Origin of the sequence: Pseudomonas parafulva, from assembly GCF_000800255.1 — a bacterium.
In the GTDB taxonomy this organism is placed as follows: Bacteria; Pseudomonadota; Gammaproteobacteria; order Pseudomonadales; family Pseudomonadaceae; genus Aquipseudomonas; species Aquipseudomonas boreofloridensis.
Genome location: NZ_CP009747.1, coordinates 2,110,215 through 2,167,885 on the forward strand (window position 1 = coordinate 2,110,215; position 57,671 = coordinate 2,167,885).

At 66.4% G+C, this 57,671-nt stretch carries 28 protein-coding genes and 1 riboswitch (2 of these 29 cut by a window edge); of the genes, 10 read left to right on the forward strand and 18 right to left on the reverse strand.

The annotated features are described in order from the left end of the window. The 5 genes from NJ69_RS09005 to NJ69_RS09025 all read right to left on the reverse strand — a co-directional run. On the reverse strand, window positions 1-4,934 hold the 5' portion of the coding sequence (locus NJ69_RS09005) for an amino acid adenylation domain-containing protein (protein ID WP_039578245.1). The gene continues 3,715 nt to the left of window position 1, outside the view; only the first 4,934 of its 8,649 coding nucleotides appear in the window; the start codon lies at window positions 4,932-4,934; its stop codon lies off the left edge, out of view. Between the two features lies 1 nt (window position 4,935). Next, window positions 4,936-14,646: a non-ribosomal peptide synthetase gene (locus NJ69_RS09010; RefSeq protein ID WP_052192075.1), complete on the reverse strand. Its 9,711-nt coding sequence runs from the start codon at window positions 14,644-14,646 to the stop codon at window positions 4,936-4,938. Between the two features lie 15 nt (window positions 14,647-14,661). Continuing rightward, the gene (locus NJ69_RS09015; protein ID WP_052192078.1) at window positions 14,662-25,644 is read right to left on the reverse strand and encodes a non-ribosomal peptide synthetase; all 10,983 of its coding nucleotides are present in this window, start codon (window positions 25,642-25,644) and stop codon (window positions 14,662-14,664) included. Then, window positions 25,641-29,051 carry a non-ribosomal peptide synthetase gene (locus tag NJ69_RS09020; protein ID WP_039578248.1) on the reverse strand — a complete coding sequence of 1,137 codons (3,411 nt, stop codon included), beginning with the start codon at window positions 29,049-29,051 and terminating at the stop codon, window positions 25,641-25,643. Before NJ69_RS09020 ends, NJ69_RS09015 begins: the two co-directional genes overlap by 4 nt. Before the next feature lie 176 nt (window positions 29,052-29,227). Next, a complete protein-coding gene (locus tag NJ69_RS09025; protein WP_039578249.1) occupies window positions 29,228-30,211 on the reverse strand; it encodes a TauD/TfdA family dioxygenase in 984 nt (327 codons plus the stop codon). Window positions 30,212-30,398: 187 nt separating this feature from the next. Between NJ69_RS09025 and NJ69_RS09030 the strand changes: the two genes are divergently transcribed. Genes NJ69_RS09030 through NJ69_RS09040 form a run of 3 tightly spaced genes read left to right on the forward strand, consistent with a single transcriptional unit; the run spans window position 30,399 to window position 32,413 of the window. Beyond that, the gene (locus tag NJ69_RS09030) at window positions 30,399-31,133 is read left to right on the forward strand and encodes a carbon-nitrogen hydrolase family protein (RefSeq protein WP_039578251.1); all 735 of its coding nucleotides are present in this window, start codon (window positions 30,399-30,401) and stop codon (window positions 31,131-31,133) included. Then, window positions 31,130-31,996: an AraC family transcriptional regulator gene (locus tag NJ69_RS09035; RefSeq protein WP_039578254.1), complete on the forward strand. Its 867-nt coding sequence runs from the start codon at window positions 31,130-31,132 to the stop codon at window positions 31,994-31,996. The genes NJ69_RS09030 and NJ69_RS09035 overlap by 4 nt, the downstream gene beginning before the upstream one ends. Window positions 31,997-32,026: 30 nt before the next feature. Beyond that, a complete protein-coding gene (locus NJ69_RS09040; protein WP_039578255.1) occupies window positions 32,027-32,413 on the forward strand; it encodes a cupin domain-containing protein in 387 nt (128 codons plus the stop codon). A gap of 469 nt (window positions 32,414-32,882) precedes the next feature. Here the strand turns inward: NJ69_RS09040 and NJ69_RS09050 are convergent, their stop codons facing one another. After that, entirely contained in the window at window positions 32,883-33,329 is a 447-nt protein-coding gene (locus NJ69_RS09050; RefSeq protein WP_039578259.1) for a GNAT family N-acetyltransferase, read from the reverse strand. Between the two features lie 196 nt (window positions 33,330-33,525). Between NJ69_RS09050 and NJ69_RS09055 the strand changes: the two genes are divergently transcribed. Beyond that, window positions 33,526-35,730: an LTA synthase family protein gene (locus NJ69_RS09055; RefSeq protein WP_039578262.1), complete on the forward strand. Its 2,205-nt coding sequence runs from the start codon at window positions 33,526-33,528 to the stop codon at window positions 35,728-35,730. A 26-nt stretch (window positions 35,731-35,756) separates the two neighbouring features. Here the strand turns inward: NJ69_RS09055 and NJ69_RS09060 are convergent, their stop codons facing one another. After that, a complete protein-coding gene (locus NJ69_RS09060; RefSeq protein WP_039578264.1) occupies window positions 35,757-37,082 on the reverse strand; it encodes a sigma-54 dependent transcriptional regulator in 1,326 nt (441 codons plus the stop codon). 334 nt (window positions 37,083-37,416) lie between these two features. Here NJ69_RS09060 and NJ69_RS09065 point away from each other — a divergent pair, with 334 nt between their 5' ends. Further along, window positions 37,417-37,683, forward strand: a complete 267-nt coding sequence (locus NJ69_RS09065; RefSeq protein WP_029613301.1) for a hypothetical protein — start codon at window positions 37,417-37,419, stop codon at window positions 37,681-37,683. Window positions 37,684-37,791: 108 nt separating this feature from the next. On the opposite strand, the gene NJ69_RS09070 is transcribed toward NJ69_RS09065, so the two are convergent. The 5 genes from NJ69_RS09070 to NJ69_RS09090 form a co-directional block, all read right to left on the reverse strand. After that, window positions 37,792-38,355 carry a vWA domain-containing protein gene (locus NJ69_RS09070; RefSeq protein WP_039578267.1) on the reverse strand — a complete coding sequence of 188 codons (564 nt, stop codon included), beginning with the start codon at window positions 38,353-38,355 and terminating at the stop codon, window positions 37,792-37,794. 101 nt (window positions 38,356-38,456) lie between these two features. Continuing rightward, window positions 38,457-39,455 (reverse strand): ATP-binding protein, encoded by a 999-nt coding sequence (locus tag NJ69_RS09075; RefSeq protein ID WP_039578270.1) that lies wholly within the window; start codon window positions 39,453-39,455, stop codon window positions 38,457-38,459. A 1-nt stretch (window position 39,456) separates the two neighbouring features. Beyond that, window positions 39,457-43,206: a cobaltochelatase subunit CobN gene (gene cobN, locus NJ69_RS09080; protein WP_039578272.1), complete on the reverse strand. Its 3,750-nt coding sequence runs from the start codon at window positions 43,204-43,206 to the stop codon at window positions 39,457-39,459. Window positions 43,207-43,209: 3 nt separating this feature from the next. Further along, window positions 43,210-44,274, reverse strand: coding sequence for a cobalamin biosynthesis protein CobW (cobW, locus tag NJ69_RS09085; protein ID WP_039578273.1), 1,065 nt, complete (start codon window positions 44,272-44,274; stop codon window positions 43,210-43,212). A gap of 99 nt (window positions 44,275-44,373) precedes the next feature. Further along, a riboswitch (cobalamin riboswitch) is annotated at window positions 44,374-44,576 on the reverse strand. A 179-nt stretch (window positions 44,577-44,755) separates the two neighbouring features. Beyond that, window positions 44,756-45,637 (reverse strand): LysR substrate-binding domain-containing protein, encoded by an 882-nt coding sequence (locus NJ69_RS09090; RefSeq protein ID WP_039578274.1) that lies wholly within the window; start codon window positions 45,635-45,637, stop codon window positions 44,756-44,758. A 165-nt stretch (window positions 45,638-45,802) separates the two neighbouring features. Between NJ69_RS09090 and NJ69_RS09095 the strand changes: the two genes are divergently transcribed. Beyond that, window positions 45,803-46,453 (forward strand): ankyrin repeat domain-containing protein, encoded by a 651-nt coding sequence (locus NJ69_RS09095; RefSeq protein ID WP_039578276.1) that lies wholly within the window; start codon window positions 45,803-45,805, stop codon window positions 46,451-46,453. Between the two features lie 11 nt (window positions 46,454-46,464). Here NJ69_RS09095 and pobA read toward each other — a convergent pair whose 3' ends face one another. After that, the gene (gene pobA / locus NJ69_RS09100; RefSeq protein ID WP_039578278.1) at window positions 46,465-47,649 is read right to left on the reverse strand and encodes a 4-hydroxybenzoate 3-monooxygenase; all 1,185 of its coding nucleotides are present in this window, start codon (window positions 47,647-47,649) and stop codon (window positions 46,465-46,467) included. Between the two features lie 163 nt (window positions 47,650-47,812). On the opposite strand from pobA, the gene NJ69_RS09105 reads away from it, so the two are divergent. Further along, window positions 47,813-48,697 carry a helix-turn-helix domain-containing protein gene (locus NJ69_RS09105; protein ID WP_039578280.1) on the forward strand — a complete coding sequence of 295 codons (885 nt, stop codon included), beginning with the start codon at window positions 47,813-47,815 and terminating at the stop codon, window positions 48,695-48,697. Window positions 48,698-48,779: 82 nt separating this feature from the next. Next, the gene (locus NJ69_RS09110) at window positions 48,780-49,679 is read left to right on the forward strand and encodes a hydroxymethylglutaryl-CoA lyase (protein WP_039578282.1); all 900 of its coding nucleotides are present in this window, start codon (window positions 48,780-48,782) and stop codon (window positions 49,677-49,679) included. Window positions 49,680-49,710: 31 nt separating this feature from the next. Here the strand turns inward: NJ69_RS09110 and NJ69_RS09115 are convergent, their stop codons facing one another. From NJ69_RS09115 to NJ69_RS09135, 5 genes are all read right to left on the reverse strand, one after another. Continuing rightward, entirely contained in the window at window positions 49,711-50,109 is a 399-nt protein-coding gene (locus NJ69_RS09115; protein WP_029613311.1) for an NUDIX domain-containing protein, read from the reverse strand. A gap of 155 nt (window positions 50,110-50,264) precedes the next feature. Then, window positions 50,265-52,448: an OsmC domain/YcaO domain-containing protein gene (locus tag NJ69_RS09120; RefSeq protein ID WP_039578285.1), complete on the reverse strand. Its 2,184-nt coding sequence runs from the start codon at window positions 52,446-52,448 to the stop codon at window positions 50,265-50,267. 95 nt (window positions 52,449-52,543) lie between these two features. Next, the gene (locus NJ69_RS09125) at window positions 52,544-53,359 is read right to left on the reverse strand and encodes a substrate-binding periplasmic protein (RefSeq protein ID WP_039578287.1); all 816 of its coding nucleotides are present in this window, start codon (window positions 53,357-53,359) and stop codon (window positions 52,544-52,546) included. 224 nt (window positions 53,360-53,583) lie between these two features. Then, entirely contained in the window at window positions 53,584-54,060 is a 477-nt protein-coding gene (locus NJ69_RS09130) for an isochorismatase family protein (RefSeq protein WP_039578289.1), read from the reverse strand. Window positions 54,061-54,110: 50 nt separating this feature from the next. Further along, window positions 54,111-54,614: a GNAT family N-acetyltransferase gene (locus NJ69_RS09135; protein ID WP_039578293.1), complete on the reverse strand. Its 504-nt coding sequence runs from the start codon at window positions 54,612-54,614 to the stop codon at window positions 54,111-54,113. 169 nt (window positions 54,615-54,783) lie between these two features. Here NJ69_RS09135 and NJ69_RS09140 point away from each other — a divergent pair, with 169 nt between their 5' ends. Continuing rightward, the gene (locus tag NJ69_RS09140) at window positions 54,784-57,429 is read left to right on the forward strand and encodes an excinuclease ABC subunit UvrA (protein ID WP_039578296.1); all 2,646 of its coding nucleotides are present in this window, start codon (window positions 54,784-54,786) and stop codon (window positions 57,427-57,429) included. Continuing rightward, window positions 57,426-57,671 carry the beginning of a LysR substrate-binding domain-containing protein gene (locus tag NJ69_RS09145; RefSeq protein ID WP_039578299.1) on the forward strand. It continues 639 nt past the right edge of the window, so the window shows 246 of its 885 coding nt (coding positions 1-246); it begins with the start codon at window positions 57,426-57,428; its stop codon lies off the right edge, out of view. Before NJ69_RS09140 ends, NJ69_RS09145 begins: the two co-directional genes overlap by 4 nt.

The following is a 57,671-nucleotide window of genomic DNA, read 5'->3' on the forward strand; positions in this document are numbered from 1 at the left end:
TCACGCCAATCCAACTGGATCACCGGCAGCGCCAGGTCACGTTGCACCACTTGCACGGCACGGTCGAACTGGCTGATGAAGCTGCTGCGCAGGATCGGATGCTGGTCGATCGTCGCTTGCCAGGCGCCGATGAAGCGCGGCACGTCCAACCCCTGCACGCTCAGGCGCAATTGGTTGACGTACTGACTCGCCGCCTCGCCGGCCAGGCTATGGAACAGCATGCCCTGCTGCATGGGCGACAGCGGGTAGATGTCCTCGATCGACTGCGCCGGCATCGGCAAGGCCGTCAGTTGCGCCTGGGTCAGGTGTGCCAGGGGGAAGTCCGAAGGTGTCACGCCCGCCACCTCGGGACGCACGCAATGGGCGATCAGCTCGCGCAGCACCTGGCCGAATTCGTCGGCCAGCGCCTGCATGCGCGCCGGCTCGAAGCGCTGGCGGCTGAAACTCCAGTCCAAGGTCAGGCGCCCGGCATACACCTGGCCGTCGATACTGATGGCGCTGCCCAGCGGCGCCTCGTCGCTCTGCCCTTGCCCGGCGCCCTCGGCGGCGAGTGCGAACAGGCTGGTCTGGCTGTCGAAACTGCCGTCGAACTGGCCCAGGTAGTTGAACACGATATTGCCCTGGGGCAAGGCGCTCAGGCGCTCGCGCGCAGACGCCTCGCCCAGGTAGCGCAGCAGGCCGTAGCCGATGCCTTTGTTCGGCACTGCCCGCAGTTGCTCCTTGACCGTCATGATCGCCGCGCCCAGGTCCTCGACCGGGGTCAGTTTCAGCGGGTACAGGCTGCTGAACCAGCCGACCGTGCGGGTGATGTCCAGGTCGTCGAACAGGTCTTCACGGCCATGCCCTTCCAAGCGGATCAGCGCATGGTCTTCGCCCGTCCAGCGGCAGATGACCCGCGCCAGGGCAGTCAGCAACAGGTCGTTGACCTGCGTGCGGTAGGCCGCCGGTGCGTCCTGCAGCAATTGCCGGGTCAGCTCGGCGCTCAGCTCGGTGCGCACCGACACCTCGTGACGGCGCTGCTGACCCCCTTGGGCATCATCCCAGGGCAAATCGTCGGACAGACCACCCAACTGCGCCTGCCAATACGCCAGCTCGGCCTGCAACGCCGGACTGCGGGCATAGGTCTGCAGGTGCTCGGACCAGGCCTTGAGCGAACTGCCGCTGGCCGGTAGCGATAGCGTCCGCCCCGCTGCTGCAGCCAGACACGCCGTTTGCAGGTCTTCGAGCAGTACCCGCCAGGACACCCCGTCCACCACTAGGTGATGGATCACCAGCAGCAGACGCTGCTGCTCATGCGGCAGATCGATCAGCACCGCCCGCAGCAGCGGGCCGTGCTTGAGGTCCAGGCTGCGCTGGGCCTCGTCGGCCAGTTCGGCGATGCATGCCGGATCGTCCAGGCGGTGGTGCCACAGCACCTGCGACAGGTCGAGGCTGGCGTACTCGCCGTGCCAACGCCCTTGGTCCTGCACAAAGCGCAGGCGCAAGGCCGCATGCTGCTCGACCACGGCAGCCAGCGCCGTGTGCACCTGGGCCACGCTCAGCGGCTGACGCGGGGTCAACAGCACCGCCTGGTTCCAGTGCTGGCGCTGGGGAATCTCGGTGTCGAAGAAACGCGCTTGAATGGGCAGCAACGGCACCCGACCGTCCAGCGCCTCACGCGCCACCGGCGCCGGCTTGGCCTCGATGCGCTTGGCCACGGCCGCCAGTTGACCGATGGTCTGCTGCTCGAACAGTTGCTTGGGGCTGAGCTTGAGACCCTGGCGCTTGGCCCGGGCGATGATCTGCAAGCTCAGGATCGAGTCGCCGCCCAGCTCGAAGAAGTTGTCGGTGCTGCCGATCGGCTCGCGCTTGAGCACCTCGCTCCAGATCGCGGCCAGGGTCTGTTCGATGTCGCCCACCGGCGCTGTGTAGCGCTGCTGAACCGCATCGGGCCTGGGCAGCGCACGCTTGTCCAGCTTGCCGTTGGCGGTCAGCGGCAAGCGCTCGAGCAGCAGGATCTGCGCCGGCACCATGTAATCCGGCAAGCGCGCCTGCAAGGCCCCGCGCAGCGCCTCGGCCTGCAGTTCGACGCCGGATGCCGGTACTGCCCAGGCCAGCAGTTGCAGGCGCTCGGCATCGCTTTCCAAGGGCACGGCCAGCACCACGGCGTCCTGCACCCCTGGTTGAGTGCGCAACAGTTGGCCGATCTCGCCTGGCTCGACCCGGTAACCGCGGATCTTCACTTGGTCGTCACCGCGCCCCAGGTACTCCAGCACACCCGCCTGCACCCGGGCGCGGTCACCGGCACGGTACAGACGCTCACCGTGGCGCGCCTGCGGATCAGGCACGAAGCGTTCGGCGGTCAGCCCTGGCTGGCCGATATAGCCCTGGGCCAAGCCCTCGCCGCCCAGGTACAACTCGCCAGCCACTCGCTCGGGCAAGGGGTTCAGGTACGCGTCCAGCACCCGCGCCTGGCCGTTGTCCAGGGCTTGCCCCACGGGCACGCTGCGCCAAGCGTCGGCCGAGCCGCCCACTTCGTGGGTGAGGATGCCGACGGTGGTTTCGGTCGGCCCGTAGTGGTTGACGATGCGGCAGCCCGGCCGCAGCCGCTGCACCTGCTCGACCAGCGCCCAACTGCTGGCCTCGCCGCCCAGGATCAGCACCTGACGCGGCAGCACCCGCGCCGGGTCGGTGGCCTGCAGCAGGCCTTGCAGGTGGCTCGGCACGATCTTCAGGACATCGACCTGATGTTGGTCCATGTAGCGCGCGAAGGCGTCCGGATCGAAGCCTTGGTCGTGATCCATGAGGTGCAGCAAACGGCCGCTCGCCAGCGCCCCGAACAGCACCGTGTGCCCCAGGTCGGCGGCCACGGTGGAGACCATCGCCAGGCTGGCGTCGGTCGGCAGGTCCAGGCGTTGCAGCACGCCTTGCAGGTAGTTGGCCAGGGCACCGTGGCTGACCACCACGCCCTTGGGCTGCCCGGTGGAACCGGAGGTGTAGATGATGTAGGCGGCCTGGCCGGGCAGAATCGACACGGCGGGCGGTCGCTCGCTGCCGCCTTCATGGCGCGAGGCGTCAAACGCCAGCGCCGGACACACGCCCAAGGTGGCTGCCTGGGCATCGCCCGGTGCATGAACCAGCAGACGCGCCGCACTGGTGCGCAGCAGGTGCTGCAAGCGCTCGGGCGGCTGGCGGCCGTCCAGCGGCAGGTAGGCGGCGCCCAGCTTGAGCACGGCCAGCAGGCTGGTCACCCAATCGATCGTCCGTTCCTGGCACAGCGCCACGGTCATGCCGGCGGCGATGCCCTGCTCGCTCAGGTGATGGGCGAAGCGGTTGGCCCTTCGCTCCAGCTCGCCATAGCTGATCTGCACCTCGCCTTCGCGCAGCGCCGGACGCTCGTCACCGGCCGCCAGGGCCTGGCGCCACAGGGCCAGGAAGTCGGCGCAGGGCCAGGTTCGAGGCGTGGCGGGGAGCTGTACCGCCTGGTGATCGGGATGCGCGAGCAACGCGTCGTGGGGGTGATCGGCCAGGGTTTGCAGCACGCGCTGCAGCGAGGCGGCCAGGCGTTCGATGGTCGCGACCTCGAACAGATCGGTGCTGTAGTTGAAATAGCCGAGCAGCCCGTCAGGCGTCTCGCTGAAGTCGTAGGCCAGGTCGAAGCGGGCATCGCGGCCCTCCAGCGGATAACCGCTGACGGTCAACTCGCCGAGGGTCTGACGCGATTGCGCGGCGTCCTCGCCGTCGCTCAGGTTCTGATTGAGCTTGACCTGGAACAACGGGTTGTGGCCCAGGTTGCGCTCCGGCGCCAGGGCATCGACCAGATGCTCGAACGGCAATTCCTGGTGCGACTGCGCACCACTGACCACCTGGCGCACCTGCTCCAGCAAGGCCGCACCGCTCTGGCGCTCGTCCACCTGTATGCGCAGCACTTGGGTATTGATGAAGAAGCCGATCAGGCCCTCGACTTCCTTGCGGTTGCGCCCGGCATTGGGCGCCCCGATGCGGATATCGGCCTGACCGCTGTAGCGCGACAGCACCACCGCCAGCGCCGCCAGGGTCAGCATGAACAGGGTGTGGCCGTTGCCGCGCGCCTGGGCCTTGAGCCGCTCGGTCAACTCGGCGGGCACGTCGCAGCGCAGCGTCGCGCCCCGGTAGCTGGGCTGCGCCGGACGCTCGTGGTCCAGCGGCAGCGCCAGCAACGGGTGCTCATCGCCCAGTTGCTCGCGCCAGTACTGCAACTGACGCTCGCCCTCCCCGGCCTCCAGCCAGGCGCGCTGCCAGATCGCGTAGTCGGCGTATTGCACCGTCAGCGCCGGCAGTTGCGGGTCACGTCCTTCGGACAAGGCTTCGTAGAGCTGCACGAACTCCTGCACCATCAGCTCGCCGGACCAGCCGTCGGAGACAATGTGGTGCAGGCACACGGCCAGCACGTGCTGGTCAGCGGCCACGCGCAGCAGGCGCACCCGCAGCAGCGGCCCTTCGAGCAGATCGAACGGTGCCTCCAGCGCCTGACGCACATGCTGGGCCAGGCACTGCTCGGGATCCTCACCCGCCACCGGCTGCAGTTCGATCACCTGCAGGTCCAGCGGTGCGTCATCCAGCACCTGCTGGTGGAACTCGCCGTCCTCGCTGACGAAGCGCGTGCGCAGGATTTCGTGGCGCTGCACCAGCGCCTCCAGGGCGCGGGTCAGCGCCGCCAGGTTCAGCGGCCCGTCCAGGCGTACCGCCGTGGGCACGTTGTAGAAACTGCTGTGCGGCTCCAACTGCCAGAGGAACAGCATGCGCTGCTGGGCGTACGACAGTGGGATGCGCGGGCTGTCGTGACGGGTCACGGCGATCGGCAGCAGGCGGAAGCTCTGCCCAGTCTCGTGCATCTTGTCGAGGATCTGCCGGCGCTGCTCCAGCGCCAGGCCGACGAAGCGTTTGGCGATACGTTCTGCTGTGCTCTTGTCCATCTCAGACACCCGCCATTTCGTTCATCATGCGTTCGATATCGGACAGACCATCCTCGCTCAGCGACAGGCCAGTGGCGGCACAGGCCGCAGCAAACTCGTTCAATTGCGGTTTCTCGAAAAGCAGGCGCAGGGCAACGTCGATGCCCAGGCCCGTGTTGATCTTGGAAATCAGCTGTGCCGCCAGCAACGAGTGCCCGCCCAGCTCGAAGAAGTCATGATTCAGGCCCACCCGCTCGACCTTCAGCACCTCGGCCCACAACGCCGCCAATTGCTGCTCCAGCTCGCTGACCGGGGCCACGTAGGCCGTCTGCGCCTGCTCGGTGTCCGGGAGCGGCAAGGCCGAGCGGTCCAGCTTGCCGTTGGGCAGTTGCGGCATGCGCTCGAGCACCAGCAGGTGCTGCGGCACCATGTAGTCCGGCAGGCTGGCGGCCAGGTGCGTGCGCAACTCGCTGCGCAGTGCCTCGTCGCCGTTTTGCCAGGCCTCGGCGACCAGGTAGGCGGCGAGCTGCCGGCCGGTCGCTGCGGGAATGTCCAGCACCAGCACGTCACGTACTGCCGGGTGTTCGCGCAGCCGCGCCTCGATTTCGCCCAGCTCGATGCGGAAGCCGCGGATCTTCACCTGATGGTCGATGCGCCCGGCGTACTCCAGTACACCCTGCTCGCCGCGATAGCGGGCCAGATCGCCGGTGCGGTACAGCCGTGCGCCTGGGGTGGTCGAGAACGGGTCGGGAATGAAGCGCTCGGCAGTCTGCCCAGGGCGGCCATGGTAGCCACGGGCGAGCAGTTCGCCGCCCACCAGCAGCTCGCCCAATGCGTCGGGCAAGGCCAGGTCCAGCCCGCCATCCACCAGATGAATGGCGCGCCCGGCCAGCGGTGTGCCGATCGGGATCTGCCCCGGCAGCGATTGCTGGCCGCTGACGTAGGCGCTGCAATCGTGGCTCGTGACGCTGACCGTGGCCTCGGTCGGACCATAGGTGTTGACCAGGCGCACGTGCGCGAGCCCGGCCTGCTGCCAGGCCAGCACACCCTCGGCGGCCATCGCCTCGCCGCCCATGTGAATCCGCCGCAGTGCGCCGTAGTCACGCGGACCGCGCGCGGCGAAGTCCTTGGCCAGCAGGTACCAGTAGGCCGTCGGCAGGTCGGCGAAGGTCACGCCCTCGGCCAGTACCTGGCGATAGAAGGTTTCGCTGTCCCAGAGGTCGGGGCCACGCAGCAGCACGCGGGCGCCACGGATCAGCGCGGGGTACAGCTGCTCGACGAAGGCATCGAAGTTGAAGGTGGAGAACTGCAGCACGCAGTCGCTCGCTTGCAGCTCGCAGAAGTCGCGGGCCACCTGGGCATGCAGGCTCAAGGCCGAGGCGCTGATGGCCACCCCCTTGGGCCGGCCAGTGGAGCCGGAGGTGTACATGATGTAGGCCAGGTTGTCCGGGCCACCGAGCGGCGTCGGCGCGTGCTCGGGCAGCGGCTGCAACGACTCGCGGTCCAGGCACAGGCTCTGCACCTGGGCCGGCAACTGCTGCAGTTGCAGCGCGTCGGCGTGGCACAGCAGCAGAACGATGCCGCTGTCTTCGATCATGTGCGCCAGCCGCGCCTGCGGGTAGTCCGGGTCCAACGGCACGTAGGCGCCGCCTGCCTTCAACACCGCCAACAGGCCGACCACCATGTCCAGGCTGCGGGGCAAGGCGATGCCCACCCGCACTTCGGGACCAACGCCTAGCGCGCGCAGGCGATGGGCCAGTTGGTTGGCTCGCACGTCCAGGGCTCGATAGCTCAGATGCGCACCTTCGCAGCTCAGCGCGATGGCCTCGGGGGTGCGTCGGGCCTGGTCCTCGATCAGGTACTGCACCGGGCGCGGGTCGGCGCCCTGCAGTGCGTGCTGACTCCACTGTTCGAGGATCTGCCGACGCTGCGGCGTCTCCAGCAGCGGCAGCTCGAGAATGCGCTGGGACGGTTGTATGCACACCGCATTCAGCAGGCTCAGCCAGTGGCCCGCCAGACGCTCGACCGTCGCGGTCTCGAACAGGTCACTGGCATAGGTCAGGGTGGCACCGAGACCGTCCTCGCTATCGAAGGTGTCCAGCGACAGATCGACATGGGCGGTGACCTCGTCCCAGGCCAGGCCTTCGATCACCAGGCCCGGCACCTGACGCACCGGCGCTGCCGCGTGGGTCTGATGGTTGAACATCACCTGGAACAGCGGGTTGTGGCTCAGGCTGCGCTCAGGCTGCAAGGCTTCGACCAGGTGCTCGAACGGCAAGTCCTGGTGCGCCTGGGCCTGAACGGCGGTTTCGCGCACCTGCTGCAGCAGCGCGCTGAAGGTGGTGTGCGGGGTGAACTGCGCCTTGAGCACCTGGGTGTTGACGAAGAAGCCGATCAGGCCTTCGGTTTCGGCGCGGGTGCGGTTGGCCACCGGCACGCCGACCCGGATGTCGTCCTGACCGGAGACGCGGTGCAGCAGGCTCTGGAACGAGGCCAGCAGCAGCATGAACAGGGTCACGCCCTGTTCGCGGGCCTGGGCCTTGAGGGCACTGGCCAGGGCAGGCGGCACGCTGACCGCCAGGCTGCGCCCGGCATGGCTTTGAACGCTGGGCCGCGAGCGGTCGGTGGGCAGGTGCAGCACGTAGTGTTCCTGGCCCAGGTGCGCCAGCCAGTACTGCAACTGACGCGCCTGTTCGCCAGCCTGCATCCACTGACGCTGCCAGGCGGCGTAGTCGGCGTATTGCACTGGCAAGACCGGTAATTCGGTCGGTTGACCTTGGCCGAGCGCCAGGTAGCGACCGACCACTTCGTCCACCAGGATCGGCATCGACCAGCCGTCGGCGACGATATGGTGCAGGGTCAGCACCAGCACGTGCTCGTCCTCGGCCAGGCGCAGCAGGCGCACGCGCAGCAGCGGACCGCGCGCCAGGTCGAATGGCCGGCGCACCTCACGGGCTACCTGCTCGCGCACGGCGTGCAGCGAGGTGTCTTCCAGGGTTTCCATGACCAGCGTGAAGGTCGCAGGGCAATGGATGCGCTGCAGCGTCTGCTCGCCTTCGGCATGGAACGTGGTGCGCAGGGTCTCATGCCGGGCGATTAGCGCCTCGAAGGCCTGGCGCAACCATTCGGCGTTCAGCCGACCGCGCAGGTGCAGCGCAGCCGGGATGTGATAGGCCGCGCTGTCGGGCTCCAGTTGCCAGAGGAACCACTGGCGTTGCTGTGCGTAGGACAGCACCAGGGGCTGACTGCGATCTACCGGGATCAGTGCTGGTGCCTGACTGGCGCTGCCCTCGGCGGCGGCCTGGGCGAAGGTCGCCAGATCCGCAGATTCGAACAAGGCCCGCAGCGGTACTTCCAGGTTCAGGCGCTGGCGGATGCGTGAGGTCACTTGCGTGGCCAACAGCGAATGACCGCCCAATTCGAAGAAGTTGTCGTGCAGACCCACTTGCTCGACGTTGAGCACTTCGCTCCAGATCGCGGCCAGTTGCTGTTCCAGCGGCGTGAGCGGGGCGACGTAGCCTTTTTGCAATTGGCTGGCGTCTGGCTTGGGCAGGGCCTTGCGGTCCAGTTTGCCGTTGGCGGTGAGCGGCCAGGCGTTCAGCACCAGGAAATGGGTCGGGACCATGTAGTCAGGCAGTTGCGATTTGAGGTGTTGCTTGAGCGCGTCACGCAGTTGGCCGTGATCGACCTGCGCCTCCTGCGGGATCAGATAGGCCGCGAGCTGCTTGCCCCCGGCCCCGTCGATGTCCAGCACCAGCACTTCGCGCACCGCCTCGTGGGCATGCAGGCGGGCTTCGATTTCACCCAGCTCGATGCGGAAACCGCGAATCTTCACTTGGTGGTCGATGCGGCCGACGTATTCGATCACTGCCTGGCTGCGGTAACGGGCCAGGTCGCCGGTGCGGTACAGACGACCGCCCTCGTTTGAGAACGGATCCGGTACGAAGCGTTCGGCGGTGAGCGAAGGACGATTGTGGTAACCGCGCGCCAAGCCCGCGTGACCCACATGCAACTCGCCGCTGCAACCTGGGGCCACGGGGTTGAAATCGGCGTCCAGCACGTACATCGACAAGTCAGGAATCGCAGCGCCGATGGGGCTGCTGCTCTGTTGCGTGTCCTCGAAACGAATCGGGCGATAAGTCACGTGCACCGTGGTTTCGGTGATGCCGTACATATTGACCAGGTTGTCGCAGTCTTCGCCGAAACGCTCGAACCAAGGTTGCAAAGCAGGCACGTCCAAAGCTTCGCCACCGAAGATGACGGAACGCAGGACCAGGTCGGAAGCACTTTCACACGCGACACGCATCAGCGGCTTGAATGCCGACGGCGTCTGGTTCAGCACCGTGACGCCCTGCTCGACCAGTAACTGGTGGAAGTCTTCAGGAGAGCGCGTCACCTCACGCGGCACGATCACCAGACGCCCACCGTGCAGCAGCGCACCGAAAATTTCCCAGACCGAGAAATCGAAGGCGTACGAGTGGAACAGGGTCCAGACATCATTCTGGTCAAAGGAGAACCAGTTCTCGGTCGCCTTGAACAAGCGCAATACGTTGTGATGCGGGAGCAAGGTGCCCTTTGGTTTGCCAGTCGAACCGGAGGTATAGATCACATACGCCAGGTTATCCGGCTGAGTCAGGTGCTCAGGATTTTCATCGCTGTAGCCATCAAGATCGGCTTCAAGCACAAGGCTACGCACCGAAGCCGGCGCGGGCAGATCGGTCAGCAGGTGCTGTTGAGTCACCAGTAGCGCAATACCGCTGTCTTCAATCATGTAGCTCAAGCGATCCTGCGGGTATTCCGGGTCCAATGGCACATACGCCCCGCCCGCCTTGAGGATCGCCAGCAACCCGACGATCATCTCGATCCCGCGCTCCACCGCCAGGCCCACCAGCACATCCGGCCCCACGCCCTGCTCGCGCAGCTTGTGCGCCAAGCGGTTCGCACGGCGGTTCAAGCCGTCGTAGCTCAGCGACTGCTCGGCAAACGTCAGCGCAATGGCCTGCGGTGCCCGCGCCACCTGCGCTTCGATCAGCGCGGGCAGGCACGACTCACGCGGATACTGCGCGCTAGCGCCACACTCAGCGAGCAGCTGTACGCGCTCGGCGTCGTCAAGCAGCGGCAACTGCGCCACGCGCTGCGCCGCATCGTCGCAGAGGGCCTGCAGCAGGTTGCGCCACTGCCGGGCCAGGCGCTCGACGCTGCTACGGTCGAACAGCGCCGTGGCATACGTCAGCGTAGCGTCGAGGCCTTGGGCGTGCTCGACGGTATCCAGCGTCAAGTCGAACTGGCTGGTCTGGCTGCCCCACTCCAGCGCCTCGACACTCAGGCCCGCCACCTCGCGAATCAGGTCGTCGCCGTAGCTCTGGTGGTTGAACAGCACCTGGAACAGCGGGTTATGGCTCAGGCTGCGCTCCGGCTGCAACGCCTCGACCAACTGCTCGAACGGCAGGTCCTGATGGGCCTGGGCCTGCAAGGCCGTGTGCCGGACCTGCTGCAGCAGATCGGCGACGGTCAACTGGGGCGAGAATTCGGCCTTGAGCACCTGGGTGTTGACGAAGAAGCCGATCAGGCCCTCGGTTTCGGCACGCGTACGGTTGGCGATCGGCACCCCGACACGAATATCGCGCTGCCCGGACACCCGGTGCAACAGGGTCTGGAACGAGGCCAACAACACCATGAACAGGGTCACGCCATGCTGGCGCGCCGTGGCTTTCAAGGCCTGCGCCAACGCCGGCGGGAGGTTGACGTTCAGGCGCGCGCCGGCCGGGTCCTGCACCTGGCCGCGCGGGCGGTCCAGCGGCAGCTCCAGCAGCGGTTGCTCCTCGCCCAGTTGCTGGCGCCAGTAGGCCAACTGCCGGACCTGCTCGCCGCCTTCCATCCAGTTGCGCTGCCACGCCGCGTAGTCGGCGTACTGGAACGCCAAGGGCGGCAATACGCACGCCTGCCCCTGGCAGAAGCCGGCGTACAGGCGCACCACCTCATCGACCATGATCGGCATCGACCAACCGTCGGCCACGCTGTGGTGCAGGGTCAGCACCAACACATGCGCGTCTTCCTCCAGGCGCAGCAGACGCGCCCGCAGCAGCGGCCCTTGCTCCAGGTCGAAGGGCTGCGCGACCTCCTCCGCCACCCGTGCCAGCACGGCGGCTTCAGTGACGGCCTCGACCGGCAGGTCGAATTCACTCGGCGCATGAATACGCTGCCAGGTTTGATCGGCGTGCTCGTGGAAGGTGGTGCGCAGGGTCTCGTGGCGGGCGATCAGCGCGCTGAAGCTGCGGCGCAGCGCCTGCATGTCCAGCGCGCCATTGAGCCGCAAGGCCGATGGGATGTTGTAAGCCGCGCTGTCCGGCTGCAATTGCCAGAGGAACCATTGGCGCTGCTGGGCATAGGACAGCGCCAGCGGCTGGCTGCGGTCGACGTGAGTGAATGCCGGCGCCTGCAGGCCCGTGCCCTGCTCGGCGCGCTCGGCGAAGGCCTGCAGGTCGGCAGCCTCGAACAGGCTGCGCAGCGACACTTCCAAATTCAGGCGCTGACGGATACGCGCAGTGACTTGGGTGGCCAGCAGCGAATGCCCACCCAGCTCGAAGAAGTTATCGCCCAGGCCCACGCGCTCGACCTTCAGTACCTCGGCCCAGATCTCGGCCAGACGCTGTTCCAGCACACTGCGCGGGGCCTGGTAGTCAGCCTGCACCTGGCTGCTGTCGGGCTTGGGCAGGGCCTTGCGGTCGAGCTTGCCGTTGGGCGTCTGCGGCAAGGCGTCGAGGAAGATCAGGTGCGCAGGCACCATGTAGTCCGGCAGGCTGGCCTTCAGATGGCGTAGCAGGTCGCCGCGCAGCTCCGGCTGCAGCGGCGCGCTCGGCACCAGGTAGGCCGCCAGCTGTTTACCGGCCGGACCGTCGATATCCACCACCAGCACTTCGCGAATGCCCGGGTGTTCGCGCAGCTTGGCGTCGATCTCACCCAGTTCGATACGGAAACCGCGGATCTTGACCTGATGATCGACCCGGCCGGCGAATTCGATGACGCCGTCGGCGTTGTAGCGCGCCAGATCGCCGGTGCGGTACAGGCGCCCGCCTGCCCGGTCGCCGAACGGGTCGGGAATGAAGCGTTCGGCACTGAGCCCAGGACGCTGGTGATACCCGCGCGCGAGCAGTTCGCCGCCGACCAGCAGTTCGCCGATGGCGCCCGGCAGGGCCAGGTTGCCCGCAGCATCGACCAGGTAGATGCTGCGCCCGGCCAGGGCCTTGCCGATCGGAATCTGGCTAGGCAGCGGCACCTGTTCAGTGACATAGGCGGTGCAGTCCTGGCTGGTGATGGTCACCGTCGCCTCGGTCGGGCCGTAGGTGTTGATCAGCTCGACATGAGCCAGGCCCGCCGCGCGCCACGCCGGCACACCATCGGCGGCCATCGCCTCGCCGCCCATGTGCACGCGACGCAGCGCGCCATAGGCGCGCGGGCCCTTGACGGCAAAATCCTTGGCCAGCATGTACCAGTAGGCCGTCGGCAGATCGCTGAAGGTGATGCCATGCTCCAGCACCTGGCGATACCAGGTCTCGCTGTCCCACAGCGTCGGGCCGCGCAGCAGGATGCGCGCGCCGACGATCAGCGAGGGGTACAACTGCTCGACGAAGGCATCGAAGTTGAACGTGGAGAACTGCAGCACGCGGTCTGCATCGCTCAGTTGGCAGAACGCGGCGAAGCCCAGGGCATGCTCAGTCAGCGCCGCGGCGCTGATACCGACACCCTTGGGACGACCGGTGGAGCCGGAGGTGTACATGATGTAGGCCAGGTTCGCAGGCTCCGTCAGGTTCTGCGGATCGTCCTCGCTGCAGCCTTGCAGCCAGTCGTCGCCCTGGTCCAGGCACAGGCTGCGCACCTGCTCGGGCACGCTCAGCCGGGCCAGCACCGGGGCCTGGGTCAGCAGCAGGTGCAGGCCACTGTCTTGCATCATGTAGCTCAAGCGCTCGGCGGGATATTCCGGGTCCAGCGGCACATAGGTGCCCCCGGCCTTGAGCACCGCCAGCACGCCCACCACCATGTCCAGGCTGCGCTCGATGGCGATGCCGACCGCCACGTCCGGGCCAACGCCCAGTGCGCGCAGGCGATGGGCGATACGGTTGGCGCGACGGTTGAGGGCCTGGTAGGTCAGCGACTTACCCTCACAGTCCAGCGCAACAGCGTGCGGCGTCTGGGCCGCACGCGCCGCGATCAGTTCGTGCACGCAGCGCTGGTCGCTGAAGTCGACACGATGGGCACCCTGGTCCTTGAGCTGCTGCACCTGTGCGGCATTCATCAGGGCCAACTCGCCGATCAGTTGTCTCGGTTGACGGACGATCTCGCGCAGCAGGGCCTGCCAGTGACCCGCCAGGCGCTCGATGCTGCTGCGCTCGAACAGGTCGCAGGCGTAGGTCATGGCCGCCGTGAGGCCGTCGTCGCTTTCGTAGGTGTCCAGGCTCAGGTCGAGTTGCGCGGTGTAGCTGTCCCACTCCAGCCCTTGCACGCTCAAGCCCGGCAATTGCCGGGCGGCGCCGCGCTGGGCGGCCTGGTGGTTGAACATCACCTGGAACAGCGGGTTGTGGCTCAGGCTGCGCTCCGGCTGCAAGGCTTCGACCAGTTGCTCGAACGGCAGATCCTGGTGCGCCTGGGCCTGCAAGGCGGTCTGGCGCACCTGTTGCAGCAGGTCGTTGAAGGTCAGGGTCGGCGTGAAGCGGGCATCGAGCACCTGGGTGTTGACGAAGAAGCCGATCAGGCCCTGGGTCTCGGCGCGGCTGCGGTTGGCCACCGGCACCCCGACGCGGATCTCGCCCTGACCGCTGTAGCGGTGCAGCACGGTCTGGAACGAGGCCAGAAGCAACATGAACAGGGTCACGCCCTGCTGCCGGGCCAGGTCCTTGAGCGCCTGGGCCAGCGACGCCTCGAAGGCGATGGGCAGGCGTGCGCCGCGCAAACTCTGCACCAGCGGACGCGGATGATCGGTGGGCAATTCCAGCACCGGCTGCTCACCCGCCAGACGCTCGCGCCAGTAACCCAACTGACGTTCCTGCTCGCCAGCCTGCATCCAGTCGCGTTGCCACAGGGCGTAGTCGGCGTACTGGATCGGCAACGCCGCCAGCGCCGCCGGCACACCCTGGCACTCGGCCTGGTACAGGCGGATGAGCTCGTCGATCAGGATCGGCATCGACCAACCATCGCAGATGATGTGGTGCACACACAGCATCAATACATGCTCATCGGCGCCCAGTGCCAGCAGACGCACCCGCAGCAGCGGGCCGCGCTCCAGGTCGAACGGCTGCTGCATGTGCGCCTCGACCCGCGCCTTGATGGCCGCCTCGCGTTCGCCAGGGTCGCTCAGCGACAACGACTCGACCGCCACCTCCATGGGCAGGCTCGCATGGACGATCTGCACCGCCTCGTCACCGTCCTGGGCGAAGGTGGTGCGCAGGGTCTCATGGCGTGCCAGCAACTGGTCGAAACTGCGCTGCAACGCCGCGCTGTCCAACTGGCCGTTCAAACGCAGCGCCGCCGGGATGTTGTAGGCGGCGCTGTGCGGGTCGAGTTGCCAGAGGAACCATTGGCGCTGCTGGGCGTAGGAGAGCGCTGTCCCGTCTGCAGGTTCCCTCCTGAAGATCGGGGTGACCCCGTAGAGATTGACACCCTGTCGCTTGAGCAAGGCAGCCAACGCCTTGCGCTCCTTGGTGGACAGCGACTTCACGGAGTCGAGCAGCTCTTGCACTTTGAAAGTCTCCCGCTAAGCGATCAGATTATCTATTTCCTGTGCTGTAAGACGTTTCAGTGCCTCCAGGGATTTAGTCAGTTCGTCATGGGCGCTGGCACGCTGCCCACGCAGGCTGTCGACCAGTCGAGCGAAGTCGGCCAAGGTGGCTTGTTCGAACAACTGGTTCAGGCTCAGCTCGACACCCAGTTGCTCGCGCACCTGGGCGATCACCTGCACGATCAGCAACGAATGGCCGCCCAGCTCGAAGAAGTTGTCCTGCAGCCCTACCTGCTCAACGTGCAGCACCTGCGCCCAGATCGCCGCCAGGGTTCGCTCCAGTTCGCTGACCGGCGCCACGTGGCCAGGCTGCAACGCGCGCGGGTCAGGCATGGGCAGGGCCTTGCGGTCGAGCTTGCCGTTGGGCGTCAACGGCATGGCCGGTACGTCCACCCAGTGGCTGGGCACCATGTAGTCCGGCAGCCCCGCCTTGAGGTGACTGCGCAGCGCCGCACGCAGGCTGTCCGCGCTGTCCTCGGCGTGGTGCAGCACCAGGTAGGCGACCAGTTGCTTGCCGGTGGCAGCGTCGATATCGATCACCGACGCCTGGCGCACGGCCGGGTGCGCCAGCAAACGCTCTTCGATTTCGCCCAGTTCGATGCGGAAACCGCGGATCTTCACCTGGTGGTCCAGACGGCCGACGTACTCGATCACTCCACCCTCGCGGTAGCGCACCAGGTCACCGGTGCGGTACAGCCGTGCCCCCGGCTCGCGGGCGTAAGGATCGGGCACGAAGCGCTCGGCGGTGAGGCCGGGGCGCTGGTGGTAACCACGGGCCAGGCCGTCGCCGCCGATCAGCAGCTCGCCGCGCGCCCCCTGTGGCAGCACCTGCAACGTGTCACCCAGCACATGCAGGCGGGTGTTGGCCAACGGCCGGCCCAACCAGACATCGTCGCTGTGGGTCAGGTAGTGACAGGCCGACCAGATGGTGGTCTCGGTCGGCCCGTAGACATTCCACACATGACCGCTGTGGTCGATAAGCCGCTGGGCCAGTTCGGCGCTGAGCGCTTCGCCGCCGCACAATACGGTCTTGCCGGCGAAGGCCCGGGGCGCGGCAGCATCCAGCAGCATGCGCCAGGTCGATGGCGTGGCCTGGATGACGCTCACGCCCTGCCGCGCGATCACCGCCAGCAGGGCCTGCGGGTCTTTGTTGACCTGCTCGTCCAGCAGCACCACACAGGCGCCGCTCAGCAGTGGCAGGTACAGCTCCAATGCCGCGATGTCGAACGACAGCGAGGTCAGCGCCAGTACCTTGTCATGGGCCGCCAGCCCTGGCTCGCGGCCCATGCTGCAAAGGAAGTTGACCAACGCGTCGTGACGAATGGTCACGCCCTTGGGCTTGCCGGTCGAGCCAGAGGTGTAGATCACATAGGCCAGATTCTGCGCCTGGGTGAGGCACGGTGGATTGTCCTCGCGCAGGCTGCCTGGCAGCGCCTGGTCCAGGCACAGGCACTGCACCTGCTGCGGGATCGGCAATTGTTGCAGCAGCGCGCTCTGGGTCAGCAGCAGCTCGACGCCGCTGTCTTCGAGCATGTAGGCCAAGCGGTCGCGAGGGAACTGCGGGTCCAGCGGCACATAGGCACCGCCGGCCTTGAGCACCGCCAGCAGACCGACCAGCAGATCGAAGCTGCGCGGCACAGCGATGCCCACCAGCACTTCGGGGCCGACACCGCATGAGCGCAGGTGATGAGCCAACGCGTTGGCCCGTCGATTGAGTGCTTCGTAGCTCAGGGACTGCTCGCCAAGTACCGCAGCCGTGGCCTGCGGCGTGCGAGCCACCTGGGCTTCGAACAACTGCACCACGCTCTGCTCGCGTGGATAGACCGTGGCACTGTCATTGAACTGGTACAGCGTGCGCTCACGCTCAGCGACCGCGAGCAGCGGCAGTGCCTCGACCGGTTGCGTGGCGTCGTCGCAGATGCCCTGCAGCAGGTTGCGCCAGTGCTCGGCCAATCGGGCGACGCTGACGGCATCGAACAAGCTGGTGGCGTAGGTGAAGGTCGCGCTCAGCCCGCCCTGGTGCTCGACAGTGTCCAGGGTCAGGTCGAACGGCGCGCTGTGCTTGTCGGCGGTGATGGCCTGCAGGTGCAGTCCGGCGATCTGACGCGCCTCGCCCGAGACCTGGGCCTGATGGTTGAACATCACTTGGAACAGCGGGCTGTGGCTCAGGCTGCGCTCCGGCTGCAAGGCCTCGACCAACTGCTCGAACGGCAGCTCCTGATGGGCCTGCGCGCCGAGGGCGGTGCGCTTGACCTGCTGCAGCAGCGCGTCGAAGCGCAGTGGCGAGCTGAAATGGGCATCGAGCACCTGAGTGTTGACGAAGAATCCGATCAAGCCCTCGGTCTCGGCACGGGTGCGGTTGGCCACCGGCACGCCGACACGAATGGCCGCCTGCCCGGAGTGACGGTGCAGCAGGGTCTGGAACGAGGCCAGCAGCAGCATGAACAAGGTGACGTCCTGACGTGCCGCCAGTTGCCGCAGTTGCGTTACCAGCGCCGGTGGCAAGTCGATCGGCAAGCGTGCGCCGTCGTACTGCTGCACGGCCGGGCGCGGTCGGTCGGTGGGCAGCTCCAGCACCGGCTGCTCGCCGCCCAGTTGCTGCTGCCAGTAGTCCAACTGACGCTGCTGCTCGCCGGCGTCCATCCACTGGCGTTGCCAAGCCGCGTAGTCGGCGTACTGGAAGGCCAGGGCCGGGCGCACGGGTTCACGGCCTTGAAGGTGGCTCTGGTAACCGTCGACCAACTCCTCGATGAGGATCGGCATCGACCAGCCATCGGCGACGATATGGTGCAGCACCAGTACCAGCACATGTTCGTCGGCAGCCAGGCGCAGCAGGCGTGCGCGCAGCAGCGGGCCTTGCTCCAGGTCGAACGGTTGGCGCACCTGCTGCTCGATCCAGCGCGGAAGATCGGCGCTGAGCGCAGAGGCCTCGACGATGTCCAGCGCGACCGGCAACGCTGCATGGATGATCTGTTCGGCGCTGACGCCCTGCTGGCGGAAGGTGGTGCGCAAGGTTTCGTGACGGGCCATCAGCGAGGCGAAGCTGTAGCGCAAGGCCTCCACGTCCAGCTCGCCGGTCAAGCGCAGGGCCGAGGGAATGTTGTAGGCCGCGCTGTCGGGCTCCAGTTGCCAGAGGAACCACTGGCGTTGCTGTGCGTAGGACAGCGCCAGGGGCTGACTGCGGTCGGCGTGGGTGAAGGCGGGTGCCTGACTGCCGCTGGCCTCGGCGGCGGCCTGGGCGAAAGTCGTCAGATCCGCAGATTCGAACAGCGCGCGCAGCGGTACTTCCAGGTTCAGGCGCTGGCGGATGCGTGAGGTCACTTGCGTGGCCAACAGCGAATGACCGCCCAGCTCGAAGAAGTTGTCGTGCAGACCCACCTGCTCGACGTTGAGCACTTCGCTCCAGATCGCGGCCAGTTGCTGTTCCAGTGCCGTGCGCGGTGCCACGTAGCCCTTTTGCAATTGGCTGGCGTCTGGTTTGGGCAGGGCCTTGCGGTCCAGTTTGCCGTTGGCGGTGAGCGGCCAGGCGTTCAGCACCAGGAAATGGGTCGGCACCATGTAATCCGGCAGTTGCGATTTGAGGTGTTGCTTGAGCACTTCGCGCAGTTCGCTGTGATCGACTTGCGCATCCTGCGCGATCAGATAAGCCGCAAGCTGCTTGCCCCCGGCCCCGTCGATGTCCAGCACCAGCACTTCGCGCACGGCCTCGTGAGCGTGCAGTCGGGCTTCGATTTCACCCAGCTCGATGCGGAAACCGCGAATCTTCACTTGGTGGTCGATGCGGCCGACGTATTCGATCACTGCCTGGCTGCGGTAACGGGCCAGATCACCCGTGCGGTACAGACGACCGCCCTCGCTAGAGAATGGATCGGGTACGAAGCGCTCGGCAGTAAGCGAAGGCCGGTTGTGGTAACCGCGTGCCAAGCCCGCGTGGCCGACGTGCAGTTCGCCGCTGCAACCTGGGGCCACTGGGTTGAAATCGGCGTCCAGTACGTACATCGACAGATCAGGAATCGCAGCGCCGATGGGGCTGCTGCTCTGATGCGTGTCTTCGAAACGAATCGGGCGGTAGGTCACGTGCACCGTGGTTTCGGTGATGCCGTACATATTGACCAGGTTGTCGCAGCCTTCGCCGAAACGCTCGAACCAAGGTTGCAAAGCAGGCACGTCCAAAGCTTCGCCGCCGAAGATGACGGAACGCAGGACCAGGTCGGAAGCACTTTCACACGCGACACGCATCAGCGGCTTGAATGCCGACGGCGTCTGGTTCAGCACCGTGACGCCCTGCTCGACCAGTAACTGGTGGAAGTCTTCAGGAGAGCGCGTCACCTCACGCGGCACGATCACCAGACGCCCGCCGTGCAGCAGCGCGCCGAAAATTTCCCAGACCGAGAAATCGAAGGCGTAGGAGTGGAACAGAGTCCAGACATCATCAGCGCCGAAACCAAACCACCCATCCGTCGCCTTGAACAAGCGCAATACGTTGTGATGCGGGAGCAAGGTGCCCTTTGGTTTGCCAGTCGAACCGGAGGTATAGATCACATACGCCAAGTTATCCGGCTGAGTCAGGTGCTCAGGATTGTCATCGCTGTAGCCATCAAGCTCGGCCTCAAGCAAAAGGCTACGCACCGAAGCCGGCACGGGCAGATCGGCCAGCAGGTGCTGTTGAGTCACCAGTAGCGCAATACCGCTGTCTTCAATCATGTAGCTCAGACGGTCCTGCGGATACTCCGGGTCCAACGGCACATACGCCCCGCCCGCCTTGAGGATCGCCAGCAACCCGACGATCATCTCGAACCCGCGTTCCACCGCCAGGCCCACCAGCACATCCGGTCCCACGCCCTGCTCGCGCAGCTTGTGCGCCAAGCGATTCGCACGGCGGTTCAAGCCGTCGTAGCTCAGCGACTGCCCGGCAAAGGTCAGGGCAATGGCCTCGGGCACGCGCGCCGCCTGGGCTTCGATCAACGCGTGAATCGACTCCGTACTCGGATAGTCAGCAATGGCCTGCAACGGCAACGGCGGCAATGCCACCTCGCCCAACGGACGCTGGGCGTCATCGGGCAACTGCAGCAGCAGGTGCTGGAAGTGCTCGGCCACCTGGGCAATGGCCGATGAATCGAAGCAGGCAAGATCGAAGCCCAGGCTCGCCTGCAAGCGCTCGCCCACCTGCACCACCACGGTCAGTGGGTAGTTGGTGCGCTCTTGCGTGCGCACCTCGCCAAAGCGCAGTCCAGCCGGTGCAGCCTGCTGCAGGGCTTCGGCTACCGGGTAGTTCTCGAACACCAGAATGTTGTCGAACAGCGCCTCGCCGCCGCGACCGGCCCAGCGCTGAATGTCGTAGAGCGGTGTGTGCTCGTGCTCGCGCAAGGCCAGGTTCAACGCCTGCACCTGCTGCACCCAGTCCGCCACGCTTAGCTCAGGACGTGGACGGGCGACCACAGGCAAGGTGTTGATGAACAGCCCGAGCTGTTCTTCGATACCTGGGAGGTCCGCCGGACGCCCCGCTACCGTGGCACCGAAGGCCACGCTCGACTGCCCGGTATAGCGCTGCAACAGCATCAGCCACGCCGCCTGCACCAGGGTATTGAGGGTCACCCGCTGCTCGCGGGCAAACTCGGCCAAGCGCTGGGTCTGCGCCCTGTCGAGTTCCAGCGCGTGGAGGCCCTGCCCTTCGCCCGACGCCCCGCCTTTGAGCGCCTGCGCCAGGCGAGTCGGCTCGTCCAGCGCCGCCAGGCGCTCGTGCCAGAAGCCTTCGCTGACCTGCACATCCTGGACCTGCAACCACTGGATGTAGTCACGGTAGCGGCCCTCGCCCAGCGCCGGCGTGACACCGGCATAGCGCTGCAGCACCTCGCCGAGCAGACGTGAACTGCTCCAGCCGTCCATGAGGATATGGTGGCTGGTGTAGATCAGGTGATGACGGCCATCGCCCGTGCGCACCAGGCTCAGGCGCAGCAGCGGACTTGTCGCCAGGTCGAAGCCTGCCTGGCGCTCGGCCAGGGCCAGCGCGTCGAGGTCCTCGACCAGGGTCGCCGACGCGCTGCGGTCATGCTCGCTGAACGGCACGCACACGTGGCGGCGCACCACTTGCAGCGCCACCGGCAGGTCCTGCGGGAAGCTGCTGCGCAGCACCGCGTGGGCGTTCACCGCATCCTGCCAAGCCTGGCGGAAGCGGGCCACGTCCAACCCCTGCACATCGACCCGCAACTGGTTGATGTAGTTGCCGGACGCCTGGGCATAGAGGCTGTGGAACAGCATGCCCTGCTGCATGGGCGACAGCGGGTAGAGGTCTTCGATATCGCTGGCGGGCAGCGCCAGGCTGTCGAGCTGGGCCTGGGTCACGCTCGCCAGCGGGAAGTCCGAGGGGGTCACGCCCTGGTGCGGTGCCCGAGCGCAGTGCTCGACCAGTTCGCCCAGCACCTGCTCGTAACGCCGGGCCAGGGTCTGGACGGTCGCCGGACGCAGTACCGCCTGACTGAAACTCCAGTCCAGTTCCAACTCGCCCTGGTAGACCTGACCGTTGATGCTCAGCCAGTTCCCCAGGGGGCTGTCCTCGGCCTGTGTGGCGCCGCTCGACTCCCGGGCAGGCCTGAACAGCGCGCCCTCGGCCTCGGCGAAGCTGCCGTCGAACTGGCCCAGGTAGTTGAAGGTGACCTGGGGCTGTGGCGCCGCTTGCAGACGTGCGCGCAGTGCCGGCTCACCCAGGTAGCGCAGGATGCCGTAGCCGATGCCCTTGTTCGGCACGCCACGCAATTGCTCCTTGATGGCGCACAGGCCGGCGCCGAGCGCGCCGCTGCCGGGCGTCAGGCGCACCGGGAACAGGCTGCTGAACCAGCCAACGGTTCGGCTCAGGTCGAGTTCGTCGAACAGGTCTTCGCGACCATGCCCTTCGAGCTGGATCAGCACCGACGGGCTGTCGGTCCACTCGCACAGTACCTGCGCCAGGGCGGTCAGCAGCAGGTCGTTGACCTGGGTGTGGTAGGCCGCCGGCGCCACTTGCAGCAAGGCGCGGGTCTGCTGGGCGTCCAGGCGTGACGTGGCGTGGGCCACCTCGCGCTGGGTGCGGGCAGCGTTGGCATCGTCCAGCGGCAAGGGGCTGACAGGCGCTTCCAGGCAGGCCAGCCAGTACTCGGCCTCGGCTTGCAGCGCCGGAGACTGGGCATACAGGCCCAGGCGCTCGGCCCAGGTCTTGAGCGAACTGGTCTTGGCCGGCAGGCTCACGGCCTGCCCGCTGGCGACGGCGCGGTAGGCCTGCTGCAAATCTTCGAGCAGCACCCGCCAGGACACACCGTCGACCACCAGGTGGTGAATCACCAGCAACACGCGCTGGGTAGCGTCGGGCAACGTCACCAGCACGGCGCGCAGCAGCGGCCCGTGGCTCAGGTCGAGACTGCGCTGGGCGCTGTCGGCCAGCGCGCTCAAGGTGTCAGGGTCGTCCAGTTGGCGGGTCCACAGCAGGTCGGCGTCCACGGCACTGTGGAATTCGGCCTGCCAGGCCTCGCCCTGGACAAAGCGCAGACGCAAAGCGTCATGCTGCATGACCAGCGCATGCAAGGCCGTGCTTAGCCACTCGGCGCGCAGCGGCTGCACCGGTTGGAGCATCAACGCCTGGTTCCAGTGCCCACGCTGGACGATGTCGGTGTCGAAGAAGCGCGCCTGGATCGGCAACAACGGCAGGTGGCCAGTGACCTGCTCCACGACCGGCTGCGCGGTCTTTTTCTCGATGATCTTGGCCACCGCTGCCAACTGGCCGATGGTCTGCTTCTCGAACAGTTGCTTGGGGCTGAGCTTGAGGCCCTGGCGTTTGGCGCGAGCGATGATCTGCAGGCTGAGGATCGAGTCGCCGCCCAGCTCGAAGAAGTTGTCGGTGCTGCCCACTTGCTCCAGCTTGAGCACCTCGCACCAGATCGCAGCCAGGGTCTGCTCGACGATGCCCTGCGGCGCCACGAACTGCTGCCGTGGCGCACCGGGGGCTGGCAACGCGCGCTTGTCGAGCTTGCCGTTGGCGGTCAGGGGCAGGCGTTCGAGCAGCACGAGCTGGGTCGGCACCATATAGTCGGGCAACAGGGCCTGCAGCTGCTGACGCAGCACCTCGGCCTCCAGCGCATGGCCAGCACGCGGTACGCACCAGGCCACCAGATGCAGGCGCTCGGCATCGCCGTCCATCGGCACGGCCAGCACCACCGCCTCGCCGACACCCTCCAGGCCCAGCAGCACCCGGCTGACTTCGGCCGGCTCGATGCGGTAGCCGCGCACCTTGACCTGGTCGTCGGCGCGGCCGATGAATTCCAATTGGCCCAGGCGATTACGCCGCAGGCGATCGCCACTGCGGTACAACCGCGCCCCCGGCTGCGCCGGGTCCGGCACGAAGCGCTCGGCGGTCAGTCCCGGTTGGCCCAGATAACCCTGGGCGACGCTGGCGCCGCCGATGTACAGCTCGCCGGCGACCTGATCGGCCACCGGATTGAGCACGTCGTCGAGCAGCAGCGCATGGGCAGCGGGCAACGCTTGGCCGACCGGCACGCTGCGCGCATCGGCGGCCAGCTCGGCGATCTCGTGGGTGAGCACGCCGACCGTGGTTTCGCTCGGGCCGTAGTGGTTGATCAGCCGGCAACCCGGCTTGAGCCGACGCACCTGCTCCAGCAACGCCGGCGGGCAGGCTTCGCCGCCGAGGATCAAGGCATGCTCGGGCAGCGCGGCGGCTGGCTCACCAGCCTGCAGCAAGGCCGCCAAGTGGCCGGGCACGATCTTCAACACACCCACGCGCTGCTCGGCCATGTAGCGGGCGAAGGCGTCCGGGTCGAAGCCCAGCGCCTCGGGCAGCACGTGCAGCGTGCGGCCCGAGCACAACGCGCCGAACAGCACGGTATGACCCAGGTCGGCAGCGATGGTCGAGACCAGCGCCATGCTCGCCTGCGGTGCCAGCGCCAAGCGCTCGAGCAGGCCGGCGACGTAGCTGGCCAGGGCGCCATGGCTGACCAGCACGCCCTTGGGCTGCCCGGTGGAACCGGAGGTATGGATGATGTAGGCCGGCGATTCGGCCCACAGGCTCAGCACCGGCGCGCAGTCGGGCTGCGCCTGCCATTGCCCGGGCGAAAACACCAGGCCCTGGCAACCGGTCACCTCAAGGCGCTGCACGCGCGGGTCATCGGCGGCGACCAGCAGCGCCTTGGCCTGGGCGGCCGCGAGCATCTGTTGCAGGCGCGCATCCGGCGCCTTGGTGTCGAGCGGCATGTACACCGCCCCGGCCTTGAGGATGCCCAGCAAGGCGGTCAGCCAGTCCAGCGACCGCTCCATCAGCACCGCCACCGGCTCGCCTGGGGCAATGCCCTGGGCGCGCAGGTGGTGAGCCAGGCGGTTGGCCGCCTGGTCGAGGGCGGCGAAGCTCAGGCGCTGTTCGGGGCTGCGCGCCGCGAGGGCGTCAGGCTGCGCCTGCACCTGCCGTTGCCACTGCTCCAGCACCAAGGGCACAGCGGCGAACGCAGCGACCGGCGCGACGCTCGGCGCCAGGCGGTGCAGCGGCAGGTGCGGCGCGTCGAGCAGCTGCCCGAGCAAGTGCAGGAAAGCCGGAATGAACGCCTGCACCGTGTCATCGCGGTACAGGTCGCTGGCGTAGGTGATCTGGCCATGGATCAGTTGCCCGTCGTCGGTGATGTCCAGCGCCAGGTCGAAGTGGGTACCGGCTTTGTCCAGCGGGTACTCGGCCACGCTCAGCCCCGGCAGCGCCAAGGTGCGCTGGCGCTGCATGCCGACGTTCTGGTTGAACTTGACCTGGAACAGCGGGTTGTGGCCCAGGTTGCGCTCAGGCACCAGGGCATCCACCAGTTGCTCGAACGGCAGTTCCTGATGCGCCTGGGCGCCGAGCACCGCCTCACGCACCTGGCCCAGCAGGGCATCGAAGCTCAGGCGTTCGTCCACCTGGCAACGCAACACCTGGGTGTTGACGAAGAAGCCGATCAGGCCTTCGACCTCGGCGCGTCCGCGGTTGGCGTTGGGGACACCGATGCGGATATCGCGCTGGCCCGACAGGCGCGAGACGAACAGCGAAAAGCCGCTGAGCACCAGCATGAACAACGTCATGCCCTGGGCCCGAGCGCTGGCACTCAGGCGCCGCGACAGCTCGGCGCCGAAGTCGAAGCTCAAGGTCTGGCCTTCGAAGCTCTGGGTCAGCGGACGCGCAAAGTCGCTGGCCACGTCCAGCAAGGGCTGCTCCTCGCCCAGTTGTCCACGCCAGTAGTCGAGCTGACGCTCGCCCTCCCCGGCTTCCAGCCAGCGCCGCTGCCAGATCGCGTAGTCGGCGTACTGCACCGGCAAGTCCGGCAATTGCGGCATCTGGCCCTGGCTGAAGGCCTGGTAGCCGTGCACGAACTCACGGACCATCACGTCCATTGACCAGCCGTCGGAAACGATGTGGTGCATGCTCACCAGCAGCACCTGCTCCTCGTCCGCCAGCCGGTACAGGCTGGCGCGCAGCAGCGGCCCGCTGAGCAGGTCGAAAGGCTGCTCGCTGGCCTGCTCGACCTGCGCCGCCAAAGCGGCTTCGCGCTGCTCGCCGGGAACCGCGCTGAGGTCGATGCGCTGCAACGGCAGTGGCGATGGCGGCAGGACCATTTGACGCGGTTGCTCGCCCTCGGTGACGAACACGGTGCGCAGCACTTCGTGACGCGCCAACAGGTGGTCGAAGGCGCGTTGCAGCGCCTGTTCGTCGAGTCGCCCGCGCAGGCGCAGGGCGGCCGCCATGTTGTACGCCGCGCTGTGCGGCTCCAACTGCCAGAGGAACAGCAGGCGCTGCTGGGCGAACGACAGCGGCAGGCTGTCGACGCCGTGGCGCGACTCCACCACCGGCAACAGGCTGAAGTCCTTGCCCTGCTCGCGCAGCTTGGCCAGGAATTGCCGGCGTTGCTCCAGGGGCAAGCCGACGAACCGTTGTGCAATACGTACCGCCGTGCTGCCACTCATGCTTCAACCCCTTCCAAGGAACCCAGAAACGCGTCCATTTCCGACCAATCGTCGGCGTCGGCGCCGCCTGCCGCGTGTTGCGTCAGCTCAGCAGCCAGCTCGCCCAGCGTCGGCCGTTCGAACAGGCTGCGCAGCGCCACCACCTGGCCCAGGCGATCCTTGATCCGGGCCAATACCTGGGCGGCCAGCAACGAGTGCCCGCCCAACTCGAAGAAGTGATCGTCCAGCCCGACCCGCTCGACCTGCAGCACCTCGCACCAGATCTGCGCCAATTGCTGCTCCAGGTCGCTCTGCGGCGCCCGGTACTGGGCCTGCAACTGACCGGGGTCCGGGATCGGCAATGCCTTGCGGTCGAGCTTGCCGCTGGCGGTCAGCGGCAGGCGCGGCAGCAGCAGCAGATGGCCCGGCACCATGTACTCGGGCAATTGCGCCTTCAGCAGACTGCGCACCTGCTGGCGCACGCGCGCCTGCTCGGCCGCCTCATCCAGCACCGCGCCCTCCGGCACCACGTAGGCCACCAACTGCAGGCCGCCGTGCAGTGGCAACGCCAGCACCACGGCCTCGCGCACGCCCGGGCATTGCTGCAGGCGCGCCTCGATCTCGCCCAACTCGATGCGGAAACCGCGCACCTTGACCTGGTGATCGACCCGGCCGACGTACTCGATCGCGCCCTCGGCATTCAGCCGGGCGCGGTCGCCCGTGCGGTAGAGCCGCTCGCCGCTGGCGAACGGATCGGCGACGAAGCGCTGCGCGGTCAGTGCGCTCTGGCGGTGGTAGCCGCGCGCCAGGCCCGGACCGCCGATGTACAGCTCGCCCACCGCGCCGGGCGGCAGCAGGTTGAGATCGTCGTCCAGGAGGTACAGGCGACGGGCCGCCAAGCCACGGCCGATGGGGATGCCACGCCAGGACACCGCGTCGTGGCGCAGCGCGCTGCAGTCGTGCACGGTGCTGACCACCGTGGCTTCGGTGGGGCCGTAGGTGTTGAGCAGGCGCACGTGACCCAGCCCGGCCAGGTGCCACAGGCGCAGACCGTCCACCGCCATGGCCTCGCCGCCGACGTGGACCTGGCGCAGCGCGCCGTAGCTGGCCGGCGGCTGCGCGGCGAAGTCCTGCACCAGCCAGTGCCAATAGGCCGCAGGCAGGTCGGCGAGGGTCACGCCGTGTTCGATCAGCACCTGGTGCAGCGCCGCGCTGTCCCACAGCCGGCCATCGCGCATGACCACGCAGGCGCCGTGACACAGCGGTGGGAAGAACTGCTCGATGAAGCCGTCGAAGCTGCTGGTGGCGAATTGCAATACGCGGTCGCCTTCACGCAGGTCGCTGTAGTCGATGGCGCGGGCGATGAATTCGCTCAGGGCGCCATGGCTCACCGCCACGCCCTTGGGGCGTCCGGTGGAGCCGGAGGTGTAGATGACGTAGGCCAGGTGCTGTGGCTCGACGCTGCACGGCAGTGGCTCGGCGGGCAGCGCGTCCAGGGCCAGGCGGTCCAGGCACAGGCAGGTCAGGCCCTCCTGGGTCGGCAGCGCAGGCAGCACGGTGCTGTCGCTGAGCAGCCACTGCAAGCCGCTGTCCTCGCAGACCTGAGCCAGGCGCTCGGCCGGGGCTTGCACGTCCAGCGGCACGTAGGCGCCGCCGGCCTTGAGCACGGCCAGCAAGGCCACGGCCAGTTCCAGCGAGCGCTCCAGCGCGACCCCGACCAGTCGGTCAGGACCGACACCGCACTGACGCAGGTGATGGGCCAGGCGGTTGCTGCGGGCGTCGAGCTCGGCGTAGCTCATCGACGGCGCCTGGTCGACGCCGGCCAGCACCAGCGCCTGAGCCTGGGGCGTGCGCGCGGCCTGGGCCTGGAACAAGCGGTGGGCCGGCAGCAGTGCCTCGCTCGGCGCGACCGGGTACAGCAGCGCCTGGCGCTGGGCGTCGCTCATCAGCGCCAGTTCGCCCAGGCGCTGGCCGGCATCGCGGCACACCGCCTGGAGCACCTGCTGCCAGTGATCAGCCAGCGCCGCGATGGTGGCGTGGTCGAAAATGTCGGTGGCGTAGGTGAAGGCGGCGAACACCTGCTCGCCTTCCTCGCGGGTATCGAGCATCAGGTCGCTGGTGGCGGCATGACGACGACCGCTGCCGGCCAGCTGCTGCTCGCTCAGGTAACCGACCCGCAAACCTGACTGCAACTGCACGCTGTGCAGGTCGGTGACCAGCGGCTGATGGTTGAACATCACCTGGAACAGCGGTGTGTGGCTCTGGCTGCGGTTGGGTTGCAGGGCTTCGATCAGCGCATCGAACGGCAGGTCCTGATGGGCCTGGGCACCGACCACGGCCTGATGCAGCCGCGCCAGCAGCGCATCGAACGGCAGTTGCGCGTCGAGCTGGCTGCGCAGCACCTGGGTGTTGACGAAGAAGCCGACCAGCCCCTCGGTTTCGCTGCGGGTGCGGTTGGCGATCAGGCCGCCGACGCGAATGTCGGTCTGGCCGCTGTAGCGCAAAAGCAGAGTCTTGAAGGCCGCCAGCAGGACCGTGGACAGGGTCACGCCGTGGGCCTGCGCCAGTTGCCTGAGCTGTTGGCGCAGCGTGCTGTCGAGCACGCGCTCAAGGCGCTCGCCCTGATGGCTGGGTTGCGCCGGGTACGGGCGGTCGGTGGGCAGTTCCAGCAGCGGGTGCTCATCGCCCAATTGCTCGCGCCAGTAGTCAAGCTGGCGCTCGCGCTCGCCGGCCTGCAGCCAACTGCGCTGCCACAGGGCGTAGTCGCGGTAGTGCACCTTGAGCGCCGGCAACGACGGCGACTGGCCGGCCACCAGGGCGTCGTAGCTGCGCATGAATTCATCGATCAAGATATTCATCGACCAGCCGTCGGCGATGATGTGGTGCAAGGTCAGCAGCAGCACGTGCTCCTGCGCGGCCAGGCGCAGCAGCACGATGCTCAGCAGCGGCCCGCGCTCCAGGTCGAAGGACTGGTTGGCCTGGGCCGCCATCTGCTGCTGCGCCTGCGCCCAGCGCGAGGCTTCGGGCCAGTCGCTGAGGTCGATCAGTTGCAGGCGCAGCGGCGCGGCAGGCGCCACCCGCTGCACCGCGCGCTCGCCGTCCTGGGCGAAGGTGGTACGCAGGCACTCGTGGCGCTCGACCAGCAGGTTGAAAGCCTGCTCCAGCGCCGCCACCTGCAGCTCGCCGTCCAGGCGTACCGCCATCGGCAGGTTGTAGGCGGCACTGTGCGGTTCCAGTTGCCAGAGGAACCACATGCGCTGCTGGGCATAGGACAGGCCATCGCGCTCGGCCAGCCCCTCGCAGGACGGCATGGGCAGTTGCGCGAAGTCGATGCCCTCGCGCCGCATCCCGTCGAGAAACAGGCGGCGCTTGTCCTCGGGCAGCTCGATGAAACGACGGGAGAGGGTCTGGGCGTCTGCGGCATTCATGTCTTCGGTCCTTGCTGGTCGGCGGCGCGAGCGGAAGGTCCGCTCGCATCAACAAGAACGAATGGCCCAGGGCCTGATTTAGCGAGCAATGACCCGTGTTTGCGAGGCTGCGCGACACCGGCGCAGACACGACTTCGCCCGAGACGCAGTGCTCGGGCGAAGGGGCATTGCAGGCTTCAGGCCAGGTCGGCCGAATGGCCCTCGGCCATGGCCACGATCACTTTGCGGCTGCCTTCGAACGGCGAACGAGCGTGGGCAGCGAGCATGTTGTCGAGCATCATCACGTCGCCTTCCTGCCAGGGGAAACTGATCATGCAGTCGTCCAGCACGGCGCGGATCTGCGCGAGCACCTCGTCTTCGATGGGCGTGCCGTCACCGTAGTAGACGTTACGCGGCAAATCCTCTTCATCGACGATGTCCAGCAGGCTTTCGCGCACCTCTGGCGGCAAGTTGGAGATGTGGAACAGGTGCGCCTGGTTGAACCAGACCATGTCGCCGGTGGTGGGGTGGCGCGCCACCGCCTGGCACACCTGGCGGGTGCGCAGTTCACCGTCGTCTTTCCATTCGCAGGTGATGCCGTGGGCGCGGCAGTAGGCCTCGACCTCGTCCTGGTCCTCGGTGTCGAACACCTGCTCCCAGGACACGTCCAGGCCGTTGCCGAAGTTGCGCACGTACATCAGCCCCTTGCTGACGAAACGCTCGCGAATGTGCGCCGGCACGCGGCGGTAGACTTCACGGCTGTCGGCGATCGGCGTTTCGCCGCCGGAGCGTGCGGCGATCATGCTGTAGAACCAGATCTTCATCGGCCAGTCGCGCGAGTAGGCCTGCTCGTTGTGCAGCGGGATGCTCTGGTGCGCCGGGTACTCGGTGGAGGTGTACACGCCCTGGGTCACGTTGGTGCGCGGCGTGGAGCCGAACTCGTAGTTGAGCAGCGGATGGCCGAAGCGCGCGGCGAACTGGCGGAACGCTTCGGCGCCGTCGAGCTGGAAACCGCGGAACAGCACGCCGCCATCGCGCAGCAGGTGCTCGTCTACCAGCGCCTTGAGTTCATCGAACACCTCCAGCAGCCCGACGCCCTCCTCGGTCGCTTCGACCAGCAGCGGCAAACGCCCCTGCGCCGGCAGCAACGGACGCACGTTGAATCCCACGGCAACACCCATGACGGGCCTCCTTGTACACACTTTCATGGCAGGTTCGCGCAGGTCGCCAGGGCCCGCGGATCGGTATTGCTGTAGGAGACGGATCGCACCCGGAGCAAATTAGTCGTGCTCCCGGCCTTGGCTGTCCTGGGGCGACTGACTGGGGAGCGTGTAAGATGCGCGTTCCCTCCGTTGCAGAGCCGTGACCATGAAAATCGCTGCCGCACAAATGGCCTGCGCCTGCGGCCTGATCGATCACAACATCGCCCGGCAGGTCGCGGCGATCCGCCAAGCGGCCGATGCGCAGGTGCAGGCGGTGTTCTTCCCGGAACTGTCACTGACCGGCTACCAGCCCGCGCTCGCCGCGCGTCTGGCCATCGAGACAGACGACGCTCGACTGGACGTGTTCCAGTCATTGAGCGATCGATTCGGCCTGCTGATTGCCACCAGCGCGCCTCTGCGCGTGGCCCATGGTGTGGCGATCGCGCTGTTCGTGTTCCAGCCGCACAGGCCGCGTACCACGTACACCAAACAGCACCTGCACGAAGACGAACGGAGCGTGTTCACGCCAGGTCACGGGCTGCGCACCTATGTCTGCGCCAACCAGGTGCTGGCGCCTGCCATCTGCTACGAATCGCTGCAGTCGTGCCACGCGCAGCAGGCCGCCGCGGCCGGTGCGACGCTGTATTTCACCAGCGTGGCCAAGTCGTCACGCGGTGTCGCTGCCGCCTACAGCCACTACCCCGAGATCGCCCGCACATTCGGCATGGCGGTGGTCATGGCCAACTGCGTGGGCGCGACGGCCGACTACGTCGGTGCCGGTCGTTCGGCGGCGTGGGATGCCAGCGGGGAACTGATTGTCCAGGCCGACGGGGACGAAGAGGCGCTGGTGATCTACGACTCGCGGGCTGGGACAGGGGATATCGTGGGACTGTGTGCATGAGTCGTCAGCGCCCCCAGCCTCCCGTCGCCGACTGGGTGATTCGCACGGCTCAACCCGGCAGCGTCGAGCGAATCGAGGCGTGGTTCGGCAGTCATGGCTACGACCCGCACCGCCACGACACCTATTCCATCGGCCGCACCCTGGCCGGTGTGCAGAGCTTCCACTACAAGGGTTCGCTGCGCCACGGCCTGCCTGGCAACACCTTGGTGCTGCACCCGGACGAGGTGCATGACGGCATGGCCGGTACCGAGGCCGGTTTTCGCTATCGCATGGCCTATATCGATCCGGCACTGATCCAGAACGTGCTCGGTGGCGAGCCGTTGCCTTTCATTGGCGCCGGGCTGTCGGAGGATCCGCGTCTCTACCGGGCCAGCGAAACCTTCGTGCAGGCACTGGACCATCCGCTCGACGCGCTGGAGGAACAGGATGCGCTGTACGACCTGGCCATGGCCATGCGCGCCGTGGCCGGCAAACCGCGCGGTCGCAAGCGCCTGGACTTTGTGTCGGCCGAGCGCGCCCGGGCGTTCATTCTCGAACACCTGCACCAGGGCATCACCTTGGACATGCTCGAACAGGCCAGCGGGCGCGAGCGCTGGAGCCTGTCGCGGGACTTTCGCACGCTCTACGGCACCAGCCCCTACCGCTTCGTCACCCTGCGCCGACTGGACAACGTCCGGCGCCTGATCCTCGATGGGTTCAGCTTGGTCGATGCCGCCCTGGCCGCCGGCTTTCATGACCAGAGCCACATGACCCGGCATTTCACCCGTTGTTATGGGGTGCCGCCGATGCGCTGGCTGGAGCGGCTGCATGCGAGCCACCACGTTGCAGGATCGTACAAGAAGCGACCGACCTCCCCACTCTAGGCTAAGCGCTCCATTCAATGAGGAACGCTCATGTCCCCTTCGCAGAATCCATCCGCCACGCAACCGGTGAACCTGTTGCACAAAATCGACCTGATCGACCAGCAATGGAGTCCCAGGGTCGTGGCGCAGATGAACGATTACCAGTTCAAGGTCGTGCGCATCGAAGGCGAATTCATCTGGCATTCGCACCCCGAAACCGACGAAGCCTTCATCGTGCTCGAAGGCATCCTGCGCATCGACCTGCCAGAGCGGTCAGTGCACGTCGCCGCCGGTGAGCTCTATGTGGTGCCCAAAGGCGTGAAGCACCGAACGGCGGCCGAAGGCGAGGCCAAGCTGATGATGATCGAGCCGCAGGGTGTATTGAATACCGGCCAGGAAGGCGGTGAGCGCACGGCGTTGAATGACGTGTGGATCTGAGGGGATGTTTCGCAACTGTGGCGGTGAGCGGTAGCACCGTTACGGTTGCCAATCGCGATGCCGGGCGAGCGCGGAGGCGAGTTCACGCGAGAGTGAACTCACCCTTGCTTGGCGAACCTGCGCCGCCTCGCCATCAGTGCGCCCCCTATTCCCACCGCCATGACGGATAACAGGCCTAAGTCCAAACCTAGCCAGTGGGTCTGGCCTGCAAGAACACCTCCCAGTCCGCCGACACCTATCAGCGCCGCCGCCAAGGCTGTTCGCAAAGCACCAGGACGCAGCAGTCTGTCCAACAGAAGGCCCAGGGCCAAGGCCAGGATCAGGTGAGCAAGGTCAGACATGCAGGCTCCGTCATACGCGGGTGGATAGCAATCGCACCACGCACCCTACCGATCCACTCCGTCCTCAATCGGCAAGCAACTTCGGCCTTTCACGTCAGCCGTTTCAGCAAGCCACATTTAGCCCAGCCCTACGACAACGACTTGACCATAGGCTGATAGACCAACCCCAGATGCTCACCGATCTCCCCGGCCTGCACGAAGCCGAAACGTCGATAAGCCGGCACCGAGGGCAGTGAGGCATTCACCGTGACGGTCTCAACGCGCGCGTGAGCCAGCGCCGCGCTCATCAAACGCTGGCCAATGCCTTGACGCTGGCAGCCTGGCTCGACGAACAGCAGTGCCACATGGCGGCCTTCCTTGAGCTCCACCACGCCATTGATGGTCGCGTCCGAGAGGCACACCAGCAGCAGGTTGTCGCCGTGCATGCGTTCGGCCAGCGCCTGCTCGGTCACCAGTTTGGCGAAGGTGTCCACGCCTTGCGCCGACAGCGAAGGGGCGACGGCCTGGGTGAGTGCAGCCAGGCACACGGCACTGGCGTCGGGCAGGTCGGAGGGAAGAAGCGCGCGAATGTGCATGGTCGTCGTCCGTGGCAGCGATGGATCGCCATTGATAGCAGAACGCGCCTTGAAAGCCGAGCCGGTGTGCTGTGCAAGATCACCGTGGGCCTGTGGCGCAATGGTAACCATCCTTGTCACTGCCGGCTTCGAGCCCGACGCGCTGGTATGATGCAGCACATTTTTGTGACGTCTTCATGGCAAGGAACCCCGCTTCGTGAACAAGATTCTCGGCCACCCCCACGCACGCCTTGCCGCCCTGGCATTGCTGGTGGTGGGTCTACCTCTGGCCATCCGCGCCTGCCTGGGCTGGTCCGCCCCGCAGGGCTACCTTTCCGATCTGGCGCTCGGCAGCCTGTTGCTGCTGCTCCTGCAACGCAGCCCCTGGTGGCTGGCGCTGCCGCTGCTGCTGGCCTGGGCTGGATTGCTGGTGGCCTCGGCAGAACTGGTCAGCGCCGTTGGCCGCCTGCCCGACAGCGGCGACCTGACCTACCTGTTCGACCCGCAATTCATGGAGAACTCCACCTCGGGCGCCCTCGCCCACCCCTGGCTACCCTGGACCTTGGGCGCCGGCATCCTTGGCTGGCTGCTCGTGCACTGGCGGCTGCGACGCCAGCCCCGTCCGGCGCTGCCCCACGCCGCCTGGGTGGCGCCAATGGTGCTGTTCGCCGCCCACTGGGGCAGCGAGCACCTGCTGCCCTCGGACGCCGACCCTTGGCGTCAATACAGCCTCTCCCACCAGTTGCTCAGCACCGCTGGCGCCGACCTGCAGCTCAAGGCCCAAGGCTGGTTGGGCCACGACCTCAGCGTGACGCCACTGCCCAGCGCCGGCCTGACCCAGAGCGACCTGAACGGGCACAGGCTGCTGGACGCCCCCGGTCGAGCGCGCAATCTGTTGCTGATCACCCTCGAAGGTATTCCCGGCGCCTACCTGCGCGCCAATCGGCAGGCCCTGCACAGCGGTTACGACGACGAGCTGATGCCCAATCTCAGCCGCTGGGCCGAACGCGGGATGAACACGCCGGACTATGTCCTGCACACCCATCAAACCATTCGCGGCCTGTACGCCATGCTCTGCGGCGACTACGACAAGCTCGCCAATGGCACGCCCAAGGGCGTCGAACTGCTTACTCAAGACGTGCGCAATCAGGCCTGCCTGCCGGCGCAATTGCGCCAGGCCGGCTTCACCACTCATTACCTGCAAGGCGCCGGACTGCGCTTCATGGCCAAGGACCGGATCATGCCGCACGTGGGCTTCGAGGCGGTGCACGGTGTCGAGTGGTTCACCAATGCCAACTACCTGGAGTTCCCTTGGGGCAAGGATGACCGCGCCTTCTTCGACGGTGCGCTGAGCTACGTCGGTGAACTGCGCAAACAGCGCCAGCCGTGGATGCTCACCTTGTTGACGGTCGGTACTCATCAGCCCTATTCCGCACCGCAGGACTACCTGGAGCGCTACGACACACCGAAACAGGCGGCTGTGGCCTATCTGGACGATGCGCTCGGGCAGTTCCTCGACAACCTCGAACGCCAAGGCGTGCTCGAAGATACCCTGGTGGTCGTCACCTCGGACGAATCGCACGGCATCGATGGCGTGCGCCTGGCCTCGGCCTGGGGCTTCAACCTGACCCTGGCGCCCGAGCACAAAGCCCTGCCTCGCCTCAAGCAAGGCACCTACGGTCATGTCGACCTGGCCACTTCGGTGCTCGATTACTTCGCCCTGCCCATCCCCGCCGCGCTGGCCGGGCGCTCGCTGCTGCGTGACTATGACAGCGGCCGGGAAATGATCTCCTTCACCAATGGCCTGCTGCGCTACCACGACGGCCAGGGCACCTTCAGTGAGTGCGATTTCCAGCAACGCTGCCGACGCTACGCCAGCGACGGTTTCATCGCCGACCAGGCGCGCCCGCTCGGGCGTGGCGAAAGCGCGCTGGGCCGACAGATCGGCGCGCTGGCCGGGGTGCTCGATCAATCGCTGCTGCACACGCCACTGAACCTGCGTTATCAGTTCGGCGGGCCGGCAGCGATCGCACTGAATCAGGACATTCGTGACGACTGGGCCGACAACCTGATCGGCGCGCAATACCTGGAGATGCCCGAAGGCACCCACACCCGGGTGCGGGTCAAGGTGCGCTCGCTCGACCCTGCCCACCGCGCGCACATCCAGCTCAAGGCCAAACAGCAGGAACAGGACGTACCGCTGGGCCTGCCCGAGGAAATCCTGGTGACTGCCGATCAGCCCATGGAGCTGGAGTTCGGTTTCGACAATCCGATCGAGCGCAAGGCGTTTTCCTTCCATCTGCTGGGCTATGGTGGCGGCGAAGTCGAGGTCAGCGATTTCAGCGTGATCACCGCCGTGCCCGGCGAAGATGAAGTGATCGAAGAGCTGCAGGACGATGGGCACATCGCCCAGTCGAGCTGATCGACCGAGCGGCGCGCGATTGACGGCTAACGGATCTGGTGCTTGTGCAACAACCGATAGAACGTGGGCCGCGAAACCCCCAACACCTTCGCGGCGATGCTCATGTTGTCGCTGTGCCGGTTGAGCACATCGCACAGCGCCTGGCGCTCGGCCCGGTGCTTGTAGTCCTCCAACGTGCCCAGCGGCGCCTGCGCATCGTCGAGGTCTTGCAGGCCCAGGTCGTGGGCTTCGATCTGCCGGCCCTCGGCCAGCACCAACCCGCGCCTGACTCGGTTGGCCAGCTCACGCACATTACCCGGCCACTCATGCCGGCCCATGGCCGCCAGCGCGTTGTCGCTGAACGAACGCGGCCGTCGTCCGGTTTCCAGGCTGTAGAAATGCGAGAAATGATGAGCCAGCATCGACAGGTCACCATGCCGCTCGCGCAGCGGTGCGGTCACCACTTGGAGGACGTTGAGTCGGTAGTACAGGTCTTCACGAAAGCGCCCGCGCTCGATCGCCTGCTCCAGGTCCACGTGGGTGGCTGCCAGCACCCGCGCATCCACCGCAATGGGCTGGCTGCCGCCGACCCGCTCGATGTGCTTTTCCTGCAGAAAGCGCAGCAGATTGGCTTGCAGCTCCAGAGGCAGGTCGCCAATTTCGTCGAGAAACAGGGTGCCGCCATTGGCCGCTTCGATCCGCCCGACCTTGCGCTGATGGGCACCGGTAAAGGCACCCTTTTCGTGTCCGAACAGCTCGGACTGGATCAGGTGTTCAGGGATCGCGCCGCAGTTGATGGCAATGAACGGTTTGTTGTGTCGCTGCGACTGACGGTGCAGCGTGCGCGCCACCAGTTCCTTGCCGGTGCCACTTTCGCCACGGATCAGCACCGGTGACTCGGTCGGCGCCAGCTTGCCGAGCAGCTTGCGCAGTTCGCGCACCGGACGGCTCTCGCCCAGCAGTTCATGCTCGGGCTGCTCCAGCGGCAGTGTCTGTTTGCCGCGCAGGCGCGCCATACCGAACGCGCGCCCCAAGGTCACCTGCACGCGCGATACGTCGAAGGGCAAGGTGTGGAAGTCGAAAAACCACTCGCAGACGAAATCGCCGACATTTTGCAGACGCAATTCCTCGGCGCTGAGCACCGCGATCCATTCGGTATTGCTGCGCTTGATCAAGTCTTTGACGGCATCGGGGTGACGCAGGTGAGAGGCCTGCAGACGCAACAGACCGATGTCGCAGGGATGCTCCAGCGCAGCGCCCAGGGTAGAACTGCGCACCGCCCAACCGGCGCTCTTGAGGCCAGGTAGCAGGCGATGACACTCATCACACGGATCGACGATCAGCAAACGGCGTGGCGTGGCGGGTTCGGGCATGACCTATCCTTGGCGCCAATTATCCGTTTTCCGACTAGAAACAGTGACTTGCGGCGCCCGGATTAACAGTAGCAATGAACTTGACGCTGCCCACTACCGTTGGTCTGCCAATGGCCGCCAAAAAAGAGCGCTGGGGAATTTATTTGAACAACTGTCGTCACACGCGGCGTACGGCATGGATGCAGACATGGCGCTGTTTAAAATTTTTCCATTGTCATGTGACTTCACCTGCAACCTGGAGCATCAGTACCCATAACCCCGCGCTGCACGCACTCATACATTCACGCACCGCGGACTTACACTTCGCTGTTTGGGACCAAAGAGAGACCGAACCATGAATGCCCCGCTCCGTGTCAACGAAGCACTGCTGATCGCCGACCACGCCTTCGAACCTTTCCAGTGCGTTGCCTGGGATGCACCCAACGGTACTGGTGAGTTGAGCCTGGCAGTGATCGACCGGACCAGCACCCGCATCGGCAGCAAACAAGTGTCCTCGCGCATCTATTCCGACCGCCGGCAATGGGTGAACCTGATCGAGGAAGTGCGTGCCGAATTGTTCCACAAAGGCTATGACCTGCAACCCTGGTCGATGCCCAAGTAACCCGTGTTATCCGCCCGCCTGACATCGACCTGTGTCAGGCGGGCAACTTTCAATGGCCTGGCTGGCAACTTTAAAACGGTGCGGTTTATTGCCGCGCCGGTCTATTGTTCAACACAGCTTGAACTGCTCGATATGCTGATAGTTCGCTTTTAGTTGCGCGGCGAGTTGTCGTGCGCGACCCAGACGCACCGGCGTCATCTCGATATCCACCAACTCGCACGGGCATGGCCAGGGCGCGAGGGCTTGCCAGCGCTGCAGACGGCCATCGGTGAGCACCAGGCAACGCTGCACCTCGTGCGGATAGGCTTTGGCGCGGCGCTGCAACCATTGCCGTGCCTGCTCCAGCGCCGCCAGCAGCGGCGTGCCGCCACCGGCGCCCAGCTCACGCAGCCACGGCTGCAACGCGGCGGACGCTTTCAGGCCATGGCGTTGCCAGCGCGGTGCGTTGCCACTGGCGGTCAGCAGGGTCAGACGTGCACGCTGGCGGTAGGCATGGTCGAAGAAACTCTCCAGCAAACCTTTAGCCTGGGCCAACGCGCGATGACGGCGCGTCGAGGCCGAGGCGTCGACGATCACCAGCCACAACTGCGGCGCCTGCCCAAGGCGCTGCTGCCAACACAGTTGGTCGAGCCGCTGCGGCTTGCCTTTGAGCAAGGTCGGCACCCACGCCACACGGCCGCGCGAAGCCGCCTGGGCGCGCCCACGGTTGGCACCGACGCGCTTGTCGCTGCGCGGGCTGGCATCCGCGACCGCAGCGACGCGGGCGCGGATGCTCAGGGCTTTTTTGCCCAGTTCGGCACCTCACGCCGCGCCTCGGCCGCCACCGGTTGCGCCGCCAACGCTCCCCAATCGCCCTGACCGCCCTGCCCCGGCGCTGCCGAACTGCCTGTCGAAGGCGGTGTTTCGTTCTCCGGCGACGGGGTCTGACGACGGCGATGGCGCAGGGCAAATTCGGCCACCGCCTCCACGTCCTCCTCGGCGATGGCCTCGGCGCCGCGCCAGACGGCATGGGCACGCGCGGCACGCAGCCAGACCAGGTCGGCACGCAGACCATCGACGCCCGCCGCGAAGCAGCGCTCGGTGATCCAGGCCAGCGTCTGGTCGTCCAGGGCAATGTCGGACAGACGCTCGCGCGCCGCGCGGCAGCGATCGCGCAACTGCGCCTGAGCCCGAGCCCACTGCGCACAGAACGCCTGCGGGTCGCTGTCGAAGGCCAGGCGGCGGCGGATGATCTGCTGCCGCTCAGCCGGCGCCGGCACCCCTTCCAGGGCAATGTTCAGGCCGAAACGGTCGAGCAACTGCGGACGCAGCTCGCCTTCTTCGGGATTCATGGTGCCGATCAACACGAAGCGCGCCGCATGGCGGTGGGAAATGCCGTCGCGTTCGATGCGGTTGGTGCCGCTGGCGGCCACATCCAGCAACAGGTCCACCAGCGGGTCAGGCAACAGGTTGACCTCGTCCACATAGAGCACGCCGCCGTCGGCGTGGGCCAGCACCCCCGGCGAGAAGCGCGCCTGGCCCTGGCCCAGCGCGGCGTCCAGATCGAGGGTGCCGACCAGGCGCTCCTCGGTGGCGCCCAGCGGCAGGGTCACGAAAGGGCCGTCACCCAGCAGGTCGGCCAGCCCTCGGGCCAAGGTGCTCTTGGCCATGCCACGTGGGCCTTCGATCAGCACACCGCCGATCTTCGGATCGATGGCCGTCAGGCACAGGGCCAACTTGAGGTCGTCGGCGCCGACCACGGCGGCCAGCGGAAACTGCATAGGTTCGCTCATCTCAGGCGTGTTCCTCACCGTCGAGCAAGTGCTGCTCGAGGGCTTCGCGGTAGTCGCCCGGCGCCTGCCACAAACCGCGCTGCTGGGCTTCGAGCAGGCGTTCGGTCAGGTCATGCAGGGCATGCGGGTTATGTTGGCGCATGAAATCGCGGGTACCAGGATCGAGCACATAGGCATCGGCCAGCGCCTGGTAATGGTGATCGTCGATCAGATGCGTGGTGGCGTCGAAGGCGAACAGGTTGTCCACGGTCGCGGCCAACTCGAAGGCGCCCTTGTAGCCATGACGCTTGACCCCGTCGATCCACTTGGGGTTCAGCGCTCGGGCGCGGATCACCCGGTTCAGCTCTTCTTTCAGGGTGCGGATGCGCGGTCGATCGACCTGGCTGTGATCGCCGTGGTAACTGGCCACGGTCTGCTGCGCCAGGGTTTCGGCAGCCGCCAGCATGCCGCCCTGGAACTGGTAGTAGTCGTTGGAGTCGAGCAGGTCATGCTCATGGTTGTCCTGGTTCTGCACTACCGCCTGGACCTGGCCCAGGCGCTGGGCGAACTGGGCGCGTGCCGGAGTCCCCTCGTCGGCGCCGCCATAGGCATAGCCGCCATGGTTGAGGTAGACCTCGGCGAGGTCCGCGCGGGCCTGCCACAGGCGCCCGTCGATGGCGTTCTGCACCCCAGCACCATAGGCGCCGGGTTTGGCACCGAACACCCGCCAGCCGGCCTGGCGCTGCGCCTGTTCGGCGGCCATGCCTTGCGCCAATAGGGTTTCACGCTCGGCACGAACGCGAGCCGCCAGCGGGTTGAGGTCGTCCGGCTCGTCCAGTGCCGCCACCGCTTGCACCGCCGCGTCGAAGAGGCGGATGAGATTGCCGAAGGCATCGCGGAAAAACCCGGAGACGCGCAAGGTCACATCCACCCGTGGCCGGTCGAGCACACTCAGCGGCAGGATCTCGAAGTCATCGACCCGCTGGCTGCCCGTGGCCCACACCGGTCGCACGCCCATCAGGGCCATGGCCTGGGCGATATCGTCGCCGCCGGTACGCATGGTCGCCGTCCCCCACACCGACAAGCCCAACTGGCGCAGGTGATCGCCATGCTCTTGCAGGTGACGCTCCAGAATCAGGTTGGCCGAGGCGAAGCCCAGCCTCCAGGCCGTGGTGGTGGGCAGGTTGCGCACATCCACGGTATAGAAGTTGCGCCCGGTGGGCAGCACATCCAGACGCCCTCGACTTGGCGCACCACTCGGCCCGGCAGGCACGAAGCGCCCGGCCAGGGCCGCCAGCAGGCCGTCGATCTCGGCATCGCCACAGGCATCCAGGCTCGGTGCGACCTGCTCGTGCAGCGCATGCAGCACCGCCTGCACACCCTGCCAGCTCGGGGTATCGGGCGCGCGCTGGCGCGCTTCGATCAACGCCAGGGCAAGCAGCTCCAGACGCTCGCGGGTGTCGCCCTGGGTGCGCCAGGCACTCGTCACCACGTCCTGCAGCAGCGCCGGACGTGGTCCGTCCCAGGCCTGACCCAGGTCGCAATCCAACGGATCGAAGTCCAGTTGCAGCGCCCGCGCCAACGCCCGCAACAGGCTGGCATTGCCGTCGCGACCGTCGCCACGGTCGACCCGCAGCAACGCCAGCAGCGTGTCGCTGCGCAGGCGACCCTGGGGCGACTGGCCGAACACGTGCAGGCCGTCGCGAATCTGCGATTCCTTGAGGTCGCACAGGTAGGTGTCCAGGCGCGGCAGCCACACCGCAGCATCGTCCAGTTGACCTTCGAGCTGCAGGTCGCGGTCAATGTGGTTGGCCTTCACCAACTCGACGATGTCGCGCTGAAGCTCGCGGGCTCGCCGTGGGTCGAGCAACTGCGCTTCATAGTATTCGTCGGCCAGTTGCTCCAAATGGCGCAAAGGCCCGTAGGTTTCGGCGCGGGTCAACGGTGGCATCAGGTGATCGATGATCACCGCCTGGGTCCGGCGCTTGGCCTGGGCGCCCTCGCCTGGGTCGTTGACGATGAATGGATAGATGTTCGGCAACGGGCCGAGCAGCGCATCCGGCCAGCACTCGGCGGACAGGCCGACGCCCTTGCCGGGCAGCCATTCCAGGTTGCCATGCTTGCCGACGTGGATCAGCGCATCGGCAGCGTAGACCGTGCGCAACCAGAAATAGAACGCCAGGTAGCCATGCGGGGGCACCAGGTCCGGATCGTGGTAGACCGCGCTGGGGTCCACCTGGTAGCCGCGCGCCGGCTGGATTCCAACGAAGGTCAGGCCCAGGCGCAGTCCCGCCACCATCATCCGCCCGCTGCGGAACATGGGGTCCTGCTCGGGTGCGCCCCAGCGCTCGCGTACTGCTCGCTGGTTGGCTTCGGGCAGGTGGGCAAAGGCCGCCAGATAGTCGTCCAGGGCCAGGCTCTGGGCACACGGGCGCTGGTCGAGGTGGTCCAGGTCGTTGGTCACGCCGCCAAGCAGGCGGTGGATCAGTGCGGTGCCGGTCGACGGCAGGTCAGCCACCGGATAGCCCTGGGCGTGCAGGGCCTTGAGGATGTTCAGGGCCGCACCTGGCGTGTCCAGACCGACGCCGTTGCCGATCCGGCCGTCACGGGTGGGGTAATTGGCCAGCACCAACGCCACGCGCTTTTGCGCATTGGGCAGGCGCGCCAACTCGACCCAGCGCCGCGCCAGTTCGGCGACGAAATCCATGCGCTCGGGATGAGCCTTGTAGCACACCACATCGGACTGGCTGCGTTCGCTGCGCCAGGCCAGGTCCTTGAAGCTCACGGGACGCGTGATGATGCGCCCATCGAGCTCCGGCAGCACGATATGCATCGCCAGGTCGCGCGCCCCCAAGCCCTGCTCGCTGGCTTCCCAGCCGGGCTGATTGTCCTGGGCGCAGATAGCCTGCAACACCGGCACGTCGCGGCGCAGCGGTCGCAGGTTGGGGCGCTCGGGACTGGACAGGGCAAAACCGGTGGTGTTGATCACCACCTCGGCGCCGACCTCATCGAGCCAGGCTTCGACCTGCTCCAGGCACGCCATTTCCTTGAGGCTGGCAACCGCGATCGGCAACGGATTCAACCCGGCGGCTTGCAAGCGCTGGCAGAACACGTCGATGAAACCGGTATTGGCCGCCTGCAGGTGCGAGCGGTAGAACAGGATCGGGGCGACCGGCTGCTCGGGCTGCCAGTGGCCATACCAGTCCTGCAACTGCGCGGCGGGTTTGTCGGGATGGTAGACGCTGGTCCGCGGCAGCGGCTGCGGCGCGTCCCAGCTGTAGTCGCGGCCCAACCATTGGTTGGCCAGGCACTTGAACAGGTTCAGGGCATTGGCCCGACCGCCCTGGCGCAGAAAGTGCCAGAGCCGCTCGGCCTGAGCGTCGGGCACCGTGCCCAGGCGGGTCAGCTCGGGGTCGGGTCGGTCGTCGCCTGGTACGAGAATCAGTTGCACACCGCGGGCGGCCAGTTCGACCAGTTGCTCCACGCCATAGCGCCAGTAGCCGACGCCGCCGTGCAGCGACAGCAGGATCACCTTGGCGTGGCGCAGCACCTGATCGAAGTAGAGGTCCACCGAGGCATGGTTCTGCACCTGCATGGGATTGGCCAGGCGCAGGCTGGGAAAGTCGTCCGGCAACTGCTCGGCGGTGTCGGCGAGCAGCGCCAGGTGGGAATCACCGCTGCAGAGAATCACCAGGTCGGCGGGGGTCTGGCCGAGGTCGGCAATGCTGTCGTCCGGCACGAAGCCGCCGGGCTGGGTCCGCAGCAGGTGCATCGATCAGGCGCCCAGGGCCTGGCGCAGGCGCGCTTCGAGCTGGGCGGCATCGAGGTCCTGACCGATCAGCACCAGCCGGGTGATGCGCGGCTCGTCGGCGCGCCAGGCACGGTCGAAGTGCTTGTCGAAGCGCGTGCCGACGCCCTGGATCAGCAGGCGCATCGGTTTGCCGGGAATTGCGGCAAAGCCCTTGGCACGCAAGATGCCGAACTCACCCACCAACTGCGCCAGCGCGTCGAGCAGCAGGCGCTCGTCGGCTTCGGGCAGGTCGATGGAGATGGAGTCGAAGGCGTCGTGATCGTGGTCGTCCTCTTCGCCGTCATGGTGCGAATCGTGATGGGTGCGGCGCGCATCGATGTGCGCTTCGGCTTGCGCGTCCAGGCCCAGCAGCACGTCCAGCGGCAGACGACCGCTGCTGGCCTCGATCACCTTGACCGCCGGTGGCAGTTCTTCGGCCACCTCGACGCGGACCTTGGCCAGGCCCTCGGCGTCGATCAGGTCGGCTTTGTTCAGCACCACCAGGTCGGCGCTGGCCAACTGGTCGGCGAACAGCTCGTGCAGGGGCGACTCGTGATCCAGGTTAGGGTCGAGTTTGCGCTGGGCATCGACCTGCTCGGGATAGGCGGCGAAGGTGCCGGCAGCCACGGCCGGGCTGTCGACCACGGTAATCACTGCATCGACGGTGCAGGCGTTGCGGATTTCCGGCCACTGGAAGGCTTGCACCAAGGGTTTGGGCAGCGCTAGGCCGCTGGTCTCGATGAGGATGTGGTCCAGGTCGCCACGGCGCGCCACCAACTCGCGCATCACCGGGAAGAACTCTTCCTGCACCGTGCAGCACAGGCAGCCGTTGGCCAGCTCGTAGACGCGGCCGTTGGCTTCTTCCTCGCTACAGCCGATGCTGCACTGCTTGAGGATCTCGCCGTCGATGCCCAGCTCGCCGAATTCGTTGACGATGACCGCGATGCGCCGGCCTTGGGCGTTGTCGAGCATGTGCCGGAGCAAGGTCGTCTTGCCCGAGCCGAGGAAGCCGGTGACGATGGTGACCGGAAGTTTGGCCAGTGTTTTCATGTGGCAATGCCCTTGGCAGCAATGGTGCGGGCATGCGGGACGAGCGCCTCGGCCGAGCGGCCGGGCACGTTCGCCACCGGATCACCCCGCCCGGTTGAAGGTCGAAAACGTCACGAGGCAGGTCTCCTGGCTTGCACTGCACGGCCTCGGGCCGTTGGTTCGACGCCTTCCCGCACGTGCAGTGGCTGTGTCGAACCTGTTCAGTGCTTACAGTTGCGGGGGCAGCCGCGGCTTGGACCGCGTTCCCGTCTTAGGCTCTGCCTGAAATGTGTCTGCACTCGCCCATACGGCGTTGAAACGGGGCTCGAAATGCTCATGTACTCCAGTACACTGCGCTTTCTCACCCCGTTTCGCCTTGTCTGGCCTTCGCGCAGACACATTTCAGACAGACCCAAGCTCCGGTCGGGCCGGAGAACCTCGAACCGGCAAGGCTACGCAGTGGGGCGCAGGTGGTCAACCGTCTCGCGCCGACAGGCGGCCACTACCACCCTTCCCCGGCCAGAAGCTGCTTGAGCGCATCGGCCAGGGCCTTGACCATACCGTCGGCGCTGGGCCGATGGACGATGACGATCTCGTAGCTGTCCACCTCCGGCAGCCCCTGCGCTGCCCCCAGTACGCGGTGCTCGGCGGTGGCTGCGCGCGGTGGCAGGAGGCTCACGCCCATGCCGTTGGCGACCGCCGCCTGAATGCCGGACAGGCTGGAGCTGGTGAAGCTGATGCGCCACCGGCGGCCCATGCCCTCGATGGCCTGGATCATGTCTTCGCGGTACAGGCCGCGCGGCGGAAACGTCACCAGCGGCACCGGGTCCAGCTCGAAGGTGGGCAGGTGCAGGCTGTCGATCCATTGCAGCGGCTCCGGCCAGCAAGCCAGGCCCTCGCGGCTGTTGCGCCGTTGTTTGAGCAGCACCAGGTCCAGTCCGCCGTTGTCGTAGGCCTGGCTCAGGTCGCGGCACAGGCCACTGGTGACCTCCAGCTTGACCTGCGGATACTGGCGGCTGAAGGCTGACAGTGCATGGGTGGTACGGCCGCCGACGAAGTCTTCGGGTACACCCAGGCGCACGGTCACGCCGACCGAGGCCCCGGCCAGGGCCTCGAGCATCTGGTCATTGAGCGCAAGCATGTGCCGGGCGTAGCCGAGCAGGGTCTGGCCGGCGTCGGTGGGCAGCACGTCGCGGTGACCGCGCACCAGCAGGCGATGGCCGACCATCTCTTCCAGGCGGCGGACCTTCTGGCTGATGGTCGACTGGGTCGAGTGCAGGCGAGCAGCGGCGGTGGTGAAACTGCCGCAATCGGCCACCACGACGATGGCGCGGAGCAAGTCGAGGTCGAACAGCGCTCTATTCGGTTTGACGCTGGTGTGCATCACAGTATTCGATTCGCGAATGGAAGAACGGCGTTCTAGCACAGCCCCGCCGCCCCGGCAATCGCGCAGGTATTCGCAAAGCCACTGCGCGTCATCCAGATAATTCGTTTCAGTACGCCGCTCCTGATCTCCTAGGATGAACCTTCGTACCCAGGAGACCGCCTCATGCGAATGCCCCTCATCGCCTGCCTGCTGGCTGCGCTCACCTGCCCTATGGCCCACGCCGAGACCTCGCCCATGGACACCCGCCTGCTGTACGCCGCCCAGCGCGGCGATGCCCCCGCCATCGGCCGCCTGCTCAAAGAGTCGGTGGATCTTGAGCGTCGCGATGCGCAAGGTCGCACACCGTTGATGCTGGCAACCCATGGCAACCATGTCGAGGCGGCCCGGGTATTGATCGAGGCCGGGGCGGATGTCAACGCCAAGGACGCCATCCACGACAGCCCCTACCTGTATGCCGGCGCGCGAGGCCTGAATCAGATCCTGCGCCTGACCCTGGACCACGGCGCCGACCTGGCCAGCACCAACCGCTATGGCGGCACGGCGCTGATCCCGGCTGCCGAGCGCGGCCATGTGGACACGGTGCAGATGCTGATCGACGCTGGGGTCGAGGTGAACCACCTCAACCGTCTGCATTGGACCGCCCTGCTGGAGGCCGTGATTCTCGGTGATGGCGGCCCTCGGCACGTCGAGATCGTGGAACGGCTGCTGGCCGCCGGCGCCGACCCGACGATCGCCGACAAGGACGGCGTGACCGCGCTGGCCCATGCCAAGGCGCGCGGTTATGCGCAGATGGTGGCGCTGCTCGAACCCTGACGCCGCGCCCCCTACACGGCCTCGTACGGCAGGCCCACGTAGTTCTCGGCGATGTTCACCAGGCCGGCCGGCGAGTTCAGGAAGTACTCGCGGTCGGCCTCCTGCATCTTTTGGTCCCAGGCATCTTTGTGCTCGCCGAAATCGTGCAGCAACTGCGTCATGAACCAGCTGAAGCGCTCGCCTTTCCACACTCGCCGCAACGCCAGCTCGGAGTAGCGCTGCAACAGATCGGTGCGGCCTTCGCGGTAGACCTTGAGCAGGATGCGGTACAGGTAATTGACGTCGGAGGCGGCCAGATTGAGGCCCTTGGCACCGGTGGGCGGAACGATGTGCGCCGCATCGCCGACCAGGAACAGGTGGCCGTACTGCATCGGCTCCACCACCAGGCTGCGCAGCGGGGCGATGCTCTTCTCCAGCGCAGGTCCGGTGACCAGGCGCTCGGCGACCTCTTCGGGCAGTCGCGCCTTGAGTTCGTCCCAGAAGCGATCGTCCGACCAATCCTCGACCCGCTCCTGCAGCGGTACCTGCAAGTAGTAGCGGCTGCGGGTGGCAGAACGTTGACTGCACAGCACGAAGCCACGGTCGTGGTGGGCGTAGATCAGCTCATGGTTGACCGGCGGAGTATCGGACAGCAGCCCCAGCCAGCCGAATGGATAGACCCGCTCGTACTGCTCGAGCACGCCCTCGGGAATGCTCTGGCGCGAAACGCCATGGAAGCCGTCGCAGCCGGCGATATAGTCGCAGTCCACACGCTGGACCTGACCCTCGTGCTCGAAGGTGATGTAGGGCTGTTCATCCTTCAAGCCATGGGGCTGGACGTTACTGACGCCGTAGAAGATCGGCGCCCCGCTCTGCTCGCGAGCCTGCATGAGGTCGCGGGTCACTTCGGTCTGGCCGTAGACCATCACGGTCTTGCCGCCGGTCAGGGCCTTGAGGTCCAGTCGCTGGCGACGACCACCGAACAGCAGTTCAACGCCTTCGTGCACCAGTCCTTCGCGGTCCATGCGCGCCGAGACGCCTGCCTCGCGCAGCAGATCGACCGTGCCTTGTTCGAGCACGCCGGCACGGATGCGCCCGAGCACGTAGTCCGGCGTCTGCCGTTCGAGGATCAGCGTGTCGATACCGGCCTGGTGCAGCAGTTGGCCGAGCAGCAGGCCAGAAGGACCGGCACCAATGATTGCAACCTGAGTTTTCATTGTTGTTGTCTCGCCTTGTCGGTGCCGGACTGGCAATAGCCGGCACGGATGATTAGGGTATGCCCCTGTATTTTTACTGGCGAAATCTGCTGAAAAGCTGTGTTATCCAATAGAAAAACTGCACTTTCGAAAATCTTGTGCGATCAGCGAACAGGCTCCCACGATGAAATCCTCGCTTCCCGGCGTGCCGCTGTTCCAGCTCTACGGCGAAAACCACACCTGGCCTGGCACCGACCTGCTGCACTGCGAATCGATTCCGGCCCGTAGCCGCCTGCACCACTGGGAAATCAAGCCGCACCGACATGCCGAGCTGTTCCAGTTGCTCTACGTACAACGTGGCCGGGCGGTGGTGGAAATCGAGGGACGCCGCCGCGAAATCGAAGAGGCGGCGATTCAGGTGGTACCGCCACTGACCGTGCATGGCTTTCACTTCAGCGCCGATATCCAGGGGCATGTACTGACCTTCGGCCCCGCGCTGGTGGCCGAACTCGAGCAGCGCCTGGGCGCGCCGCTGGCAGTGCTGACCTCGCCCGGATGCTACGCCTTGGGCCGCGACCGGGCGCGTCTGCGTGGCCTGATCGAAACGCTGCAACAGGAATACGACGGCAGCGCCCCAGGGCGTGCGGCCATGCTCGACGCACTGGTGAGCGCCTTGATGGTGTGGATCAGCCGACGCCAGCAACTGGGCCTGGCCCCGCGCAATCGCGATGAACGCGACCGCCATCTGCTCGGGCAATACCTGCGTTTGGTCGAGGCGCACTATCGCGAGCACCTGCCGATCGAGACCTACGCCGCCCGCCTGGGCATTACCAGCCTGCAACTGAACCAGCTGTGCCGCGCCCTCAGCGCCCAGAGCGCGTTGCAGGTGATCCATCAGCGGCTGTTGCTCGAAGCCCGGCGCAGCCTGGTGTACACGCGCATGAGCATTGGCCAGTTGTCCGACCGCCTGGGCTTCAGCGATCCCACCTACTTCGCGCGCTTCTTCAAGCGCCTGAGCGGGCAGACGCCCAATGCCTATCGACGGACCGCCAGCGAGGATGTGCCTTGACGTAAACGTCAAGCTGCCAGTAGTTTAGCCGCACCGTGCACGCCCGGAGTCGCCACCGCTGCACCGCCATAGGAGCATCACCATGTCATTACCCGCACAGGTCCGCCTGGTCGAAGTCGGCCCGCGCGACGGCCTGCAGAACGAATCCCGCCCGATCAGCGTCGCCGACAAGGTGCGCCTGGTGGACGATCTCAGCGATGCCGGGCTGCGCTACATCGAAGTGGGCAGTTTCGTCTCGCCCAAGTGGGTGCCGCAGATGGCCGGCTCGGCTGAGGTGTTCGCCGGCATCCGCCAGCAGCCTGGCGTCACCTACGCGGCCCTGGCGCCGAACCTGCGCGGCTTCGAGGACGCCGTGGCGGCGGGTGTGCGCGAGGTGGCCGTGTTCGCCGCGGCCTCCGAAGCCTTTTCCCAACGCAACATCAATTGCTCGATCAGCCAGAGCCTGCAGCGCTTCGAGCCGATCATGGACGCCGCGCGCCAGCAGCAGGTGCGGGTACGCGGCTATGTCTCCTGCGTGCTGGGCTGCCCGTACGAGGGCCGGGTGGACCCTGCGCAAGTGGCCGCAGTGGCGCGAGCGCTGCACGACATGGGCTGCTACGAAGTGTCGCTGGGCGACACCCTCGGCACCGGCACTGCCGGCGACACTCGGCGCCTGTTCGAGGTGGTGTCGGCGCAGGTGCCGCGCGAGCAGTTGGCCGGTCACTTCCACGACACCTACGGACAGGCACTGGCCAATGTCTATGCCAGCCTGCTCGAAGGCATCAGCGTGTTCGACAGTTCAGTAGCGGGGCTGGGAGGCTGTCCATACGCCAAGGGCGCCACCGGCAATATCGCCACCGAAGACGTGCTGTATCTGCTGCAAGGGCTGGGTATCGAGACCGGCGTCGATCTGGACACGCTGATCATGGCCGGTCAGCGGATCAGTCAGGTGCTGGGCCGTGACAACGGCTCACGGGTGGCGCGGGCGCGACTGGCCAAGTAGGGCTGCTTGGCAAACTAACCCACGCAACTATTCAGGCTGCCCAGGGCGACAGCGCCGGAATACCGCTGGCCAGCAGCGCCTGGGCGGTGGGGTTGAGCGATGCCCGTTGCAAGGCCTTGCGCGCCACCCAGGTGCAGGCCGCGATCTCGCTGCGCGCGGCGGGCTTGTCGCCGGGATACAGGTGGGTGGTGAACAGGTAATGGCACACCCCGGCGATTTCCAGGCTGCACAACTGCAGCAGTTCCTTGCCGCTCAAGCCGGTTTCCTCGTAAAGCTCCCGAGCTGCCGCCACGCGCGGCGACTCGCCGCGCTCGACGGTACCCCCGGGGAAATTCCAGCGTCCGCCTTTCTTGCGCACGAGCAACACCTGCCCCTCGTGGAAACAAATGACGGTAGCTCTGTATTTTTCAGGAAGATTGGCGTGGGGCATCGGACCTGCTCATGACCGGAAATCACTGTGTGACAGTTTTGTTACATAGTTTGACCGGCAAGTCTGACGCCAAGTTCACCACTGAAGACACACAGCGCCGATGATTGGCGCGCCAGCACCGGGGAGAACGCTGTGGCGCCCTCCCCGTATCCGCCTCAGTTCGCCGCCCGCGCCCGCGCCGCGTGCAATTTGCGATAGCTGTCGATCAGCCGCTGGTGACGCTCAAGGCCCTCGAGTTTGAGGCTGGTCGGGGTCAGGCCGTGGAAGCGCACGCTGCCTTCCACCGAGCCGAGCGCGGCATCCATGCGCGCGTCGCCGAACATGCGGCGGAAATTGGCCTCGTAGTCGGCCATCGCCAAGTCCTCGTCCAGCACCACTTCCAGCACCACGTTCAGCGCCTGGTAGAACAGCCCGCGCTCGACGGTGTTGTCGTTGAACTGCAGGAACATCTCCACCAGTTCCTTGGCGTCCTCGAAACGCTCCAAGGCCAGCTGGATCAGCAGCTTGAGTTCGAGGAGGGTCAATTGGCCCCACACCGTGTTGTCGTCGAACTCCACGCCGATCAGCGTGGTGATGGTGGTGTACTCATCCACCTCCAACTGGTCCAGACGCTTGAACAGCAGTTTCAAGGCGCGGTTGTCGAGGCTGTGCAGGTTGAGGATGTCGGCACGCACGCCCAGGGCACGGTTGGTGTTGTCCCAGATGAGGTCTTCCACCGGATAGATTTCCGAGTAACCCGGCACCAGGATGCGGCAGGCGGTGGCACCGAGGTCGTCGTACACCGCCATGTAGACCTCTTTGCCCATGCCTTGGAGCAACGAGAACAGGGTGCGCGCCTGCAGCTCGGTGCTGTCGTCACCGGCCCACTCCCACTCGACGAACTCGAAGTCGGCCTTGGCGCTGAAGAAGCGCCAGGACACCACACCGCTGGAGTCGATGAAGTGTTCGACGAAGTTGTTCGGCTCCATCAGCGCGTGGCTCTCGAAGGTGGGCTGCGGCAGGTCGTTCAAGCCCTCGAAGCTGCGCCCCTGGAGCAACTCGGTGAGGCTGCGCTCCAGCGCCACTTCGAAGCTCGGATGGGCACCGAAGGAGGCGAACACCCCACCGGTACGCGGGTTCATCAAGGTCACGCACATGACCGGGAATTCGCCGCCCAGCGACGCGTCCTTGACCAGCACCGGGAAGCCCTGGTCCTCCAGGGCCTGGATACCGGCCAGGATGCTCGGGTACTTGGCCAGCACCTGCGCCGGCACGTCCGGCAGGCACAACTCGCCTTCGAGGATCTCGCGCTTGACCGCCCGCTCGAAGATCTCCGACAAGCACTGCACCTGCGCTTCGGCCAGGGTGTTACCCGCGCTCATGCCGTTGCTCAGGTACAGGTTCTCGATGAGGTTGGAGGGGAAGTACACCGTCTGCCCATCGGACTGGCGCACGAACGGCAACGAGCAGATCCCACGCGCCTTGTTGCCCGAGTTGGTGTCGTACAGATGTGAGCCGCGCAGTTCGCCGTCCGGGTTGTAGATCTCCAGACAGTGCGCGTCGAGTATTTCCGCCGGCAGCGCATCCTTCGGCCCAGGCTTGAACCACTGCTCGTTGGGGTAATGCACGAACGCTGCGTTGGCGATCTCCTCGCCCCAGAACTGATCGTTGTAGAAGAAGTTGCAGTTCAGCCGCTCGATGAACTCACCCAAGGCCGAGGCAAGCGCGGCTTCCTTGGTGGCGCCCTTGCCGTTGGTGAAGCACATCGGCGACTGGGCGTCGCGCAGGTGCAGCGACCAGACGTTGGGCACGATGTTGCGCCACGAAGCGATTTCGATCTTCATGCCCAGGTCGGCCAGCAACCCGGACAAGTTCTCGATGGTGCGCTCCAGCGGCAAATCCTTGCCCGCGATGGTGGTGCTGGACTCGGCTACCGGCATCAGCAGGCCCTGGGCGTCGGCATCGAGGTTGTCGACCTGCTCGATGATGAACTCGGGACCGGTCTGCACCACCTTCTTCACCGTGCAGCGGTCGATCGAGCGCAGGATGCCCTGGCGGTCCTTCTCGGAAATGTCTTCGGGCAGCTCGACCTGGATCTTGAAGATCTGGTTGTAGCGATTCTCCGGGTCGACGATGTTGTTCTGCGACAGGCGAATGTTTTCCGTCGGGATGTCGCGGGTCTGGCAGTACAGCTTGACGAAGTACGCCGCGCACAGCGCCGAGGAGGCCAGGAAATAGTCGAACGGCCCAGGCGCCGAGCCGTCGCCTTTGTAGCGGATCGGCTGATCGGCGATCACCGTGAAGTCGTCGAACTTGGCTTCGAGTCGGAGGTTGTCGAGAAAATTGACCTTGATTTCCATGCGGGGGCACCAGCGCGTAAAACGAAATGGGCGCCATTATCCGGATTTTCCGGGGTGAAGTCTTGCCGAGGCGACCGAGCCGCGCAGCCGCTGCCTCAGGGCGACTTCGCGGCGTCTTGCTGGGCCTTCCAACGCGCCAGGTTCTGCGTGACCAGGCGCTCGGGCAGGTCGCTGGCGACGATGTCCTTCATCTTCGCCTCCAGCTTTGCGCGCAGTGCCGGCAGGTTGCAGGGCGAGTCGCGGGACATCGCCAGGTACAGCCCTTCGCTGGAGATCGGCGGTTCCAGACCCTGCACCTTGGCCTCGATGTCCATCACACGGGTCAGGGCCATGCCAGGAAAGCGCTCGAAGATCACGTAGTCGCTGCGTTTGTGCAGCAACTTGTCGAACGCCTGGCGGGCGCCCGGCACGGCTTCGAGGTTGAGGTTGGTGCGCGCGTACTCGTCGAAACGCTCGCCATGGCTGTTGTTGACCAGCACGCCACCCTTGAGCCCGCGCAAGTCGTCCCAGCCTTGGTAGGTCATCGCCTGCTCGCTGCGCACCCAGACCACGCTCGGGGTGTGCAGGAACGGCGGCTGGATGAAGTCCACCTCGTTCTCCCGCGCCCGGGTGAGAAAATAGCCGGCCAGCAGATCGACCCGCCCCAGGCGCACTTCCTCCTGGGCGCGGCCCCAAGGCCCGGCGTAGGTGATCTGCACCTCAAGGCCCAGCTCGCTGGCCAGATGCTGGAGCAGGTCGGCATTGGCGCCGATCAGCCGCTGAGGGTCTTGCGGGTCGCGCCACAGATACGGCGGATATTCCGGGTTGCCGGTGGCGGTCAAGCGTGAGCAGTCGTCGGCAGCGCACGACAGCCCCGGCAGCGCGAACGTGAAAAACAGCAGCAACGCCCTGCGTAAATGGCACGCGATCATGGGAAGTCCCTCTTCTGGGCTGAACAGCGACGCAACAGCGATCGTCAAGGTGTAGGTGCTGCCAGAAGGCACTTGGTTCAGCAAATTCCAACGAGGACGCGACACCCGCGCCAGGACGGCGAATTCTGCCCTGTGGCGCGCGGGCGATGATGCCAGGCGCGGCGTGGAGAAAGTGTGATCGTGGTCACGGCCAGGCGCGTTGAGGCGGTGGCGACCGCGATCGATTACGCGAGTGTCGCAATCACCTGCGCCGCGGTGGTCACCTGCCGGAAATGGTGGGTCCACAGCGCAATGCCCAATTTGCCGGAGCGGTCCAGCGAAGACCCTACCGTCAGGTCGGTGAGCAAGGTCGGCGCGAGCCCGGCATCGAACAGCGCGAAACCGGCGGCGAGCACGCAGGTCTCGGTTTGCAGCCCGCACACCAGTACCCGCTCGACCTGCAGACGCTTGAGGTAGTCGATGGCCTCTGCACGCTGCCCGTAGCCATGCTTGATGAACACCGCGTCGGCCTCGACCAGGCTTTCGTCCTCGGCCGCCGGGTGCCAACCGAGCTGGCGCTCGAACGGGGTGACCTGCTCGTCGTGCAGCTCGACCGAAGCGATGGCCGGCAACCGTGCAGCCAGTGCACGGATGCCGTCGACCAGCCACTCCGGTGGACTGAAGGTGGACTGCACATCGACGATCAGCAAGGCCTGCCGCATATAGGGGTCTGCGCGAGTAGACAAAGGGCGCGCAGTATACCGTCTGCGTTTCAGCCGTGCTCGGGCAGCGCGTGCATGTGCGTGGTGCGCCATAGCGGATCGTGCTCGACATCGACGATCACGAAACCCTGGCGCTGCCAGAACTCGATGGCGCCGGGCAGGAATGGATGGGTATGCAGATAGAGGCACTGCACGTGTGCCTGCCTGGCCTGGTCGCGCAATGCCTGGTACAGCGCTCGGGCCATGCCCTGCTGGCGATACTCGGGGAGCACGAACAGGCGCACCACTTCCACGGTGTGCAGGTGCCGGTAGTCGAGCTGCGCGAAGCGGTGGTCGTAGGGCAAATAACCGATCGCGCCGATCAGCCGGCCCTGGTCACGCGCGACCAGGAAGCGACCGGCACCGTTCAGGTAGGTCTCGGTGAAGCGCGCCAAATCGTCCGGCAACGGCGCCTGGGCGAGCATGGGAAACAGCTCGCGGCGCGCCCGGTCGACGAAGGCGACCACTTCGTCAACGGTATCGGCAGTGACGCTCTGAATGGACCAATCGGACATGGGCACCTGCGCACGGTGGTATCGACATCCCGTACTGTAGCTGCCGCGAGCGCGCCGCGCTTGATACAGGGCAACTGCATGGACCTGCCACGCCTCGCGCTTGTCCTAGGCTTTGTCTGGACCCAGATAATGAGCTGAAATAGCCTCCGCACGTCGACAAGGAACGCCCATGCCCAAGACTTCCCCGCCCGCCGCACAGGGCTTCGTCCGCGTCCGTGGCGCGCGCGAACACAACCTCAAGAACATCGACGTCGATGTGCCCCGCGATGCCCTGGTGGTGTTCAGCGGCGTGTCCGGCTCGGGCAAGTCGTCGCTGGCATTCTCGACCCTGTATGCCGAGGCGCAGCGCCGCTATTTCGAGTCGGTGGCGCCCTATGCGAGGCGCCTGATCGACCAGGTCGGCGTGCCCGACGTCGATTCGATCGAAGGCCTGCCCCCGGCGGTCGCCTTGCAGCAGCAGCGCGGCACGCCAAGCGCACGGTCGTCGGTGGGTAGTGTCACCACCCTGTCGAGTTCGATCCGCATGCTCTACTCGCGCGCCGGCAGTTACCCGCCAGGGCAGCCGATGCTGTACGCCGAGGATTTTTCGCCCAACACGCCGCAAGGCGCCTGCCCGCAATGCCATGGCATCGGCCGAGTGTTCGAAGTGACCGAGGCCACCTTGGTGCCCGACCCTTCGCTGACCATCCGCGAACGCGCCGTGGCCGCCTGGCCCATGGCTTGGCAGGGCCAGAACCTGCGCGACATTCTCGTCACCCTGGGCTATGACGTCGATGTGCCCTGGCGCGACCTGCCCCAGGAACAGCGCGACTGGATCCTGTTCACCGATGAAACGCCCACCGTGCCGGTCTACGCGGGCCACACCCCGGCACAGACCCGCGCAGCGCTACAGAAGCAGCTCGAGCCGAGCTACCAAGGCACCTTCAGCGGAGCCCGCCGCTACGTACTGCACACCTTCATGCACTCGCAGAGCGCACAGATGCGCAAGCGCGTGGCCCAGTACATGCGCCCCAGCCCGTGCCCAGCGTGCGCCGGCAGGCGCCTCAAGCACGAAGCCTTGAGCGTGACCTTCGCCGGGCTGGACATCGCCGAGCTGTCGCGCCTGCCCCTGCAGGACTTGGCCCAGGTGTTGCGCGACGTCGCCGCGCCCAGCTACCTGCAACGCCGCGACGAGGGAGGCGAGACGCTCAGTCACGCGCAGACCCGCAGTGCCCGCGAGCAGCGTGTCGCACGTGGCGAGCCCCCGCATGCCGGCGGCCAGGACGTGCGCCACACGCCCAATCTATCTCTGGAAAAGCGCTTGGCCGCGCAACGCATCGCCAGTGAACTGCTGGCGCGCATCGACACCCTGCTCGACCTCGGCCTGGGCTACCTGGCGCTGGAGCGCAGCACCCCGACGCTGTCATCGGGCGAGCTGCAGCGCCTGCGCCTGGCCACCCAGCTCAACTCGCAGCTATTCGGCGTGATCTACGTGCTCGACGAACCCTCCGCCGGCCTGCATCCCGCCGACAGCGAGGCGCTGTTCGATGCGCTGCAACGCTTGAAACAGGCGGGCAACTCGGTGTTCGTGGTCGAACACGACCTGGACACCCTGCGCCGCGCCGACTGGCTGGTGGACGTCGGCCCGGCCGCAGGGGAGCACGGTGGACGCATCCTCTACAGCGGCCCGCCGGCGGGGTTGGCCGAGGTGGCCGACTCGCGCACCGGCGCCTACCTGTTCGCCGACCCGACGCCCAGCCAGCGCGCACCTCGGCCTGCACGGCAATGGCTGTGCCTGGAAGGCATCAGCCGCAACAACCTCCACCAGCTCGACGCGCGCTTCCCGCTCGGCTGTTTCAGCGCCGTCACCGGCATCTCCGGTTCCGGCAAGTCGAGCCTGGTCAGCCAAGCCCTGCTGGAGCTGGTAGGCGCCCATCTGGGTCAGCAGGCGGGGGCCGATGAGCCCCAGGAGCAGAGCCTGGAAGACGAACCCGAACCGCCCAGCAGCGGGCACATCAGCGCCGGTCTCGAGCAGCTCAAGCGCCTGGTGCAGGTGGACCAGAAACCTATCGGCCGCACCCCGCGCTCGAACCTGGCCACCTACACCGGCCTGTTCGATCACGTGCGCAAGCTGTTCGCCGCCACCGAGCAGGCTCAGGCCGCCGGGTTCGATGCCGGACGTTTCTCCTTCAACGTCGCCAAGGGCCGCTGCGAGACCTGCGAGGGCGAAGGTTTCGTCAGCGTCGAGCTGCTGTTCATGCCCAGCGTCTACGCGCCCTGCCCCACGTGCCATGGCGCGCGCTACAACCCGCCTACCCTGGCCGTCACCTGGCAAGGCCTGAACATCGCCCAGGTGCTGCAGCTCACCGTCGATCAGGCGCTGGACGTGTTCGCCGAACACCCCGCGCCACGCCGCAGCCTTCAAGTGCTGGCCGACATCGGCCTGGGCTACCTGCGTCTGGGCCAGCCGGCCACCGAGCTCTCCGGCGGCGAGGCGCAGCGCATCAAGCTGGCCACCGAACTGCAGCGCAGTGCCCGTGGGGCGACGCTGTACGTGCTGGACGAGCCCACCAATGGCCTGCACCCGCAGGATGTCGACCGGCTGCTGGTGCAGTTGAATCGCCTGGTCGATCAGGGCCATACCGTCGTGGTGGTGGAGCATGACATGCGCGTGGTGGCGCAAAGCGACTGGGTGATCGACATCGGGCCAGGCGCCGGCACGGCAGGCGGGCAGATCGTGGCCTGCGGTGCGCCGCGTGAGGTGGCGTCCTGCGCCGACAGCCGCACCGCGCCCTTCCTGGCGCGAGCACTGACCGATGGGGAGGCGCGGCGATGAGCAGCCCGCTGCCGCCGCTCAACGCCCTGCGCGTTTTCGAAGTGGTCGCCCGCCACCTCAACTTCCGCCTGGCGGCCGACGAGCTGGAGGTCACCCAAGCAGCCGTCGCCCAGCAGATCCGTGGGCTGGAAGCGCATCTCGGAGCGCGTCTGTTCGAGCGCCTGCCACGCGGGCTGCGCCTCACCGAGGGCGGGCTGGCCTACAGCCACAGCATCCGCAGCGCCCTGGCGTTGATCGGTGAG

Coding starts and splice junctions, on each gene's coding strand:
- NJ69_RS09015 (WP_052192078.1), bottom strand. CDS start 25,644: ATGAGTGGCAGCACGGCGGTACGTATTGCACAACGGTTCGTCGGCTTG.
- NJ69_RS09020 (WP_039578248.1), bottom strand. CDS start 29,051: ATGAATGCCGCAGACGCCCAGACCCTCTCCCGTCGTTTCATCGAGCTG.
- NJ69_RS09025 (WP_039578249.1), bottom strand. CDS start 30,211: ATGGGTGTTGCCGTGGGATTCAACGTGCGTCCGTTGCTGCCGGCGCAG.
- NJ69_RS09030 (WP_039578251.1), top strand. CDS start 30,399: ATGAAAATCGCTGCCGCACAAATGGCCTGCGCCTGCGGCCTGATCGAT.
- NJ69_RS09035 (WP_039578254.1), top strand. CDS start 31,130: ATGAGTCGTCAGCGCCCCCAGCCTCCCGTCGCCGACTGGGTGATTCGC.
- NJ69_RS09040 (WP_039578255.1), top strand. CDS start 32,027: ATGTCCCCTTCGCAGAATCCATCCGCCACGCAACCGGTGAACCTGTTG.
- NJ69_RS09050 (WP_039578259.1), bottom strand. CDS start 33,329: ATGCACATTCGCGCGCTTCTTCCCTCCGACCTGCCCGACGCCAGTGCC.
- NJ69_RS09060 (WP_039578264.1), bottom strand. CDS start 37,082: ATGCCCGAACCCGCCACGCCACGCCGTTTGCTGATCGTCGATCCGTGT.
- NJ69_RS09065 (WP_029613301.1), top strand. CDS start 37,417: ATGAATGCCCCGCTCCGTGTCAACGAAGCACTGCTGATCGCCGACCAC.
- NJ69_RS09075 (WP_039578270.1), bottom strand. CDS start 39,455: ATGAGCGAACCTATGCAGTTTCCGCTGGCCGCCGTGGTCGGCGCCGAC.
- cobN (WP_039578272.1), bottom strand. CDS start 43,206: ATGCACCTGCTGCGGACCCAGCCCGGCGGCTTCGTGCCGGACGACAGC.
- cobW (WP_039578273.1), bottom strand. CDS start 44,274: ATGAAAACACTGGCCAAACTTCCGGTCACCATCGTCACCGGCTTCCTC.
- NJ69_RS09090 (WP_039578274.1), bottom strand. CDS start 45,637: ATGCACACCAGCGTCAAACCGAATAGAGCGCTGTTCGACCTCGACTTG.
- NJ69_RS09095 (WP_039578276.1), top strand. CDS start 45,803: ATGCGAATGCCCCTCATCGCCTGCCTGCTGGCTGCGCTCACCTGCCCT.
- pobA (WP_039578278.1), bottom strand. CDS start 47,649: ATGAAAACTCAGGTTGCAATCATTGGTGCCGGTCCTTCTGGCCTGCTG.
- NJ69_RS09105 (WP_039578280.1), top strand. CDS start 47,813: ATGAAATCCTCGCTTCCCGGCGTGCCGCTGTTCCAGCTCTACGGCGAA.
- NJ69_RS09110 (WP_039578282.1), top strand. CDS start 48,780: ATGTCATTACCCGCACAGGTCCGCCTGGTCGAAGTCGGCCCGCGCGAC.
- NJ69_RS09115 (WP_029613311.1), bottom strand. CDS start 50,109: ATGCCCCACGCCAATCTTCCTGAAAAATACAGAGCTACCGTCATTTGT.
- NJ69_RS09120 (WP_039578285.1), bottom strand. CDS start 52,448: ATGGAAATCAAGGTCAATTTTCTCGACAACCTCCGACTCGAAGCCAAG.
- NJ69_RS09125 (WP_039578287.1), bottom strand. CDS start 53,359: ATGATCGCGTGCCATTTACGCAGGGCGTTGCTGCTGTTTTTCACGTTC.
- NJ69_RS09130 (WP_039578289.1), bottom strand. CDS start 54,060: ATGCGGCAGGCCTTGCTGATCGTCGATGTGCAGTCCACCTTCAGTCCA.
- NJ69_RS09135 (WP_039578293.1), bottom strand. CDS start 54,614: ATGTCCGATTGGTCCATTCAGAGCGTCACTGCCGATACCGTTGACGAA.
- NJ69_RS09140 (WP_039578296.1), top strand. CDS start 54,784: ATGCCCAAGACTTCCCCGCCCGCCGCACAGGGCTTCGTCCGCGTCCGT.